This is a genomic window from Pseudomonas fluorescens (assembly GCF_900636825.1).
In the GTDB taxonomy this organism is placed as follows: Bacteria; Pseudomonadota; Gammaproteobacteria; order Pseudomonadales; family Pseudomonadaceae; genus Aquipseudomonas; species Aquipseudomonas fluorescens_BG.
Map to the genome: position 1 here is coordinate 5,526,543 of NZ_LR134318.1, position 57,671 is coordinate 5,584,213.

General features: G+C 59.5%; 48 protein-coding genes and 1 riboswitch (1 of these 49 only partly in view). Of the genes, 27 read left to right on the forward strand and 21 right to left on the reverse strand.

The window, feature by feature from the left end:
• Window positions 1-386: 386 nt before the first annotated feature.
• Window positions 387-650 (forward strand): hypothetical protein, encoded by a 264-nt coding sequence (locus EL257_RS25325; RefSeq protein ID WP_126367176.1) that lies wholly within the window; start codon window positions 387-389, stop codon window positions 648-650.
• A gap of 95 nt (window positions 651-745) precedes the next feature.
• Here the strand turns inward: EL257_RS25325 and EL257_RS25330 are convergent, their stop codons facing one another.
• Together EL257_RS25330 and EL257_RS25335 are read right to left on the reverse strand one after the other, a co-directional pair.
• Complete coding sequence (locus EL257_RS25330; protein WP_122594743.1) at window positions 746-1,849, reverse strand: GlxA family transcriptional regulator; 1,104 nt, start codon at window positions 1,847-1,849, stop codon at window positions 746-748.
• Window positions 1,850-2,456: 607 nt separating this feature from the next.
• Window positions 2,457-3,833: an L-serine ammonia-lyase gene (locus EL257_RS25335; protein WP_126367178.1), complete on the reverse strand. Its 1,377-nt coding sequence runs from the start codon at window positions 3,831-3,833 to the stop codon at window positions 2,457-2,459.
• A 437-nt stretch (window positions 3,834-4,270) separates the two neighbouring features.
• On the opposite strand from EL257_RS25335, the gene EL257_RS25340 reads away from it, so the two are divergent.
• The 3 genes from EL257_RS25340 to choV all read left to right on the forward strand — a co-directional run bounded on the left by EL257_RS25340 (window position 4,271) and on the right by choV (window position 7,315).
• Window positions 4,271-5,218: a choline ABC transporter substrate-binding protein gene (locus EL257_RS25340; protein ID WP_126367180.1), complete on the forward strand. Its 948-nt coding sequence runs from the start codon at window positions 4,271-4,273 to the stop codon at window positions 5,216-5,218.
• Window positions 5,219-5,294: 76 nt separating this feature from the next.
• A complete protein-coding gene (gene choW, locus EL257_RS25345; protein ID WP_016772805.1) occupies window positions 5,295-6,140 on the forward strand; it encodes a choline ABC transporter permease subunit in 846 nt (281 codons plus the stop codon).
• The gene (gene choV, locus EL257_RS25350; protein WP_126367182.1) at window positions 6,137-7,315 is read left to right on the forward strand and encodes a choline ABC transporter ATP-binding protein; all 1,179 of its coding nucleotides are present in this window, start codon (window positions 6,137-6,139) and stop codon (window positions 7,313-7,315) included. Before choW ends, choV begins: the two co-directional genes overlap by 4 nt.
• A gap of 254 nt (window positions 7,316-7,569) precedes the next feature.
• Here the strand turns inward: choV and EL257_RS25355 are convergent, their stop codons facing one another.
• Entirely contained in the window at window positions 7,570-9,510 is a 1,941-nt protein-coding gene (locus tag EL257_RS25355; RefSeq protein ID WP_232013125.1) for a BCCT family transporter, read from the reverse strand.
• A gap of 486 nt (window positions 9,511-9,996) precedes the next feature.
• Here EL257_RS25355 and betI point away from each other — a divergent pair, with 486 nt between their 5' ends.
• The 9 genes from betI (at window position 9,997) to yccS (ending at window position 24,008) form a co-directional block, all read left to right on the forward strand.
• On the forward strand, window positions 9,997-10,590 hold the full coding sequence (gene betI / locus EL257_RS25360) for a transcriptional regulator BetI (protein WP_126367186.1): 594 nt from the start codon (window positions 9,997-9,999) through the stop codon (window positions 10,588-10,590).
• Between the two features lie 88 nt (window positions 10,591-10,678).
• Window positions 10,679-12,151: a betaine-aldehyde dehydrogenase gene (gene betB / locus EL257_RS25365; RefSeq protein ID WP_126367188.1), complete on the forward strand. Its 1,473-nt coding sequence runs from the start codon at window positions 10,679-10,681 to the stop codon at window positions 12,149-12,151.
• A gap of 136 nt (window positions 12,152-12,287) precedes the next feature.
• On the forward strand, window positions 12,288-13,991 hold the full coding sequence (betA, locus tag EL257_RS25370) for a choline dehydrogenase (RefSeq protein WP_126367190.1): 1,704 nt from the start codon (window positions 12,288-12,290) through the stop codon (window positions 13,989-13,991).
• A 278-nt stretch (window positions 13,992-14,269) separates the two neighbouring features.
• The gene (locus EL257_RS25375) at window positions 14,270-15,712 is read left to right on the forward strand and encodes a TldD/PmbA family protein (protein ID WP_126367192.1); all 1,443 of its coding nucleotides are present in this window, start codon (window positions 14,270-14,272) and stop codon (window positions 15,710-15,712) included.
• Window positions 15,712-17,049, forward strand: coding sequence for a TldD/PmbA family protein (locus EL257_RS25380; RefSeq protein ID WP_126367194.1), 1,338 nt, complete (start codon window positions 15,712-15,714; stop codon window positions 17,047-17,049). Before EL257_RS25375 ends, EL257_RS25380 begins: the two co-directional genes overlap by 1 nt.
• A gap of 148 nt (window positions 17,050-17,197) precedes the next feature.
• Window positions 17,198-18,625, forward strand: a complete 1,428-nt coding sequence (gene mdtD / locus EL257_RS25385) for a multidrug transporter subunit MdtD (RefSeq protein ID WP_126367196.1) — start codon at window positions 17,198-17,200, stop codon at window positions 18,623-18,625.
• Between the two features lie 280 nt (window positions 18,626-18,905).
• Entirely contained in the window at window positions 18,906-20,243 is a 1,338-nt protein-coding gene (dbpA, locus tag EL257_RS25390) for an ATP-dependent RNA helicase DbpA (protein ID WP_232013126.1), read from the forward strand.
• 158 nt (window positions 20,244-20,401) lie between these two features.
• Complete coding sequence (locus tag EL257_RS25395) at window positions 20,402-21,580, forward strand: NAD(P)/FAD-dependent oxidoreductase (protein ID WP_126367204.1); 1,179 nt, start codon at window positions 20,402-20,404, stop codon at window positions 21,578-21,580.
• 253 nt (window positions 21,581-21,833) lie between these two features.
• Window positions 21,834-24,008, forward strand: a complete 2,175-nt coding sequence (gene yccS, locus EL257_RS25400) for a YccS family putative transporter (RefSeq protein WP_126367205.1) — start codon at window positions 21,834-21,836, stop codon at window positions 24,006-24,008.
• Window positions 24,009-24,129: 121 nt separating this feature from the next.
• Here the strand turns inward: yccS and EL257_RS25405 are convergent, their stop codons facing one another.
• Window positions 24,130-24,867, reverse strand: coding sequence for a substrate-binding periplasmic protein (locus EL257_RS25405; RefSeq protein WP_126367207.1), 738 nt, complete (start codon window positions 24,865-24,867; stop codon window positions 24,130-24,132).
• A gap of 255 nt (window positions 24,868-25,122) precedes the next feature.
• On the opposite strand from EL257_RS25405, the gene EL257_RS25415 reads away from it, so the two are divergent.
• On the forward strand, window positions 25,123-25,575 hold the full coding sequence (locus tag EL257_RS25415) for a GNAT family N-acetyltransferase (RefSeq protein ID WP_126367209.1): 453 nt from the start codon (window positions 25,123-25,125) through the stop codon (window positions 25,573-25,575).
• Window positions 25,576-25,698: 123 nt separating this feature from the next.
• Here the strand turns inward: EL257_RS25415 and EL257_RS25420 are convergent, their stop codons facing one another.
• Genes EL257_RS25420 through EL257_RS25430 form a run of 3 tightly spaced genes read right to left on the reverse strand, consistent with a single transcriptional unit; the run spans window position 25,699 to window position 28,675 of the window.
• Window positions 25,699-25,995 (reverse strand): winged helix-turn-helix domain-containing protein, encoded by a 297-nt coding sequence (locus EL257_RS25420; RefSeq protein WP_003229005.1) that lies wholly within the window; start codon window positions 25,993-25,995, stop codon window positions 25,699-25,701.
• Between the two features lie 19 nt (window positions 25,996-26,014).
• On the reverse strand, window positions 26,015-26,506 hold the full coding sequence (locus EL257_RS25425; RefSeq protein ID WP_126367210.1) for a M48 family metallopeptidase: 492 nt from the start codon (window positions 26,504-26,506) through the stop codon (window positions 26,015-26,017).
• Between the two features lie 45 nt (window positions 26,507-26,551).
• Window positions 26,552-28,675, reverse strand: a complete 2,124-nt coding sequence (locus EL257_RS25430; protein ID WP_126367212.1) for a putative bifunctional diguanylate cyclase/phosphodiesterase — start codon at window positions 28,673-28,675, stop codon at window positions 26,552-26,554.
• A gap of 313 nt (window positions 28,676-28,988) precedes the next feature.
• Here EL257_RS25430 and EL257_RS25435 point away from each other — a divergent pair, with 313 nt between their 5' ends.
• Entirely contained in the window at window positions 28,989-29,657 is a 669-nt protein-coding gene (locus EL257_RS25435; protein WP_126367214.1) for a polysaccharide lyase family 7 protein, read from the forward strand.
• 80 nt (window positions 29,658-29,737) lie between these two features.
• Here EL257_RS25435 and fba read toward each other — a convergent pair whose 3' ends face one another.
• The 6 genes from fba to tkt form a co-directional block, all read right to left on the reverse strand.
• Entirely contained in the window at window positions 29,738-30,802 is a 1,065-nt protein-coding gene (fba, locus tag EL257_RS25440; protein ID WP_008081027.1) for a class II fructose-bisphosphate aldolase, read from the reverse strand.
• 252 nt (window positions 30,803-31,054) lie between these two features.
• Window positions 31,055-31,387, reverse strand: coding sequence for an MliC family protein (locus EL257_RS25445; RefSeq protein WP_126367216.1), 333 nt, complete (start codon window positions 31,385-31,387; stop codon window positions 31,055-31,057).
• A gap of 57 nt (window positions 31,388-31,444) precedes the next feature.
• A complete protein-coding gene (locus tag EL257_RS25450) occupies window positions 31,445-31,666 on the reverse strand; it encodes a hypothetical protein (protein WP_126367218.1) in 222 nt (73 codons plus the stop codon).
• Window positions 31,667-31,700: 34 nt separating this feature from the next.
• On the reverse strand, window positions 31,701-32,864 hold the full coding sequence (locus EL257_RS25455) for a phosphoglycerate kinase (protein WP_126367219.1): 1,164 nt from the start codon (window positions 32,862-32,864) through the stop codon (window positions 31,701-31,703).
• Window positions 32,865-32,876: 12 nt separating this feature from the next.
• Entirely contained in the window at window positions 32,877-33,929 is a 1,053-nt protein-coding gene (gene epd, locus EL257_RS25460) for an erythrose-4-phosphate dehydrogenase (protein WP_126367221.1), read from the reverse strand.
• Between the two features lie 161 nt (window positions 33,930-34,090).
• A complete protein-coding gene (gene tkt, locus EL257_RS25465) occupies window positions 34,091-36,088 on the reverse strand; it encodes a transketolase (protein ID WP_126367223.1) in 1,998 nt (665 codons plus the stop codon).
• A gap of 259 nt (window positions 36,089-36,347) precedes the next feature.
• On the opposite strand from tkt, the gene EL257_RS25470 reads away from it, so the two are divergent.
• From EL257_RS25470 to EL257_RS25485, 4 genes are all read left to right on the forward strand, one after another.
• Entirely contained in the window at window positions 36,348-37,343 is a 996-nt protein-coding gene (locus EL257_RS25470) for an ArsR/SmtB family transcription factor (protein WP_126367226.1), read from the forward strand.
• A gap of 18 nt (window positions 37,344-37,361) precedes the next feature.
• Window positions 37,362-38,552, forward strand: a complete 1,191-nt coding sequence (metK, locus tag EL257_RS25475) for a methionine adenosyltransferase (protein ID WP_034153622.1) — start codon at window positions 37,362-37,364, stop codon at window positions 38,550-38,552.
• Window positions 38,553-38,722: 170 nt separating this feature from the next.
• Complete coding sequence (ligB, locus tag EL257_RS25480) at window positions 38,723-40,387, forward strand: NAD-dependent DNA ligase LigB (RefSeq protein WP_126367229.1); 1,665 nt, start codon at window positions 38,723-38,725, stop codon at window positions 40,385-40,387.
• A gap of 97 nt (window positions 40,388-40,484) precedes the next feature.
• Window positions 40,485-40,880, forward strand: a complete 396-nt coding sequence (locus EL257_RS25485; RefSeq protein WP_126367231.1) for a DUF1090 domain-containing protein — start codon at window positions 40,485-40,487, stop codon at window positions 40,878-40,880.
• Window positions 40,881-40,999: 119 nt separating this feature from the next.
• Here the strand turns inward: EL257_RS25485 and EL257_RS25490 are convergent, their stop codons facing one another.
• Window positions 41,000-41,449 carry a c-type cytochrome gene (locus EL257_RS25490; protein WP_126367234.1) on the reverse strand — a complete coding sequence of 150 codons (450 nt, stop codon included), beginning with the start codon at window positions 41,447-41,449 and terminating at the stop codon, window positions 41,000-41,002.
• A gap of 128 nt (window positions 41,450-41,577) precedes the next feature.
• Here EL257_RS25490 and EL257_RS25495 point away from each other — a divergent pair, with 128 nt between their 5' ends.
• Window positions 41,578-42,750 carry a murein transglycosylase A gene (locus EL257_RS25495; protein WP_126367237.1) on the forward strand — a complete coding sequence of 391 codons (1,173 nt, stop codon included), beginning with the start codon at window positions 41,578-41,580 and terminating at the stop codon, window positions 42,748-42,750.
• Window positions 42,751-42,838: 88 nt separating this feature from the next.
• Here the strand turns inward: EL257_RS25495 and EL257_RS25500 are convergent, their stop codons facing one another.
• Both EL257_RS25500 and EL257_RS25505 read right to left on the reverse strand, forming a co-directional pair.
• On the reverse strand, window positions 42,839-43,222 hold the full coding sequence (locus EL257_RS25500) for an MAPEG family protein (RefSeq protein WP_126367239.1): 384 nt from the start codon (window positions 43,220-43,222) through the stop codon (window positions 42,839-42,841).
• Window positions 43,223-43,258: 36 nt separating this feature from the next.
• Complete coding sequence (locus EL257_RS25505) at window positions 43,259-44,092, reverse strand: EamA family transporter (RefSeq protein ID WP_126367241.1); 834 nt, start codon at window positions 44,090-44,092, stop codon at window positions 43,259-43,261.
• Window positions 44,093-44,397: 305 nt separating this feature from the next.
• On the opposite strand from EL257_RS25505, the gene EL257_RS25510 reads away from it, so the two are divergent.
• Window positions 44,398-45,567: an MFS transporter gene (locus EL257_RS25510; protein ID WP_126367244.1), complete on the forward strand. Its 1,170-nt coding sequence runs from the start codon at window positions 44,398-44,400 to the stop codon at window positions 45,565-45,567.
• Window positions 45,568-45,855: 288 nt separating this feature from the next.
• Window positions 45,856-47,121: a cation:proton antiporter gene (locus EL257_RS25515; protein ID WP_126367246.1), complete on the forward strand. Its 1,266-nt coding sequence runs from the start codon at window positions 45,856-45,858 to the stop codon at window positions 47,119-47,121.
• On the opposite strand, the gene EL257_RS25520 is transcribed toward EL257_RS25515, so the two are convergent.
• On the reverse strand, window positions 47,122-48,009 hold the full coding sequence (locus EL257_RS25520) for a formate/nitrite transporter family protein (RefSeq protein ID WP_126367248.1): 888 nt from the start codon (window positions 48,007-48,009) through the stop codon (window positions 47,122-47,124).
• A gap of 210 nt (window positions 48,010-48,219) precedes the next feature.
• Window positions 48,220-48,624 carry an acyl-CoA thioesterase gene (locus EL257_RS25530; RefSeq protein ID WP_126367252.1) on the reverse strand — a complete coding sequence of 135 codons (405 nt, stop codon included), beginning with the start codon at window positions 48,622-48,624 and terminating at the stop codon, window positions 48,220-48,222.
• Between the two features lie 186 nt (window positions 48,625-48,810).
• A riboswitch (S-adenosyl-L-homocysteine riboswitch) is annotated at window positions 48,811-48,909 on the forward strand.
• 23 nt (window positions 48,910-48,932) lie between these two features.
• Here EL257_RS25530 and ahcY point away from each other — a divergent pair.
• The 4 genes from ahcY to EL257_RS25550 all read left to right on the forward strand — a co-directional run bounded on the left by ahcY (window position 48,933) and on the right by EL257_RS25550 (window position 54,466).
• Window positions 48,933-50,342, forward strand: coding sequence for an adenosylhomocysteinase (ahcY, locus tag EL257_RS25535; protein ID WP_126367254.1), 1,410 nt, complete (start codon window positions 48,933-48,935; stop codon window positions 50,340-50,342).
• Between the two features lie 185 nt (window positions 50,343-50,527).
• The gene (gene metF / locus EL257_RS25540; protein ID WP_126367256.1) at window positions 50,528-51,373 is read left to right on the forward strand and encodes a methylenetetrahydrofolate reductase [NAD(P)H]; all 846 of its coding nucleotides are present in this window, start codon (window positions 50,528-50,530) and stop codon (window positions 51,371-51,373) included.
• Between the two features lie 187 nt (window positions 51,374-51,560).
• A complete protein-coding gene (locus tag EL257_RS25545; RefSeq protein WP_126367258.1) occupies window positions 51,561-52,373 on the forward strand; it encodes a substrate-binding periplasmic protein in 813 nt (270 codons plus the stop codon).
• Window positions 52,374-52,594: 221 nt separating this feature from the next.
• Window positions 52,595-54,466 carry a DEAD/DEAH box helicase gene (locus EL257_RS25550; protein ID WP_126367260.1) on the forward strand — a complete coding sequence of 624 codons (1,872 nt, stop codon included), beginning with the start codon at window positions 52,595-52,597 and terminating at the stop codon, window positions 54,464-54,466.
• Window positions 54,467-54,717: 251 nt separating this feature from the next.
• On the opposite strand, the gene EL257_RS25555 is transcribed toward EL257_RS25550, so the two are convergent.
• Window positions 54,718-55,296 carry a YceI family protein gene (locus EL257_RS25555; RefSeq protein ID WP_042606592.1) on the reverse strand — a complete coding sequence of 193 codons (579 nt, stop codon included), beginning with the start codon at window positions 55,294-55,296 and terminating at the stop codon, window positions 54,718-54,720.
• Window positions 55,297-55,327: 31 nt separating this feature from the next.
• Window positions 55,328-55,879 carry a cytochrome b gene (locus tag EL257_RS25560; RefSeq protein WP_126367261.1) on the reverse strand — a complete coding sequence of 184 codons (552 nt, stop codon included), beginning with the start codon at window positions 55,877-55,879 and terminating at the stop codon, window positions 55,328-55,330.
• A gap of 332 nt (window positions 55,880-56,211) precedes the next feature.
• On the opposite strand from EL257_RS25560, the gene EL257_RS25565 reads away from it, so the two are divergent.
• Window positions 56,212-56,703, forward strand: coding sequence for a hypothetical protein (locus EL257_RS25565; RefSeq protein WP_126367263.1), 492 nt, complete (start codon window positions 56,212-56,214; stop codon window positions 56,701-56,703).
• A 418-nt stretch (window positions 56,704-57,121) separates the two neighbouring features.
• Here EL257_RS25565 and EL257_RS25570 read toward each other — a convergent pair whose 3' ends face one another.
• Window positions 57,122-57,671: the end of a flavin monoamine oxidase family protein gene (locus EL257_RS25570; RefSeq protein ID WP_126367265.1), read on the reverse strand. 1,220 nt of this gene lie beyond the right edge of the window; only the last 550 of its 1,770 coding nucleotides appear in the window; its start codon lies off the right edge, out of view — the gene reads right to left on this strand; the stop codon is at window positions 57,122-57,124.

Consider the following 57,671-nt stretch of genomic DNA (forward strand, 5'->3'; position numbering starts at 1 on the left):
CATCGTTCATCGCCAGCAGGGCTGGCTCCCACATTGGATTTGGCTGTGCACAAATTCGGTGTTCACCGCAGATCACCTGTGGGAGCTAGCGCTGCTAGCGATTGCAGGCGACTCGGTCCGGTTGATTTACAGCCCAAAAAAAACCCCGATCAAGCCGTGACTGGATCGGAGCTGAGGAGGGTACTGTTGAGGAGCTGCCGTGCGAGGGTGACCAAACCTTCGTGAAGCGAGCTGGGGCCAGTGTGCCCACTCGCCGACTCGCTCGGTTAGCCGAAAACGACCTGTTCATAGCCGTTCCGGCCACCGCGACAAAACGCCCTTGCCGCGTCCGGACGGGGCCACCAGAATCGAGCCAAGACCTCCGTTGCCATATAAGGATTTGCGTGATGATGTACGCCGATTTGATTGACCAGGAAGATCTGTTGGGCCAGCTCAAGGCTTTGGGTATTCAGGTGCCGAGCGGCACCACCGCCGAGCAGGCCTGCGAGTGTGCGGTACGAGGATTGGATAACGTTCGCGCGTTTGAATTGCGCAAGATGGTCAAGGACATGTACACCAGCGGCGCAAGCATTCAGCCGGCGGTGCGTCAGGCGATCGACAAGCAATTGCTGCCGGCCCTCTCGGATTACCAGCAGTCCCATAACGCCTGAGAAGAGCAAAAGATCAAAAGATCGCAGCCTTCGGCAGCTCCTACAGGGGAACGCATTCCAATTGTAGGAGCTGCCGAAGGCTGCGATCTTTTGCTTTACAGCCTTACGCTGGCAAACGTCGATTCGTTGCGCGCCTGACTCAGCGCCGACATCGGCCCCGACAGCGGCGACATCACGATCGCCTGCGGCAGCGGCAGCATCGCCACCTGCTGAGCGGTGTTGGAGCCTACGCGTTCGTCACGCGGCGGAATGCCGAAGTATTCGCGGTAGCACTTGGAGAAGTGCGGCGTCGATACGAACCCGCACACGGACGCCACTTCGATGATCGACATCGGCGTCTGCTTGAGCAATTGCCGGGCCCGGATCAGGCGCAGCTTCAGGTAATAGCGCGACGGCGAGCAGTGCAAATATTTCTGGAACAACCGCTCCAGCTGTCGACGCGACACGGCGACATACACCGCCAATTCATCCAGGTCGATCGGCTCTTCCAGATTGGCTTCCATCAGCGCGACGATTTCCTGCAGCTTCGGCTGGTTGGTGCCGAGCATATGCTTGAGCGGCACGCGCTGGTGATCCTGCTCGTTACGGATACGTTCGTAGACAAACATTTCCGAGATCGCGGCAGACAGTTCACGGCCATGATCGCGGCTGATCAGGTGCAGCATCATATCCAGCGGCGCGGTGCCACCGGAGCTGGTGAAGCGATTGCGGTCGAGGGTGAACAAGCGCGTGCTCATGGCTACGCGCGGGAAGGCTTCCTGCATTGCCGCCAGACATTCCCAGTGCACGCTGCAATCGAAGCCGTCGAGCAGCCCGGCGCAGGCCAACGCCCAACTGCCGGTGCATACAGCGCCAAGGCGCTTGGACTGGCGTGCCTGGCTTTGCAGCCATGAAACGTGTTCGCGGGTAACGGTGCGTTGAATGCCGATGCCGCCGCAGACAATCACGGTATCCAGTGGCGGGGCTTTGTGCATGGAGGCGTCGGGAGTGATCTGCAGACCGTCACTGGCCCAGACCTGGCCGCCATCGACGGTGAGAGTGCTCCAGCGATACAGCTCGCGACCGGACAACTGGTTGGCCATGCGCAGCGGTTCAACTGCGGACGCCAGAGAAATCAGCGTGAAATTGTCCAGCAGCAGAAAGCCGATGGATTGAGGCGCACGGTTCTGGGGTTGGGCCCCGGAGTTGAACGACGTCATCGCGGTATCTCCTCACACAAAGCGGGTGATGGCCTCAGGCGGAGGCTCTTGTTATTGCCATCGTTCTCGCGTGGGAGACGGGGCTTTGTTATGACAGAGCAATTGCCATGCCTAAAATTGGATGGCCGTTCAATAACTCCTGAAAACGACCTCGCGACGTGTCTATACGAGACTTCGGAACACGCCATTTCGAAGTGCCATCAAGCGACGTCAAGGCCCTGCCGCGCAGCCTGTGAGCAGATCGGTAGCACTTGTGGGAACTGGCCTGCAGAGGATTTGCACAGAGTGTCACCGCAAGCACGAGCGATGGATGGTCGGGTAAGGACTCACCAGTCACGGCTAACTACGACGCTTGTCTGATTGCGACGCGCCAAAAGGTGGCGCGGGTGGAGGGTGGTGTTCTTTTGGTGAGCAGTTTTGACTGGTCTGGCCCTCCTCCATTTGCGAACCGAACATGAACCCCTGTGGCGAGGGGATTTATCCCCGATCGGCTGCGCAGCAGTCGTAAATCCATTCACCAAAGTGTGTCAGGCAAAACTTGATTGGAGGATTTGGGGCTGCTTCGCAGCCCATCGGGGATAAATCCCCTCGCCACAGGGTTACTCGGTCAGCACTCAACCGCGCTGACCGCCAGGCCACCGCGCGAAGTCTCTTTATATTTGTCATGCATATCCGCGCCGGTATCGCGCATGGTGCGGATCACCCGATCAAGCGAAATAAAGTGCTGCCCGTCACCGCGTAACGCCATCTGCGCAGCATTGATCGCTTTCACCGCCGCAATCGCATTGCGCTCGATGCACGGCACTTGCACCAGGCCACCGACCGGGTCGCAGGTCAGGCCAAGGTTGTGTTCCAGGCCGATCTCCGCCGCATTGCACAACTGCTCGGGCGTGGCGCCGAGAATCTCCGCCAGTCCCGCCGCCGCCATCGCGCACGCCGAGCCGACCTCGCCCTGGCAACCGACTTCGGCGCCAGAGATCGAAGCATTCTTCTTGCACAGGATCCCGACCGCCGCCGCGCCGAGGAAATAATCCACGACATTGGCGTCGGTGACCGCCTCGCTGAACTTCATGAAATAGTGCAACACCGCCGGAATGATCCCGGCGGCACCATTGGTCGGCGCCGTGACCATGCGCCCGCCCGCTGCGTTCTCTTCGTTGACCGCCAGGGCGAACAGGTTGACCCATTCCATGGCGCTCAGCGTCGAGCCGATGACATTAGGCTTACCCAATTCCTGCAGACTGCGATGCAACTTGGCCGCACGCCGACGTACATTCAAGCCGCCCGGCAGAATGCCCTCGTGCTTTAGCCCTTGTTCGACGCAATCCTGCATGGCCCGCCAAAGTTTCATCAGCCCGGCGCGAATCTCTTCTTCGCTGCGCCAGACCTTTTCGTTGGCCATCATCAACTCAGCGACGCGCAAGTTGTGCTTTTTGCACAGCTCCAGCAATTCAACCGCGCTGGAGAAGTCGTACGGTAACTCGGTGCGATCCAGATCGACTATGCCGCTGCTGGCCTGCGCCTCGTCGACGACAAATCCGCCGCCGACCGAATAATAGGTGTCGCGGTGCAGCTCACCGAACTCGCCCTCGGCTACCAGCGTCATTGCGTTGGGATGGAACGGCAGGTTTTCATCGATCAGGCGCATATCGCGAGCCCAGACAAACGGCACCGACAGACGACCATCCAAGAGCAGCGTTTGGGTCTCACGCAGCGCCTGAATACGCGGGCCGATCTGCGACGGATCGATCGCGTCCGGCCATTCGCCCATCAGGCCCATGATCACTGCGTTATCGCTGCCGTGACCAATGCCGGTGGCCGACAGCGATCCGAACAATTGCACTTCGATGCGCCGCACCTGCTCCAGCTGATGCTTGTCCCTGAGCGACTCGACAAACAACGCCGCCGCGCGCATCGGCCCGACGGTGTGGGAACTGGAAGGGCCGATGCCGATTTTGAACAAGTCGAAAACGCTGATAGCCATTGCTGCAGAGCTCCTGAGAATGCCGGTTCGGGCATGAAAAGCGCCCGCTGGCGGAGCTGCTACGCTCAAGCTGCGTTCCGCCAGAATGCCGGCATCATCGGGCTTTTGTCGGGACGCGCGGCGTCTGACACCGACGCACTCATGTCCACCAGCGCCGTGCGGTTTTCAGCCCGGTTTTCCGCCGTTTTTGTGCGGTTCAGACGGCCATTCGGGGCAGAAAAAAGCTGTAACCGACGTCACTGACACTGGAAGCGACCATCCCTGTACTGGATACGACCCCCCCTGTAGGCGTCAGATTTTCACTGGTACATGATCGTTATGACTCGATTGCAAGGCGCCGCGGTAGAGCTGTCTTCAGAACGCCACCCAACCGCAACCTATAAGTGCGGTGGTCCACAGTCGGAACACTGCCAAAAAAAACACCAAGGAGTCCATCCATGAAAGGTTCCCCGTCGTTGTTGTTGGCCGTCATGCTGAGTCTGCCGTTAATGGCGCAAGCTGCAGAGCCGGCGCAGTGCAGTACCGTCAATTTCTCCGATGTCGGCTGGACCGACATCACCGCCACCACCGCCACCACCTCTGCTGTCCTCAACGCCCTCGGCTACAAGACCAAGACCACGATGATTTCCGTCCCCGTGACCTACAAGTCGCTGGCCGACGGCAAGAACATGGACGTGTTCCTCGGCAACTGGATGCCGACCATGGAAAACGACATCAAGGCCTACCGCGACGCCGGCACTGTGGAAACCGTGCGCACCAATCTCAAGGGCGCCAAGTACACCCTCGCCGTGCCACAAGCCCTGTATGACAAAGGTCTGCATGACTTCGCCGACATCGCCAAATTCAAGAAAGAGCTCGACGGCAAGATCTACGGCATCGAGCCTGGCAACGACGGCAACCGGCTGATCCAGAGCATGATCGACAAGGACGCCTTCGGCCTGAAAACCGCCGGGTTCAAAGTCGTCGAATCCTCCGAAGCGGGCATGCTTTCGCAAGTCGACCGTGCGCAGAAACGCGACACCGCCGTGGTCTTCCTCGGCTGGGCGCCGCACCCGATGAACAAGCGCTTCAAGATTCAATACCTGACCGGCGGCGACGATTTCTTCGGCCCGGATTTCGGTGCGGCAACCGTGGCGACCAACACTCGCAAAGGTTTCTCCACCGAATGCAGCAATGTTGGTCAGTTGCTGAAAAACCTGGAGTTCACCGTCGACATGGAAAGTGAACTGATGGGCAACATCCTCGACGACAAGATGAAGCCTGACGCGGCCGCCAAGGCCTGGCTGAAAAAGAATCCACAGGTGCTCGAAACCTGGCTCGCTGGCGTGACCACCATTGACGGTAAACCAGGCCTGGAGGCCGTGAAAGCCAAGCTCGCGCCTTGATTCAAAGGCATCGCTTATGCCGGGCAGGCGTGCCTGTCCGGGCTGTTAATTTCCTTGCATGCGGACGTTCACTACCATGCTGATTGATCAGAAAATACCTCTAGGCCAGTACATCGCGGGCTTCGTTGAATGGTTGACGCAACACGGCGCCAACACCTTCGACGCAATCGCCGTGACACTGGAAACGATGATCCACGGCGTGACGTTTGCGCTGACCTGGTTCAACCCACTGGTGCTGATTGGCCTGATTGCAATCATTGCCCATCTGATTCAACGCAAGTGGGGCCTGACCGCGTTCGTGGTCGCCTCGTTTCTGCTGATCCTCAATCTGGGGTACTGGCAGGAAACCATGGAAACCCTCGCCCAGGTGCTGTTCGCGACGCTGGTCTGCGTGTTGATCGGCGTGCCGTTGGGCATCGTCGCCGCGCACAAACCGATGTTCTACACCATGATGCGGCCGGTGCTCGATCTGATGCAGACCGTACCGACCTTCGTTTACCTCATTCCTACCCTGACCCTCTTCGGGCTGGGTGTGGTGCCGGGCCTGATCTCCACGGTGGTCTTCGCCATCGCGGCACCGATCCGCCTGACCTACCTGGGCATCCGCGATGTCCCGCAAGAACTGATGGACGCCGGCAAGGCCTTCGGCTGCTCGCGTCGCCAATTGCTCTCGAGGATCGAACTGCCGCACGCCATGCCAAGCATCGCGGCCGGCATCACCCAGTGCATCATGCTATCGCTGTCGATGGTGGTGATTGCGGCACTGGTCGGCGCCGACGGACTCGGCAAACCGGTGGTCAACGCACTGAACACTGCTGATATTGCGCTGGGCTTCGAAGCAGGCCTGGCGATCGTACTGCTGGCGATCATGCTCGACCGTATCTGCAAACAACCCGACGCCAAAGTAGGGGGTGACGCATGAGCATAATTCGCTTCGAAGACGTCGACGTAATCTTCTCCAAAGATCCGCGCGAGGCACTCAAGCTGCTCGATCAGGGCATGACCCGCAACGAGATTCTGAAAAAAACCGGGCAGATCGTCGGGGTGGAAAAAGCCACGCTGGACATCAACAAGGGCGAGATCTGCGTCCTCATGGGCCTGTCCGGCTCGGGCAAGTCGAGCCTGCTGCGCTGCATTAACGGCCTCAACACCGTGAGTCGCGGCAAGCTGTTCGTCGAGCATGAAGGCAAGCAGATCGACATCGCCTCCTGCACACCGGCGGAGCTGAAAATGATGCGCACCAAGCGCATCGCCATGGTCTTTCAGAAGTTCGCCTTGATGCCTTGGCTGACGGTGCGCGAGAACATCAGTTTCGGCCTGGAGATGCAGGGTCGACCGGAAAAGGAACGGCGCAAGCTGGTCGATGAAAAACTCGAACTGGTCGGTCTGACGCAATGGCGCAACAAGAAGCCTGATGAACTCTCTGGCGGTATGCAGCAACGGGTCGGTCTGGCGCGAGCGCTGGCGATGGATGCCGATATTCTGCTGATGGACGAACCGTTCTCGGCCCTCGACCCGCTGATTCGCCAGGGTTTGCAGGACGAACTGCTGGAACTGCAACGCAAACTGAACAAGACCATTGTGTTCGTCAGTCACGACCTCGATGAGGCACTCAAACTGGGTAGCCGCATTGCGATCATGAAGGACGGCCGGATCATCCAGTACAGCGTGCCGGAAGAGATCGTGTTGAATCCGGCGGATGACTATGTGCGGACCTTCGTCGCGCACACCAATCCGCTCAACGTTCTTTGCGGCCGCAGCCTGATGCGCACGCTGGACAATTGCAAACGCATCAACGGCTCGGTGTGCCTGGACCCGGGCGGCGATTCCTGGCTGGACCTGGCCGAAGGCAACACCATCAAGGGAGCGCGGCAGAACGGTTCGGTGCTGAACCTGCAGAATTGGGCGCCGGGGCAAGCGGTAGAAGGCCTGGAACGCAAGCCGACGCTAGTGGACTCGAGCATCGGCATGCGCGATGCGTTGCAGATTCGTTATCAGACTGGCAACAAACTGGTGTTGCACGATAACAATCATGTCGTGGGGATTCTGGGCGACAGCGAGTTGTATCACGCGTTGTTGGGCAAGAATCTGGGTTAGCCGCAGGTGGCATAAAAAAAGGGATCGCGGTGAGCGATCCCTTTTTTGTTGGGTCAGGGAAAAGCCCCTCACCCTAACCCTCTCCCAGAGGGAGAGGGAACCGACCGGGGGATGCTGCAGATCTACACCAACCTGATCTTTCTTCACCGAAGCCATAATCGACTCGATCTTTCAGGTCGATGTTTGACTTCAGACACCTCGGTCGGCCCCCTCTCCCTCCGGGAGAGGGCTGGGGTGAGGGTAAGCTTTTGACCTTAGCTATAAACCCGACCCAGCAACTGCCGATGGCTCTCGAACTGATCCAGCACATCCCGCGTGATCTGGTCTTGGGTAAAGCCCATCAAGTCATAATCCTGGCTGCCGTTGTGCAGATACACCTCAGCCCGATAATAACGCTGACGCGCCTCATCCGATTGCGCCGACTCAGTTGGAGTCGCCAGATAACCATCCAGGCTCACTTCATAAACGAAAGGGTTGCCCTCTTCCATCTCGACCCGCACGCCCATGCAACGCTTGGATTTACCCAACAGCGTTTGCACTTCCAGGCCCTGCGCGCGCATTTGCGCGGTGGCATCTTCCAGCGCCGGGCTGACGTGTTTGTCCATGAAGCGCTGCACCACCGATTGACTCGGCTGCAGATCCAGTTGCGTCAGGCGCTCGCTGAAACCACGACGGCCGCGCTCGGCCAGTTGCGCTTGCTCCTGTTCGATCTGCACGTCCTGGCGCATCGCCTTGTGCAGGCCGAACATAAAGCAGATCAACACCACCGAAAACGGCAGGCCGGCCAGCACCACCATGGTCTGCATGGCTTCGAAGTTGCCGGCGAACAGCAAGCCGATGGTCACCAGCGTGATCACTACCGACCAGAAGATCCGCAGCCAGTGCGGCGCGTCTTCATCGACGTTGCCGCCCTTGCACGACAGATTCGCCATCATCACCGCGCCGGAATCAGCCGGGGTCAGGAACAGTACGAAGCCGACGAAGATCGACACGCCGATCACCACTTTCGACGCCGGATAGTGCTCAAGCAATTGATAGATCGCCATCGACGGCTGTTCCAGCGCCGTCTTGCCCAGCTCCACCGCGCCCTGATTCATCACCAGATCCAGTGCCGAGTTACCGAAGATCGACAGCCAGGCCAAGGTGAAACCCAGCGGAATCAGCAGCACACCGGCGACCAGTTCACGCACGCTGCGGCCACGGGAAATCCGCGCGATGAACATGCCGACAAATGGCGCCCAGGAAATCCACCACGCCCAGTAGAACAGCGTCCACAGGCCCATCCAGCGCTCGGATTTTTCGCCACTGCCTTCATATACGTAAAGATCGAAGGTTTTCAGCACGATGCCGTTGAGGTAGTCGCCGATATTCTGCACAAAGCCGTTGAGCAAATGCAGGGTCGGGCCGAACAGCAGGACGAAAATCAGCAAACCGCTGAACAACACGATGTTGAGGTTGGACAGGCGACGAATGCCGTTTTCCACACCGGACACGGCGGCGATCGTCGCCACCGTACTCATCACAATGATGACGATCAGCAGGTTGGTGTTGCTGTGTTCCATGCCGAACAGGTTTTCCAGCCCTGACGAGACTTGCAGCGAACCGATCCCCAGGTTGGTCACCAGACCCAGCAGCGTGACGAACATGCCGAAGCCATCCACTGCATGCCCGGCCGCGCCTTTGACCCAACGCTCGCCGACCAGCGGATACAGCGCCGAACGCAGCGCCAGCGGCTGGTTATGCCGGTAAGCAAAGTACGCCACGGCCAGGCCGACCAGTGCGTAGATCGCCCAGCCGTGCAGGCCCCAGTGCAGAAAGGTCAGTTGCACCGCCTGACGCGCGGCCATATTGGTGGCCGAGGTGCCTTCCGGCGGATTGAAATAGTGATCCAGCGGCTCGGACGCGCCGAAGTACAGCAGCGAAATGCCGATACCCGACGAGAACAGCATCCCCGCCCAGGCGCCGTAACTGAAATCCGGGGTGTCGTCCTTGCTGCCCAGTTTGAGTTTGCCGTACGAGGAAAACGCCAGCCCGACCACAAACACCAGGTAGGCCGCGATGACCACCATGTAGTACCAGCCGAAGCTGCGCGACAACCAGGCCTGAGCGATACCCAACAATCTGCCGGCCTCTTGCGGGGCGATGATCAGAATGGCGGTCAACAACAGAATCAGCGCGGTCGAGGTGTAGAACACCCAACCGTTGACCGTCACCTTCTCGGGCGGGGTCTTTATTAGCGAGGCAGAACTCATGGCACAAATGCTCCAGGCAGTGCGAGAGAAGAACACAAGGCATCACGGCACCCGACCAATCGGTTAGTTGGCAGCCGACCGGCGGGTGATATAAAGACACTCCGAAAAAAGCCCGAACCTGCCGAAATGGCGTTGCGTATTCGCTTTCGTGGCCTGAGGTGACGGACATTCATCCGAAACCTGGCCCCGAGCGTCTTGCCCTTTCAACACGTCCATCGAATCGCGAACCGCGCCATGCCCCACGCAGGTTTCGAGCCGTTTCAGGTGTCGGTTTTAATCGTCATCACGCGTAGGAATTTTCTGTAGGCAGCGACGAATTGTCGCAGATCTTATTCTTTGTTGATTGAACGTTCAATCAAAACAAAATAGACTGGCCCTCAATCCGATCGGCGTCATTCGCCCCTCGGAAGGCCTAAGGAGATGTGCAAGATGCCCAAGGTCGGTATGCAACCCATCCGCCGCCAACAATTGATCGAAGCCACTTTGCAGGCGGTCGATCAGGTCGGAATGGGGGACGCCAGCATTGCGCTGATCGCCCGTTTGGCCGGTGTCTCGAATGGCATCATCAGTCACTACTTTCAGGACAAGAACGGCCTGATCGCCGCCACGATGCGGTACCTGATGACCGCCCTCAGCGAGAGCGTCACCGCGCGCCGTCAGGCGCTGGCAGATGACAGCCCGAGGGCGCATCTGCAGGTGATCATCGAAGGCAACTTCGACGCCAGCCAGGTCAATGGCCCGGCAATGAAAACCTGGCTGGCCTTCTGGGCCACCAGCATGCACCAGCCGTCTTTGCACAGGTTGCAGCGGATCAACGATCACCGTCTGTATTCCAACCTGTGCTGCCAGTTCCGCCGCGCGTTGCCGCTCGAAGATGCGCGCAATGCCGCCCGTGGCCTGGCAGCGTTGATTGACGGTTTGTGGTTGCGCGGCGCGCTGTCGGGAGACGCTTTCGACACGGCGCAGGCGCAACAGATCGCTTACGAATACATGGATTTCCAATTGGCCAAGCAGGTGAGTTAGAGCACACAGAAACCGCTCGACCCCTGAACGCCACCGCAGCGTCATCGCGGTGGTCAACGCCAACCACCAATGCACTTGCGAGGACACTATGGCCCGTTTCGAACTGCAAAAACTCTACATCGATGGCGCGTACACCGACGCCGGCAGCGACGCCACCTTCGAAGCCATCAACCCGGCGAACGGTGAAGTCCTCGCACTGGTGCAACGTGCGACCAAAGACGACGTCGAGCGCGCTGTGGTCAGCGCCGAAAAGGGCCAGAAAATCTGGGCTGCGATGACCGCCATGGAGCGTTCGCGCATCCTGCGTCGCGCCGTCGACATTCTGCGCGAGCGCAACGATGAGCTGGCTGCGCTGGAAACTCTGGACACCGGCAAATCCTTCTCCGAAACCAAGTACGTCGACATCGTCACCGGCGCCGACGTGCTGGAATACTACGCAGGCTTGGTGCCCGCCATCGAAGGCGAGCAGATCCCGCTGCGTGACACCTCGTTCGTTTATACCCGTCGCGAGCCGCTGGGCGTGGTCGCCGGTATCGGTGCGTGGAACTACCCGATCCAGATCGCGCTGTGGAAATCCGCGCCAGCTCTGGCTGCCGGTAACGCGATGATCTTCAAGCCAAGCGAAGTCACTTCGCTGACTACCCTGAAACTGGCCGAGATCTACACCGAAGCCGGCGTGCCGAACGGCGTATTCAACGTCCTGACCGGCAGCGGCCGTGAAGTCGGCACCTGGCTGACCGAGCACCCACGCATCGAGAAAATTTCCTTCACCGGTGGCACCGACACCGGCAAGAAAGTCATGGCCAGCGCTTCGGCATCGTCGCTGAAAGACGTGACCATGGAACTGGGCGGCAAGTCGCCGCTGATCATCTGCGACGACGCCGACCTCGATCGCGCCGCCGACACCGCGATGATGGCCAACTTCTACAGCTCCGGTCAGGTCTGCACCAACGGCACTCGCGTATTCGTACCGGCGCATCTGAAAGCCGCGTTCGAAGCCAAGATCGTTGAGCGCGTTGCCCGCATCCGCGTCGGCAACCCGGAAGACGAAAACACCAACTTCGGTCCGCTGGTCAGCTTCGCCCACATGGAAAGCGTGCTGGCTTACATCGAGAAAGGTAAGGAACAAGGCGCGCGCGTACTGTGCGGCGGCGGTCGTCTGACCGACGGCGAATTCGCCAAGGGCGCATTCGTTGCGCCGACCGTGTTCACCGACTGCACCGACGACATGACCATCGTTCGCGAAGAAATCTTTGGCCCGGTCATGGCGATCCTCTCCTACGAAACCGAAGAAGAAGTGATCCGCCGCGCCAACGACACCGACTTCGGCCTGGCCGCCGGCATCGTCACCAAAGACCTGAACCGCGCCCACCGCGTGATTCATCAACTGGAAGCCGGTATTTGCTGGATCAACGCCTGGGGCGAGTCCGACGCAAAAATGCCGGTCGGCGGCTACAAGCAGTCGGGCGTGGGCCGGGAGAATGGGATCAGCTCTCTCAATAACTTCACGCGCATCAAGTCCGTGCAAGTCGAACTGGGTGATTACGCCTCAGTGTTCTGAGGAGCCACAAGCGGCAAGTTTCAAGCTGCAAGTAAAAGCAGTTTGGGCTTGTCGCCCTCCCCGATTTCGAAGCCACCGCTCGCTGCTTTTCCTTGCAGCTAGAAGCTAGTGGCTTGTAGCTCCCGCAGGAGAATTTATGACTCAAGAATACGACTACATCATCATAGGCGCCGGTTCTGCAGGTAACACACTTGCCACCCGTCTGACTGAAGACGCAGGCGTCACCGTTCTGCTGCTCGAAGCCGGCGGCCCGGATTACCGCCTCGACTTCCGCACGCAAATGCCCGCCGCGCTGGCGTTTCCGCTGCAGGGTCGCCGCTACAACTGGGCCTACGAAACCGATCCAGAGCCACACATGGACGGTCGCCGGATGGAATGCGGTCGCGGCAAAGGCCTCGGCGGTTCGTCGTTGATCAACGGCATGTGCTACATCCGTGGCAACGCGATGGACTACGACGGCTGGGCAAAACTGCCGGGGCTGGAAAACTGGTCGTATCTCGACTGCCTGCCGTACTTCCGCAAAGCCGAAACCCGTGACATCGGCCCGAACGATTACCACGGTGGCGACGGCCCGGTCAGCGTGACCACGCCGAAAGCCGGCAACAATCCGCTGTTCCACGCCATGGTTGAAGCCGGCGTGCAGGCCGGTTACCCACGCACCGAAGACTTGAACGGTTATCAGCAGGAAGGCTTCGGCCCGATGGACCGCACCGTGACGCCGAACGGCCGCCGTGCTTCCACCGCTCGTGGCTACCTCGACGTCGCCAAGAAGCGCTCGACCCTGACCATCGTCACCCACGCGCTGACTGACAAGATCCTGTTCGAAGGCAAGCGTGCGGTCGGCGTGCGTTACCTGGTCGGCGACGCTGAAGAACGCGTTGAAGCCAAGGCACGCAAGGAAGTCTTGCTGTGCTCCGGCGCCATCGCATCGCCGCAGATTCTGCAGCGCTCCGGTGTCGGCCCGGCAAAACTGCTGGAAAGCCTCGACATCCCGGTGGTTCACGATCTGCCGGGCGTCGGTGAAAACCTGCAGGATCACCTCGAGCTGTACTTGCAATACGCCTGCACCCAACCGGTTTCGCTGTATCCGTCGCTGCTCTGGTACAACCAGCCGGCGATCGGTGCGCAGTGGCTGTTCAACGGCACCGGCATTGGCGCCAGCAACCAGTTCGAGGCCGGCGGTTTCATTCGCTCGCGTCCGGAATTCGAATGGCCGAACATCCAGTACCACTTCCTGCCGGTGGCGATTAACTACAACGGCAGCAACGGTGTGAAAGAACATGGTTTCCAGGCGCACATGGGTTCGATGCGTTCGCCGAGCCGTGGCCGCATCCAGGTCAAATCCAAGGATCCGCGCCAACATCCGAGCATCCTGTTCAATTACATGGCTACCGAGCAGGACTGGCAGGAATTCCGCGACGGCATCCGCCTGACCCGCGAGATCATGCAGCAGCCGGCACTGGACGCGTTCCGTGGCCGCGAAATCAGCCCGGGCATCGAAGTGCAAACCGATGAGCAGCTTGATCAGTTCATCCGCGAGCACGCCGAAACCGCATTCCACCCGTCGTGCTCGTGCAAGATGGGCACCGACGAGATGGCCGTGGTCGATGGCGAGGGTCGTGTGCACGGCATGCAGAGCCTGCGCGTGGTCGATGCCTCGATCATGCCGATCATCACCACCGGCAACCTGAACGCGCCGACGATCATGATCGCCGAGAAAATCGCCGACAAGATCCGCGGTCGCCAGCCACTGCCGCGCAGCACCGCTGCTTACTACGTCGCCAACGGCGCGCCGGTGAAAGGAAAGCCGATGCGGGATATCACCCCAGTTGCTCAGTAAGACATAACTCCGCGTCACGGCTCATCGCTGGCAAGCCAGCTCCCACAGGTTTTTGCGTCGTACACACATATTGTGTTCACCAAAAACCTGTGGGAGCTTGGCTTGCCAGCGATGAGGCCTTCACTGCCAGCACTTCTTTCCCTGACTCACAGTAAAACCTCCTACACCCCCTCTTCACTTGATCCTACCCCCACGCAGGCCTACTCTAGACCTCGCGAAACCGCATCACCCCTCCCCGCTGTTGCCATGCCGCTACTCCAATACAAGGAGGTTCTCGAATGTTCGATTTCCACCCCCAGCTCAAGCAGCGCTTCGCTGCCTTGCGCACGGGCGCCGAATTTTTTTCCCTGCGGTATGTACGCGAGTCCGGCCAGTACTTGTCGGTGCGCAAGAACGTCGCCGAGCCGCCGAGCCTGAGCCGCGACGAAGGGGCGATGCTCACGGTGCGCGTCAATGGCGTCGAAGCTTATGCCGCGACCAATGACCTGTCGCAGCACGGCCTGCAAGCCGCCCTCGAACGTGCCGAACACCAAGCCCGCCGGCTCAAGCCGCACGCCTTGCTCGATCTGCGCGAGCAGCCGGTCTCCAGTGACCGCGCCGATTATTTTTCGCCCAACCTCGAACGCCCTTTTCCCTCGCTGAGCGAATGTTTCGATCTGCTCGGCGCAGAATCCGCCTCGGTGCCCAAGGATGAGCGCCTGGTGAACTGGCAAGTGAGCATCGGCATTACCCACGTCGAGCAGATCTACCTGAGCAGCGCCGGCGCCGAATTGCGTCAAGCCCAGCGCTTCGTCTATCCGGGCCTCGACGTCACCGCTTATGACGGCAACGACAGCCAGACCCGCAGCCTCGGTCGCGAGAACTTCGGCCAACAGGGCGGCGCCGATGTCATCAGCCGTTGCGGTCTGATCGGCGCCGGTCCGCAAGTCGCCGATCAGGCGCTGCAATTGCTGCTCGCGCCGAACACCCCGCAAGGCCCGCGCGATCTGTTGCTGATGCCCGATCAAATGATGCTGCAGATCCACGAATCCATCGGCCATCCACTGGAACTCGACCGTATTCTCGGCGATGAGCGCAATTACGCCGGCACCAGCTTCGTCAAAACCAGCGATCTCGGCAGCCTGCAATACGGCTCGAAACTGCTCAACGTGACGTTCGATCCGGGCATTCCCGAAGAGCTGGCGAGTTACGGTCATGACGACGAGGGCAGCGCGGCCAGCAAGCAATTCCTGATTCGCGATGGTCTGTTGCTGCGACCGTTGGGCGGTGCGCTGTCGCAGTATCGCGCCGGCCTCGACGGCGTTGCCAACAGTCGCGCCTGCGGCTGGAACCGTCCGCCGATCGATCGCATGGCCAACCTCAATATCGAACCGGGCGAGCAGACGCTGGAACAGATGATCGGCGGCATCGAGCACGGCATTTTGATGAGCACCAACCGTTCATGGTCGATTGACGATGCGCGGAACAAATTCCAGTTCGGCTGCGAATGGGGCCAGTTGATCGAGAATGGTGAACTTAAAGGCGTGGTGAAAAATCCCAACTACCGGGCGATTTCCGCGCACTTCTGGAAAAGCCTGCGCGCCGTCGGCGATGCCAACACCGTCAAGGTGCTCGGTACGCCAAATTGCGGCAAGGGTGAACCAAACCAGGTGATCCGCGTCGGCCACGCTTCGCCGGCCTGCGTATTCAGCAACATTGATGTGTTTGGGGGAGACGCCTGATGAGCATTTCGAAGAGTCAGTCCGACGCCTTCAAGGTCATGGTCAACTGGCTGCGTGACAGCGTGCGCGAGCCGGAACAATTCACCCTTAGCCATGCCGCCGAATCCTCGGCGTTCGTGCGCTTCAATCACGCCAAAGTGCGTCAGGCCGGGCAAGTGCAACAGGCCAACATTGTCCTCAAACTGATCAATGACGGCCGTCACGCCGACCTGCAAATAACTCTTTCCGGGGATCAGGAAGCGGATCTGCAACGCATGGCTGAAGGCCTGCAACAGCTGCGCGAAACCCTGCCGCTGCTGCCCCAGGATCCGTATTTGCTGCTCAATCACAACAGCTGGCAGAGCTCGCACGTACAAGCGCATCCGCTGCCGGACACCGAAGATGTCGTCGGGCAAATCTGCGCCGCCGCTGAAGGTCTCGATCTGGTCGGTTTTTATGCTGCCGGTCCGATCAGCCGCGGTTTCGCCAGCTCTGCCGGCGCGTTCGGCTGGCATGAAGCCAACAGCTTCAATTTCGACTTCAGCCTGTTCCACGAAAACGGCGAAGCAGTGAAGGCCAGCTACGCCGGGCACGACTGGAGCGACGAAGGGTTTGCCCGGCGCTTCGCTCAGGCCCGCGAACAGCTTGAGTTTCTCGGCCGACCGTTACGCACGCTGGCGCCAGGTCAGTACCGCGCGTACCTGGCCCCGGCCGCTTTGGAAGAAATCATGGGCATGCTCAGTTGGGGCGGGTTTTCGGCGCAGTCGATTGCCAGCAAAAGCAGCCCATTGCAGAAACTCTATGTCGGCGATCAGGCGTTCAGTCCGCTGGTGTCGTTGGACGAAAAGGTCAGCGAGTCGCTGAGTCCGGCGTTTTCCGGCGAAGGCTATCCGCGCAGCGATCTGCGGTTGATCGTCGAAGGCAAGGCCGGCGATCAACTGGTCGGCTCGCGCAGTGCGGCCGAATATGGTTTGGCAGCAAACGGTGCGGGTGGCGGCGAGATGCCCAGCGCATTGAACATGGCCGCCGGTGATCTGTCGCAAGAAGAGATTCTCAAGCAGTTGGGCACCGGGTTGTACATCAGCAACCTGTGGTACCTGAACTACTCGGATCAACCGGCGGCACGCATGACCGGCATGACCCGCTTCGCGACGTTCTGGGTAGAGAACGGCGAGATCCAGGCACCGGTCAGCACCATGCGTTTCGACGACAGCGCCTATAACCTGCTCGGTTCGCAGCTGGAGGCGTTGACCAGCGAGCGTGAACTGCTGCTGTCGGCGAGTACGTACAGCCAGCGTAATACTTCGTCATCGCTATTGCCGGGAGCGCTGATCAGCCGACTCACGCTAACGCTGTAACCACCGCAATACCTGTGGGAGCTGGTTTGCCAGCGATGGGGGCATCAGATTCAACATTGTTGTTGTCTGGAAGTCCGCCATCGCTGGCAAGCCAGCTCCCACACTGACCGCGCTCGACTTTGAATATGCACTGACCACACGAGGTTCCATGCCCAACCGCCCGCCTCTCGACGCCATCACCGCCCGCTGGTTGCCGTGGGTCGTCGCCATCGCGTTCTTCATGCAGTCCCTCGACGGGACCATCCTCAATACCGCGCTGCCGGCCATGGCCAGCGATCTGGCCGAAGATCCGTTGCGCATGCAAGGCGTGATCATCGCCTACATGCTCACCGTGGCTTTGCTGATCCCGGCGTCAGGCTGGATCGCAGACCGCTTCGGCACCAAAAAAATCTTCTTCGGCGCGATTCTGCTGTTCAGCTTCGGTTCGCTGCTCTGCGCCTTGTCCAGCAGCCTGAGCATGCTCATCGGCGCCCGCGTCATTCAGGGCCTCGGCGGTGCGCTGATGCTGCCGGTCGGGCGATTGGTGGTGCTGCGCGCCTATCCGCGCTCGGAACTGGTGCGGATCATGGGTTTCATCACCATTCCGGGGCTGCTCGGTCCGCTGATCGGCCCGACCATGGGCGGCTGGATGGTGGAATACGTGACATGGCACTGGATCTTCCTGATCAACCTGCCGGTTGGCGTGATCGGCTGCTATGCGGTGTGGAAGTTCATTCCCGACCTGCGCGGCACTGAACGCACGCGCTTCGATAGCCTTGGCTTCCTGCTGTTCGGTGCGGCGATGATCCTGATTACCATCGCCATGGAAGGCCTCGGCGAACTGCACCTGCCGCACCTGCGCGTGATGTTACTGCTGTTCGCCGGCATGGCGTGTCTGGCAGCGTACTGGCTGCGCGCCGGGCATATCGACAATCCATTGTTCGCGCCGTCGCTGTTCAAGACCCGCACCTTCGCCGTCGGCATTCTCGGTAACCTGTTCGCGCGCCTGGGCAGCGGCGCCTTGCCGTTCCTCGTGCCGTTGCTGCTGCAAGTGGCCCTGGGTTACTCGCCGTCACAAGCGGGGATGAGCATGTTGCCGCTGGCGGCTGCGGCGATGATCGCCAAGTGGGTTGCGCGACCGCTGATCGAACGTCTCGGCTACCGCATCGTACTGACCGGCAACACGCTGGCATTGGGGATCATGCTGGCGAGCATGGGTCTGGTCAGCGAGCAAACGCCGTATTGGCTGCTGTTGTGCCTGCTGGCGGTGCTGGGGGCGATCAACTCGCTGCAATTCACCGCAATGAACACCGTGACCCTGATCGACCTCGACGACGCCAGCGCCAGCAGCGGCAACAGTTTGCTGTCGGTGGTCGCGCAGTTGTCGCTGAGCCTCGGCGTGGCGTGCGCCGGTGCGCTGCTCGGCGGCTTCACTGCGAAGGTCGGCAACGATGGTGTGGAAACCGTGCTTGGCGCTTTCCAGCTGACCTTCGTTACGGTCGGGGTGATGGCGATGCTGGCGGCGACGATATTCTCGCAGCTGTCCAAAGAAGACGGCCGCCGCGCCAAGCGCCCGCAAGAACACATCGAACACTGATGCCGCTGAAGGCTTCGTGTAGGAGCTGCCGCAGGCTGCGATCTTTTGATCTTGTTTTCTTAAAGCAAATCAAAAGATCGCAGCCTGCGGCAGCTCCTGCAGAGGAAGTCACAGGTTTGTGTGCAGTCAGATAGAACCGGGGCGTTATTCAATCGCTGTTCGTCCAGAACTGTCGAGGAAACTGGCACGGGACTGCTACACTGCGCGACATTTTGTTTTGCAGGCCAGTCCCGTGACCACCATCGCCACCGCTTTTAATACTCTGCCGCTGTCCGCCGCCATGCTGGCTAACCTCGAATCACTCGGTTATGCCCAGATGACGCCGATCCAGGCGCAGAGCTTGCCGGTGATCCTCAAGGGGATGGACCTGATCGCCCAGGCCAAGACCGGCAGCGGCAAAACTGCTGCGTTCGGCATCGGCCTGCTCAACCCGATCAATCCGCGCTACTTCGGTTGCCAGGCACTGGTGATCTGTCCGACGCGCGAGCTGGCCGACCAGGTCGCCAAGGAAATTCGTCGTCTGGCCCGTGCCGAAGACAACATCAAGGTCCTGACCCTGTGCGGCGGCGTGTCGTTCGGCCCGCAGATCGCTTCGCTGGAACACGGCGCGCACATCATCGTTGGCACCCCTGGCCGGATCCAGCAGCATCTGCGCAAAGGTTCGCTGGTGCTCGATGGCCTGAACACGCTGATCCTCGACGAAGCCGATCGCATGCTCGATATGGGTTTCTACGACGCCATCGAAGACATCATCATCAAGACGCCGGAACGTCGTCAGACTCTGCTGTTCTCCGCCACCTACCCGGTCGGCATCAAGCAACTGGCCTCGAAATTCATGCGTGATCCGCAAACCGTCAAGGCTGAAGCCTTCCACGACGACACGCAGATCGAGCAGCGTTTCTACGAGATTTCCCCGGAAGACCGCATGAGTGCGGTGACCAAAGTCCTGCACCACTTCCGCCCGGCCTCGTGCGTGGCGTTCTGCTTCACCAAGCAGCAGGTTCAGGAAACCGTTGATCATCTGACTGCCAAAGGCATTTCCGCCGTCGGCCTGCACGGCGATCTGGAACAGCGCGACCGCGATCAAGTGCTGGCGATGTTTGCCAACCGCAGCACCTCGGTTCTCGTCGCCACCGACGTCGCCGCCCGTGGTCTGGATATCGATGCGCTGGACATGGTGATCAACGTCGAGCTGGCGCGTGACTCGGAAATCCACATTCACCGCGTCGGCCGTACTGGCCGCGCCGGCGAGAAAGGCATTGCCATCAGTCTGGTCGCACCCGGTGAAGCGCACCGCGCCCAAGCCATCGAACAGCTGCAGAAATCGCCGCTGAACTGGGATCAGATCGACAATCTGAAATCCCAGGGCCTGGCGCCGCTGCAACCGCCAATGACCACCCTGTGCATCGGCGCCGGGCGTAAAGACAAAGTGCGTCCGGGCGACATCCTGGGTGCATTGACGGGCGAAGCCGGCATTCCCGGCGCGCAGGTGGGCAAGATCGCGATCTTCGATTTCCAGGCCTACGTTGCCGTGGAACGCACCGTGGCCATGCAGGCCCTGCAGCGTTTGAACGACGGCAAGATCAAGGGCCGTTCGCTGCGCGTACGTATCCTGTAAGCACAACGCAACGCCCCTGTAGGAGCTGCCGCAGGCTGCGATTTTTTGGTCTTGATGTTGAAAAGCAAGATCAAAAGATCGCAGCCTCGTTTCACTCATCAGCTCCTACACAGCTCCCGCACAGTTCGTTTTTGGGTGATATTTCAGAGGACACCGTTTTGCGCTCTACCGAAGTCGTGATCATTGGCGCTGGCGCCGCAGGTTTGATGTGCGCGCTGACCGCCGCCGGGCGCGGGCGCCAAGTTTTGCTGCTCGATCATGCGAACAAGGCCGGCAAGAAAATTCTGATGTCAGGCGGTGGCCGCTGCAATTTCACCAACATGTATACCGAACCGAGCAATTTCCTCTCGCAGAACCCGCACTTCTGCAAATCCGCACTGGCGCGCTATACGCAGTGGGATTTCATCGGCATGGTCGGCAAACACGGCGTGCCATACCACGAGAAAAAACTCGGCCAACTGTTCTGCGATAACAAATCCAGCGACATCCTCGAAATGCTCCTGACCGAGTGCGATCAGGCCTGCGTCGAGCTGCACCTGGACACTTCGATTCAGGCCATCGCGAAAGTCGACAGCGGCTATCTGCTCGACACCACCCTCGGCCAGGTCCGATGCCAGTCGCTGGTGATCGCCACCGGCGGCTTGTCGATCCCGACGTTGGGAGCCACCGGTTTCGGTTATCAGGTGGCCAGACAATTCGGCCACGAACTGCTGCCGACCCGCGCCGGTCTGGTGCCGTTCACCATTACCGACCAGCTCAAAGAATTGTGTACCGAACTGTCCGGCACGTCGGTGGATTGCCTGGTCAGCTGCAACGATCAGAGCTTTCGCGAAAATATCCTGTTCACCCACCGCGGCCTCAGCGGTCCGGCGATTTTGCAGATCTCGTCGTTCTGGGAAAGTGGCGACACGGTGGAAATCGACCTGCTACCGGATCACGACGCCGCGAGCTGGTTGCAACAACAGATGGCCGAGCGCCCGAACAGTGAGCTGAAGACCCTGCTCGGTGAAATCTTCACCAAAAAGATGGCCAATCTGCTGGCGGACAACTGGTTTGTTTCAAAACCAATGAAGCAGTACACCCATGCTGAACTGGCGGAGATTGCCGATAAGCTCGGCAGCTGGAAGGTGGTGCCAGCGGGGACTGAAGGCTATCGAACCGCTGAGGTGACCCTCGGTGGCGTCGATACCCGCGAAGTTTCCTCCAAGACCATGGAATCGCTGAAAAGCCCGGGCCTGTACTTTATCGGCGAAGTGCTCGATGTCACTGGTCACCTGGGCGGCTTCAACTTCCAGTGGGCCTGGGCCTCCGGCTACGCCGCCGCGCAGTACGTCTGACCGAAACAACACTCCCCCTGTAGGAGCTGCCGAAGGCTGCGATCTTTTGATCTTGTTTTAAAGATCAAGATCAAGATCAAGATCAAGATCAAGATCAAGATCAAGATCAAAAGATCGCAGCCTTCGGCAGCTCCTACATGGGTTAGCGGGCGATCAAGGAACACTTTTTGCTCTCAGATGTGCTTGGCGCCATTGCGTCGGCGTCATTACTGGCTCAATTTAGCGGCATCGCCTCGGAAGGCCTTCGCACTTCATGTCCTCGACCTCGTTTCGTCAGTCTTTGCGGCGCCTGTGGGCGCTGGATAAATTCAGCTACAGCGTGCGGGTATTCATCGCCCTGACCGGCAGCATGGCGCTGTGCTGGTATCAGGATGAAATGCGTTTGCTGATCCCGTTGTTCCTGGGGATCATCGCCAGCGCCCTCGCCGAAACCGACGACAGTTGGCAAGGCCGTCTCAACGCTCTAGCGGTAACGCTGGTGTGTTTCAGCATCGCCGCGCTGTCGGTGGAACTGCTCTTCCCCTACCCCATCCTGTTTGCCGTTGCCCTGGCGCTGGCCAGTTTCGGCCTGACTATGCTTGGTGCGCTTGGCGAACGTTATGGCGCGATTGCCTCGGCGACGCTGATTCTCTCGGTGTACACGATGATCGGCGTTGATCAGCGCGGCGGCGCGGTCACCGATTTCTGGCACGAGCCGATGCTGCTGGTGGCCGGTGCCGCGTGGTACGGCCTGCTTTCGGTAGTGTGGCAGGCGCTGTTTTCCAATCAGCCGGTGCAGCAAAGTCTGGCGCGGCTGTTTCGCGAATTGGGTTTTTACCTGAAGCTGAAGTCGTCGCTGTTCGAGCCGATCCGGCAGATGGACGTCGAAGCCCGGCGCCTGGAACTGGCGCAACAGAATGGTCGCGTGGTGGCGGCACTGAACAGTGCCAAGGAAATCATTCTGCATCGCGTCGGCAACGGCCGGCCCGGCTCGAAAGTCAGTCGTTACCTGAAGCTGTATTTCCTTGCGCAAGATATCCACGAACGCGCCAGCTCTTCGCACTACCCATACAACGCGCTGGCCGATGCGTTCTTCCACAGCGACGTGCTGTTCCGCTGCCAGCGCCTGCTGCGCCAGCAAGGCAAGGCGTGCCGCGCGCTGGCCGAGTCGATCCAGATGCGCCAGCCGTTCGTTTACGACGCCAGTTTCGCCGAGGCGCTGAGCGATCTCGATGCCTCACTCGAACATTTGCGCATCCAGAGCAATCCGGCATGGCGCGGCCTGCTGCGCTCGCTGCGTGCACTGGCGGCCAATCTCGGCACCCTCGACCGCTTGCTCAGCGACGCGAGCAATCCCGACGCCCTGGCCGACGCCACCGACAGCAGTCTGCTCGACCGCTCGCCGCGTAACCTCAAGGACGTATGGATTCGCCTGCGCACGCAACTGACACCCACCTCGTTACTGTTCCGTCATGCCCTGCGCCTGCCATTGGCGCTGAGCATCGGCTACGGCATGGTGCATTTGATTCACCCTTCGCAAGGCTACTGGATCATCCTCACCACGCTGTTTGTCTGCCAGCCGAACTACGGCGCTACCCGACGCAAACTCGGGCAACGGATCATCGGCACCGCCATCGGCCTGACCGTGGCCTGGGCGCTGTTCGATCTGTTCCCGAGCCCGCTGGTGCAATCGTGCTTCGCCATTGCCGCCGGGGTGGTGTTCTTTACCAACCGCACCACGCGCTACACCTTGGCGACCGCCGCAATCACCATCATGGTGCTGTTCTGCTTCAACCAGGTCGGCGATGGCTATGGGCTGTTCCTGCCACGGCTGTTCGATACCTTGCTCGGCAGCCTGATCGCTGGCCTGGCAGTGTTCCTGTTCCTGCCGGACTGGCAGGGTCGGCGTTTGAATAAAGTGCTGGCGAACACACTGACCTGCAACAGCATTTATCTGCGCCAGATCATGCAGCAGTATGCGGCCGGTAAAAGTGACGACCTCGCCTATCGCCTCGCCCGCCGCAACGCGCACAACGCCGATGCGGCGCTGTCGACCACGTTGGCCAACATGCTCATGGAGCCCGGGCATTTCCGCAAGGAAGCGGATGTCGGCTTTCGCTTTCTGGTGTTGTCGCACACTTTGCTGAGTTACCTGTCCGGGCTCGGCGCACACCGCGAAACCCAGTTGCCGGCAGAGGTGCGCGAGCACTTGATTGAAGGCGCCGGGGTGAAACTGGCGGCAAGCATCGATGAAATCGCCCAAGGCCTGGCGAGCAAGCAACCGGTCGCAATTCAGAGCGACGATGAGGAAGCACTGGCCAATGAACTGGAGCAGATGCCGGATGAAATCGATGAAGGGCAGCGACTGGTGCAGACGCAGTTGGCGTTGATCTGCCGGCAATTGGGGCCGCTGCGCACGTTGGCGGCGCATTTGATCAAGGAGGTCTAGCTACAAGCTACAAGCTAAAAGCTAAAAGCTAAAAGCTACAAGCTACAAGCTACAAGCTACAAGCCAAACGCTCCCGGCTTCCAACTTGACGCTTGCAGCTCGAAGCTTGTAGCTGCCCCCCTCACATCCCATGCCGCCTCAGCAACTTCTCATAAGTCCCGTCAGCCTTCATCGCCGCAATCGCTCGATCAAACCCGGCAATGATCTGCTCATGCTGCGGGTTCTTCAGACTGACCAGGATATGCAGGCTGTTCTCACTCAAGGACTTGGGCAGAAACTCCACCGAGTTACGCACCTTGGCTGACTCGCGCGCCAGATAATACTTGGCGACATATTCGTCTTCGAGCGTCAGCTTGACCCGATCCGCCGCGAGCATGCGCACGCCCATGGCGAAGTTATGCACAGGCACTTTCTGCATCGCGGTGTCGGCATCGAACGGTGCCGAGTAGGCATACCCGCGCACCACGGCAATCGGATAAGTGTGCAGTTGCTGCAGGTTGTCGTATTCGATCGGCGCGTCTTTACGCTTGAGGAAACGAATGCGGTTGGTCAAGTATTCGCCGGAAAACTGGCCGATCAGGGTGCGCTCGTCGTTGTACCAGGCATTGACCAGCACGTCGTAACGCCCTTCGCCAATCCCCAGCAATGCCCGCGCCCATGGCACTTGTTCGTAGCCGCTGGCATAGCCGGCGCGCGCCAGGGCAGTGCTGACAATATCGGTGGCCAGCCCACCATTGATCAGCGTGTCGTCGGCGAAGGGTGGCCAGTTATCAAACACCAGCCGCAGCTTCTGCGCTGCGGCACTCTGGCCCAGCAACAGCAGTCCGATCAACGCAACGACTTGCAGCAATCGCGGCATGCTTGAACATCCTCAGCGGGCAACTGCCCGACGTGTCTTCACGTCAAAACCCAAGGCCCCTTACCGGCAAAACCCAAGCATTGAACATTAGCTCATGCGAGCCAGTGCGCAGCGCTCTCCAGCAGATTACACAAAGTCACGGCCGTCGCGAGAATGGAATGATGGCATTTTGACCTTTATCACAGACTGTTACGCCATAAAGACATCTTGCGCAGGTGCGCTTAGTATCGGGCGACATGTTCAAGGAATCGCAAAATGACAGTCGAATGGATCTGCAAGCATCACAGCGATCTCGGTAAGGAACAGCTATACGCCCTGTTGAGACTGCGCTCGGAAGTGTTCGTGGTTGAACAGAAATGCGCTTACCCGGACCTCGACGGCCAGGATCTGGACGGTGACACCCATCACTTGATGGGTTGGGAGGACGATCAACTGGTTGCCTACCTGCGCCTGCTCGATCCGCAATCCCAGGGTGGTGATGTGGTGATCGGGCGGGTGCTGACAGCGCCCGCCGGTCGCGGCAGGGGGTTGGGTCACGAGATGATGGAACAGGCACTGAAACAAGCGCAGAAGCATTGGCCGCAGGTGCCGATCTATCTGTCGGCACAGGCGCATTTGCAGGGGTATTACGGTCGCTATGGCTTTGTCGTAGCGGGTGAGGAATATCTCGAGGATGACATTCCACATATCGGCATGCGTCGCGCTTAAGGGCCCCTTCGCTGGCAAGCCAGCTCCCGCAGGTTCATCGGTCGTTCACAACAACCGTGTTCGCTGGAGGTCCCTGTGGGAGCTGGCTTGCCAGCGATTGCGGCAGTTCAGGTTCCGCAAGGGTCAGGGGTATTCAAGCACTGCTTTTATCTGCCGCAGATTCCTCTCGATCCAGCCGCGATCAATCGCACCCCACTCGCGAATCCGATAGCGCCCCGCATGGTTGCGTGCGCCTTCCTCCTGTTCGAATTCACAGACGATATCGAGATCCGCCAACGCCGCGATCGTGTCCTGCGCTGTACGCCGCGGCATGCCAGTGACTTCGGTCAGCGCTGGCACGCTCGGCGCCAGGCCGCTGTCGATCAGGTAGGCGACGTACAAACGGCGGTAGAAGCTGCTTTTGGTTTTGCTGACGTCCATGCATAGGCTCCGTTGATCTTCATTGCATATCCCGCCACGTCAGGTACACGCGCAGATCAAACTCGATCTGGTGATACCCCGGCAGCATGTGCTCGCACAATTTATAAAACGCCTTGTTGTGATCCGACTCTTTGAAGTGCGCCAGTTCGTGCACCACGATCATCTTCAGAAAATCCGGCGCGGCGTCCTTGAACAGCGAAGCGATGCGGATTTCCTTGTTGGCCTTGAGCTTGCCGCCCTGCACTCGCGAGACAGTCGTATGCAGACCGAGGGCGCGATGGGTCAGGTCGAGGCGGTTGTCGAACAGCACCTTGTCGATCGCCGGTGCGTTGCGCATGTACTGCTGTTTGAGATCCAGCGCGTAGCCGTACAAAGCCTTGTCGCTTTGCACGTCATGCCGGCCCGGATAACGCTGAGTCAGGTACTCGCCCAGACGCTCCTCGGCGATCAATTGGCGAACCTGATCCTGCAAACGCTCGGGATAGGCCTGGAGATACTTCAACACAGTCATGGACGGCGACGCGGTTCGGAAAGAAGGTGCGCCAGTGTAGCGAATTCAACCGGCCAGCGCGCTCCAGTCGAACGGCTCGGCAAAGCTTGCAGTCTCTTCGGCGATCAACGGGTGCGCGACGAGAAAGCCTTGTACGTATTCGCAACCCTGGGCCTGCAGCCATTGGTATTGCTCGAGCGTTTCGACACCTTCGGCGATCACCAGCAAACCGTATTGCTTGCAAAGATTGATCACCGTGCTGACCAGCGAGGCATCGCGGGCAGAGTCCGGCAACCGGGCGATGAGATGGCGGTCGAGCTTCAGGGTGTCGAGCTCAAGATCGCGCAGATGCGCGAGTGAGCAAGGCCCTGAACCGAAGTCATCCAGCGCCACCCGCACGCCCAGATTGCGCAACAGGCGCAATTGCTTGCGGGTTTCATCAGGATTCTGCATCAAGGCTTCTTCGGTGACCTCGACTTCCAGTTGCTGTGGCTGCAAGGCGTGGCGCTCCATCACCTGACGCAACTCGGTGACCAGGTTCGGCATGCTGAACTGGGTATTGCTCAGACTCACGCTGAGCACCAGATCGTCGCCAAACAAGGTTTCCCAAGCTTTGCGCTGCCCGGCAGCGCGATGATAAATCCAGCTGCCGAGGCGACTGATCACCCGCGCTTCTTCGAGCAAAGGCAGGAACAGGCCGGGCGGCACGTCGCCGACACTTGGATGCTGCCAGCGCAGCAGTGCTTCGAAGCCACGAAGCTTGCCGCTGCCCACCGCCACCTGCGGCTGATAGACCAGATTGAAGTCATGGTTTTCGATGGCGCTGCGCACGCTTTCTTCCAGCATCAGCCGCGAACGGGCGCGGCCATTCATCTCGTGATCGTAGAAGCGGTATTGCTGACGACCGGCACGCTTGGCTTCGTACATGGCGATGTCGGATGCGCGCAGCAATCCATCGAGGTTCGAACCGCAGTCGGGGAAAGTGGCAATGCCGATGCTGGCACCCAGGACGATATCCAGACCTTCGATCTGCTGACAGACCGACAAGCGTTCGATGAGCTTCTCGGCAATCTTCGCCGCTTGCTCGGGAAATTCCAGATCCAGTAGCGCGGTGAATTCGTCGCCACCCATGCGCGCCAGAATGTCGAACGGCCGCAGGCACGCCTTCAATTGCTCGGAAACCCAGCGCAATACGCGGTCGCCAGCATCATGGCCCAAGGAATCGTTGACCCGTTTGAAGCCGTCCAGATCGAGATAGAGCAATACCCAACTGCTGTCACTGCGTTCGCCGCGCAGCAACAGGTTTTCCACGGTCTGGTAAAAGCCTCGGCGGTTGAGCAGCCCGGTCAATGGATCGGTGACGGCTTGAAATTCCAGTTGCTGATGCAAGTGGCGTACGACCGACATGTCCAGCACGGTGACCACCATCGCGTGCTGTTCGCTCGGTAATGTCGCGCAGGACAACGCCACCGGCACTTGCTGACCGGGCGCCGTGCGCAGCAGCGCATCGTGCAGGCGCAAGGTCTCGCCACGCTTGTAGCAGGCGTAAAAATCGGAATCGGCCCATACGGGAATGTGCGGTTTTTGCAGATAGTCGAGAAACTCCCGCCCCTCCAACTCCTTTACCGGCGCATTCAGCAATCGCGAAATCGCCGGGTTGGCGAAACGGATCACCCCATCCTCACTCAGCACCAGAATGCCTTCGGCGGCGTTATCCAGCACGGAGGCATTGAATGCTCGCGCCACCTCCAGATCATGGCTCAAGCGCTGCAATGCCCGACGATTGCGCTGGTGCTCGAGCAATGCCTGCACTTTGGGCTTGAGGATTTGCGGATCAAACGGTTTGAACAGGTAATCCACCGCGCCACTGGCGTAGCCCTTGATCACGGCGTCCTGGGACTGCTCGTTGGCGGTCAGGAAAATAATCGGTGTCAAACGCGTGCGCTGGCTGCCGCGCATCAGCCGGGCTACTTCAAAACCATCCATGCCGGGCATTTGCACATCCAGCAGAACCAGATCCACATCGTGTTCGAGTAACAGATTGAGCGCCTCGAAACCGGAGGCGGCGGTGATGACGTGCCAGTCCTGACGCTGCAGTAACGCGCGCATGCTGATCAGGTTCTCAGGGTAATCATCAACGATCAAAAGGACAGAGCTGCCTTCACCTGGCTGGGGTTGCGCGCATTCCATGCTGCTTCTCTTCTCGGGACCGGTTGCCGGCAAAAACCATAGACGTACTGAAGCTCACTCTAGTCGCGGATGGGCGAAAGCAGAAGCAGCCGGCCTGCCATCATTTAGCCAATGTTCCGTTCAGCCGACTAACGGTCACCCCTGACGTCCCCTGAAATTGGCACAGATGGCATTTCGACAGGATGTTGACGTCAATCATCTGCCAGACGGGCATTAACAAAAATCCCCTCTACGCTTATAAAGAGCGCCCGAAAAGGCGCGGGCTAGAGCTTCTGGTACCCGCGTACAGAATGAATTGAGTGGAAAAACCGACATGATCGATCTCGCTACCTGGAACCTCAGCGTTCCCGTCGGCAGCCCGCCATACACCGTCGAAACCGAGAAACTGGTGAACGGCTTCAAGGATCAATACTTCCATTCCGACACTGGTACGCTGTTCTTCTGGTCACCGGTGACCGGGTCAAAAACCGAAAACGCGATCTATCCGCGCACTGAATTACGCGAGACTTACAGCAACGGCACCCTGCGCAACTGGTATTACCCGGATGCCGACAACTTGCTGCGCGCCACGCTGACGGTGAACAAAGTGCCCAGCTCCGGCAAGATCGTGATCGGGCAAATTCATGCGTATGAAAGCCAACGACCGATGGTCAAACTCGAATATCAATACAAGACCAAAACCGAAACCGGCAACCTCGTGATCAAAGTGCGCATGCACCCCGACGATGCCGAAAGCCGCGTGATCACCCTCGCTACCGGAGTAAAGCTGGATCGCGAATTCAACTACCTCATCCACCTCAGCCCCGGCGGTGCGCTGGGCGTGAGTGCGGCGGGCTATCAGTGGGATTCAAAGATCAGCGCAACCTGGCGCGACAAGCCGTTGTACTTCAAGGCCGGGGTTTATGTGCAGGACAATACCGGGTACACCAGTGAGGGTGGGCAGGTGACGTTTACCAAGCTGGATATTGATCACGAGAAATAACTGACTGGCACTCACGACGCGCACCCACAAAAAAACCCGCCTCTCGGCGGGTTTCTTTTAAATCAGCTTAACGCTCAGGCTCAGTTGACCTTGGCGTTCAACTCACCCTTCAGATAACGCTGGTACATCGCTTCCAGCGAGATCGGTTTGATCTTCGAAGCATTACCAGCGGTACCGAACGCTTCATAGCGAGCGATACACACATCGCGCATTGCGGTGACGGTCGCGCCGAAGAATTTACGTGGATCGAATTCGCTCGGGTTGGTGGCCATCAGGCGACGCATGGCGCCGGTGGATGCCAGGCGCAGGTCGGTGTCGATGTTGACCTTGCGCACGCCGTGCTTGATGCCTTCGACGATTTCTTCAACCGGTACGCCGTAGGTTTCTTTGATGTCGCCGCCGTACTGGTTGATGATCGCCAGCCACTCTTGAGGCACCGAAGACGAACCGTGCATCACCAGGTGAGTGTTCGGGATGCGCTTGTGGATTTCCTTGATGCGGTCGATCGCCAGCACGTCGCCGGTAGGCGGCTTGGTGAACTTGTAGGCGCCGTGGCTGGTGCCGATGGCGATGGCCAGGGCATCAACTTGAGTGCGCTTGACGAAGTCGGCGGCTTCTTCCGGGTCGGTCAGCATTTGGCTGTGATCCAGAACGCCTTCGGCGCCAATCCCGTCTTCTTCACCGGCCATGCCGGTTTCCAGCGAACCCAGGCAGCCCAGCTCGCCTTCAACCGAAACGCCGCAGGCGTGAGCCATGGCGACGGTTTGTTGGGTAACGCGAACGTTGTAGTCGTAGTCGGTCGGGGTCTTGCCGTCTTCGCCAAGGGAACCGTCCATCATCACCGAGCTGAAGCCCAGTTGGATCGAGCGCTGGCAGACGTCAGGGCTGGTGCCGTGGTCCTGGTGCATGCACACCGGGATGTGCGGGAATTCTTCGATCGCCGCCAGGATCAGGTGACGCAGGAATGGCGCGCCAGCGTATTTGCGAGCGCCGGCCGAAGCCTGGACGATCACCGGGGAGTCAGTCTTGTCAGCGGCTTCCATGATGGCGCGCATCTGCTCAAGGTTGTTGACGTTGAAAGCTGGAACGCCGTAGCCGAACTCGGCTGCGTGGTCCAGCATCTGGCGCATGCTGATAAGTGCCATTGTGTGTGTCTCTCCCGGTTGAGGGTCGTTAATCGTGCCAGCCTGCCGGAGCGGCGGCGGCTATTCAAGTGCTTGCAGATCGGGGGTTGACGCCCGGCCTGGTGATTCGATAAAGCAAAATCCTGAGAGCTACACAGAACCCCTGTGGGAGCGAGCCTGCTCGCGAAAGCAATTTTGCAGTCGCTGATGCAGTGCCTGTCAGACCGCTTTCGCGAGCAGGCTCGCTCCCACATTAGAACTGTGGTGTGTCAATTACTGCGCTTTGCAGCCACGGCCAATCAGGTCATTGGTGGCGACCCAGTACACCAGGCCTTCGTCACCCTTGAGGTGAAACGCCAGCATGCCGTCGCTGTACAGCGTGCCCGAGGCGCCCGGCTCTTCTTTCAGGCGATAGACCTGATCACCGCCACCCAGTCGAACGTCGACTTCCTTCTGGCCGGCATCGGCGTAACGCCACAGCACTTTGGCCTGGCTGTCGCAGGTCCAGGTGGTCCAGTTATCTGCCGGGGCAGACGACTGAAACAGGTTCAACTGCGCGCAACCGCTTAACAATGCCAACGCCGCAATGGCGATCAAGCCTTTCATCCGTGTTCCTCGGCTGACAGCATGCGCCGCCAGCCCTGAGTTAAAGAGTCAGACCCGTCAAGGACAACCATGTTCCTTGGCCGGGGTTTGCGTCTCGTACTTTTCCAGACCGTCCGGCCCGGAACGCTTGTTCAGCACCGGGTTGGTTTCGGCCTGCCAGTCGGCCTGATAACAGCCCTTCTGCGACTCGCTCGGCGCCGGCGTGGCTTCGGCCTTCGGGTTACTCCCGCAGGCCACCAGCGTACCGGTCAGCAACAACAGTGCTAACGACTTGACCATGTGAACACTCCTTTGCCTGGCCAAACGGGCGGCCTCAGGCCTTGGCCCGGCTTTCCAGGACTTCAACGGCCGGCAGCACTTTGCCCTCGACGAATTCGAGGAATGCGCCACCACCGGTGGAAATGTAGGAGATCTGCTCAGCCACGCCATATTTATCGATCGCGGCCAGAGTATCGCCCCCGCCAGCAATGGAGAATGCCGAGCTTTCCGCGATGGCCTGAGCCAGCACTTTGGTGCCGTTGCCGAACTGATCGAACTCGAATACGCCGACCGGGCCGTTCCACAGAATGGTTTTCGACGATTTCAGCAGTTCGGCGAAGTTGGCTGCGGTCTGCGGGCCAATGTCGAGGATCATGTCGTCAGCAGCCACGTCAGCGATCAGCTTGACGGTCGCTTCAGCGCTCTCAGCGAATTCCTTGGCGACCACGACGTCAACCGGCAACGGCACGCTGACTTTCGCGGCAATTTCACGCGCAGTGTCGAGCAGGTCCGGTTCGTACAGCGACTTGCCGACCGGGTGACCAGCCGCCGCTAGGAAGGTGTTGGCGATGCCGCCGCCGACGATCAGTTGATCGCAGATCTGGCTCAGGCTGTTCAGCACGTCGAGTTTGGTCGACACCTTGGAGCCGGCCACGATGGCGGCCATCGGTTGAGCAGGCGCGCCGAGGGCTTTGCCCAGTGCGTCCAGTTCAGCGGCCAGCAGAGGGCCAGCAGCCGCGACTTTGGCGAACTTGGCCACGCCGTGGGTCGAACCTTCGGCGCGGTGAGCGGTGCCGAAAGCGTCCATCACGAACACGTCGCACAGCGCGGCGTATTGCTGGGCCAGTTCGTCAGCGTTCTTTTTCTCGCCCTTGTTGAAGCGCACGTTTTCGAACAGCACGATGTCGCCGGCCTTGACCTCGACGCCGCCGAGGTAATCAGCCACCAGTGGCACTTCGCGACCCAAGGCTTTGCTCAGGTAGTCAGCGACAGGCTTGAGGCTGTTCTCGGCAGAGAACTCGCCTTCGGTCGGACGGCCAAGGTGCGAGCAGACCATCACGGCCGCGCCTTTTTCCAGGGCCAGCTTGATGGTCGGCAGCGAAGCCAGGATACGCGCGTCGCTGGTGACAACACCGTCCTTGACTGGGACGTTGAGGTCTTCGCGGATCAATACGCGCTTACCTTGCAGATCGAGGTCGGACATCTTCAACACGGTCATGGGTCGCACTTCCTACGGTTTTTTTGAAGTTGCTGTTTGCAGATAGTGATCTGCAACGTCCAGCATTCGGTTGGCAAAACCCCATTCGTTGTCGAACCAGGCCAGGATGTTCACCAGTTTGGGGCCGGAAACACGGGTCTGACTGGCATCGACGATGGCCGAATGTGGGTCATGGTTGAAATCACAACTGGCGTGCGGCAGTTCGGTATAGGCCAACAAACCTTTGAGCGGGCCGCTGGTGGCGGCTTCGCGAAGGATCCGGTTGACTTCGTTGGCGTCGGTCGCGGTAGCGGTCTGCATGGTGATATCGAGGCAGGACACATTGACTGTCGGCACGCGCACGGCTTTGGCCTGAATTCGCCCGGCAAGTTCCGGCAGCAGACGCTCGATACCGCGCGCCAGACCAGTGGACACCGGGATTACCGACTGGAACGCCGAACGGGTGCGGCGCAAGTCTTCGTGGTGATAGGCGTCGATCACCGGCTGATCGTTCATCGCCGAGTGAATCGTGGTGATCGACACGTAATCCAGCCCGATCGCCTGATCAAGCAGACGCAACAGCGGCACGCCGCAGTTGGTGGTGCACGAGGCATTGGACACCAGCAACTCGTCGCCAGTCAGGCAGTCCTGATTGACGCCGTAGACGATGGTGGCGTCGACATCCGCCTCGCTGGCCATCGGCTGCGAGAACAACACCCGCGGCGCGCCAGCATCGAGAAAGCGCTGACCGTCTTCGCGGGTGTTGTAAGCACCGGAACATTCGAGCACCAGATCGACGCCCAGCGACGCCCAATCGATGCCTTCGGGGGTGGCACTGCGCAGAACCTTCACGCAGTCGCCATTGATATGCAGACAATCGCCTTCTACCCGCACTTCGCCGGGAAAACGGCCGTGGGTGGAGTCGAAGCGTGTCAGGTATTCGATGCTGGCCATGTCGGCTAGGTCGTTGATCGCGACAATTTCAAACCCGGCCTTCTCGCCTCGCTCAAACAGCGCACGCAAAACGCAACGACCAATGCGGCCGTAGCCGTTGAGTGCAACTTTGTAAGGACGCGGTTGAGGCATGGGGTTCTCGATAGTATTCACTTACACACAACCCCCCTGTAGGAGCTGCCGAAGGCTGCGATCTTTTGATCCTGTTTTTTCAAGATCAAGATCAAAAGATCGCAGCCTTCCGCAGCTCCTACAGGGGAACGCGGTGGCCGGGGCCACCGCATTCATGCTGCTTAGTCTTCCAGCAACTCTTCAGCCTGACCCAGAATGTTCTCCAGGGTGAAGCCGAACTCTTCGAACAGTGCCGAAGCCGGGGCCGATTCGCCATAGGTAGTCATGCCGATCACGCGACCTTCCAGACCCACGTACTTGAACCAGAAATCGGCGTGGGCCGCTTCGATCGCGATACGTGCGCTGACTTGCAACGGCAGCACCGCTTGCTTGTAGCCGGCATCCTGAGCGTCGAACACGCTGGTGCATGGCATCGAAACCACGCGGACCTTGCGGCCCTGCTCGGTCAGTTTGTCATAGGCCTGAACGGCCAGACCGACTTCCGAACCGGTCGCGATCAGGATCAGCTCAGGCTCGCCCGCGCAGTCCTTCAGGACATAACCGCCGCGGCTGATGTCGGCGATCTGCCCGGCATCGCGTTCCTGGTGCTGCAGGTTCTGACGCGAGAAAATCAGCGCCGATGGCCCGTCCTTGCGCTCCAGAGCGTTTTTCCAGGCCACCGCCGATTCAACGGCATCGGCTGGACGCCAGGTGTCGAGGTTCGGTGTAGTGCGCAGGCTGGTCAGTTGCTCGATCGGCTGGTGCGTCGGGCCGTCTTCGCCCAGACCGATGGAGTCGTGGGTGTAAACGTGGATGACCTGCTTTTTCATCAGCGCCGACATGCGTACAGCGTTGCGCGCGTATTCCATGAACATCAGGAAGGTCGCGCCGTACGGCACCAGACCGCCGTGCAGGGTCACGCCGTTCATGATCGCGGTCATGCCGAATTCGCGCACGCCGTAATACATGTAGTTGCCGCTGGCGTCTTCAGCGTTGACGCCTTTGCAACCTTTCCACAGGGTCAGGTTGGAACCGGCCAGGTCAGCGGAACCGCCGAGCAGCTCCGGCAGCAGCGGGCCAAATGCGTTGAGGGTGTTCTGGCTGGCTTTGCGGCTGGCGATGGTTTCGCCTTTGGCCGCGACTTCGGCGATGTAAGCCGAGGCTTTTTCGGAGAAGTCGGCCGGCAATTCGCCGCTCAGACGACGGACCAGCTCGTTGGCTTCGGTCGGGAACGCGGCGGAGTAAGCAGCAAAACGCTGATCCCACTCGGCTTCGGCAGCGCGACCTTTTTCCTTGGCATCCCACTCGGCGTAGATGTCGGCCGGGATTTCAAACGGGCCATAATTCCAGTTCAGTGCCTGACGGGTCAGGGCGATTTCCGCGTCACCCAGCGGGGCGCCGTGGCAGTCTTCCTTGCCCTGCTTGTTCGGCGAGCCGAAACCGATGGTGGTCTTGCAGCAGATCAGGGTTGGCTGGGCGCTTTTGCGCGCGGTGTCGATGGCAGTCTTGATTTCTTCCGGGTCGTGACCATCAACGTTGCGGATGACCTGCCAGTTGTAGGCTTCGAAACGCTTCGGGGTGTCATCGGTGAACCAGCCTTCGACTTCGCCGTCGATGGAGATACCGTTGTCATCGTAGAAGGCAATCAGCTTGCCCAGACCCAAGGTGCCGGCCAGCGACGCGACTTCGTGGGAAATGCCTTCCATCATGCAGCCATCACCCAGGAACACATAGGTGTGGTGATCGACAATGTCGTGGCCAGGACGGTTGAACTGCGCGCCCAGCACTTTTTCCGCCAGGGCGAAGCCCACAGCGTTGGCCAGGCCCTGCCCGAGCGGGCCGGTGGTGGTTTCAACGCCCGGGGTGTAACCGAATTCCGGGTGGCCGGGCGTGCGGCTGTGCAGCTGACGGAACTGCTTGAGGTCGTCGATCGACAGGTCGTAACCGGTCAGGTGCAGCAGCGAATAGATCAACATCGAGCCGTGGCCGTTGGACAGCACAAAGCGGTCACGGTCGGCGAACGAAGGATTGCTCGGGTTGTGCTTGAGGTAGTCGCGCCACAGCACTTCGGCGATATCTGCCATACCCATAGGGGCACCGGGATGACCGCTGTTGGCTTTTTGCACGGCATCCATGCTGAGGGCACGAATGGCGTTGGCACGCTCACGACGGCTAGGCATCGCTGATCTCCTGGGTTCTGGTAAGTCGAAACGGAAAAAAGGAGGGCATTTTCCCTCACCGGAGCGCCTCGGGGCAATGACAGATAGTCATACGGAGGCGTTTTTCCAACGGATTGCAGCGCTTTGGGAAGGTGAAACCTTTCCGCTACTGGTTTGTAGAGTTGAATGATTCGCGAGAAGTGCCATTTATCGAGCAATATCAAAACTTTTTGATATTGCCCTTGCGGCGCCCTGCCCCCATCAATAGACTGCCAGCCCTATGAACTTACGCGTGCCTTCCATTCGCCATGACGATTGCGACGAGCTGGCGGCCCTGTGCAAGGCCGGCGGCGATCCGCTGCGGCTGAACGTACTGCGCGCGCTGGCCAACGACTCGTTTGGCGTACTGGAACTGGCGCAGATTTTCGGCATCGGCCAGTCGGGCATGAGTCATCACCTCAAGGTGTTGGCGCAAGCCGATCTGGTGGCGACCCGTCGCGAAGGCAACGCGATTTTTTATCGCCGCGCCCTGCCCCACACCGAGTTGCTCGGCGGAAAACTACACGCGGCATTGTTAGAAGAAGTCGATAACCTCGACCTGCCTGCCGATGTGCAGGCGCGGATTGAACAGGTTCACGGCCAACGTGCCGCGGCCAGCCAGGACTTTTTCGCAAGGGTTGCGGAGAAATTTCGCGCTCAGCAGGATTTGATTGCCGGGCTGCCGCAGTACCGCGACAGCGTGCTGGCCCTGCTCGACAAGTTGAACTTCAATGATGCTGCCACGGCCATTGAAGTCGGCCCCGGCGACGGCGCTTTTCTGCCGGAACTGGCGCGCCGCTTCAGTAATGTAACCGCGCTGGACAACAGCCCGGCGATGCTCGAACTGGCGCGTCAGGTGTGTGAACGTGAACAGCTGGCTAACGTCAGCCTGCAATTGGCCGATGCATTGAACGGCAGCAGCCTTCAGGCCGACTGCGTAGTGTTGAACATGGTGTTGCATCATTTCGCCGCGCCGGCCGATGCGCTCAAGCACATGGCCGACCTGCTGCAACCGGGCGGTAGCCTGCTCGTGACAGAGTTATGTAGCCACAACCAGAGTTGGGCCAGGGAGGCCTGCGGTGATCTCTGGTTGGGGTTTGAACAGGACGATCTGGCCCGTTGGGCCACCGCTGCGGGACTCGTTCCCGGGGAAAGCCTCTATGTGGGCTTACGTAATGGTTTCCAGATCCAGGTTCGCCACTTTCAGCGACCGGCTGGCGACACTCACCATCGGTAAATTCAGGAAAAAATCGAGATGAGCGAATACTCCCTCTTCACCTCCGAGTCCGTGTCTGAAGGACATCCGGACAAAATCGCCGACCAGATTTCCGATGCGGTGCTGGACGCCATTATCGCCCAGGACAAGCACGCACGCGTTGCCGTGGAAACTCTGGTCAAGACCGGCGTGGCAATCGTTGCCGGTGAAGTGACCACCAGCGCCTGGGTCGATCTGGAGCAGATCGTTCGTGACGTGATTTGCGACATCGGTTACACCAGTTCCGAAGTCGGCTTCGACGGCGCAACTTGCGGCGTGATGAACATCATCGGCAAGCAATCCCCCGACATCAACCAAGGCGTTGACCGTGCCAAGCCTGAAGATCAGGGCGCCGGCGACCAGGGCCTGATGTTCGGCTACGCCAGCAACGAAACCGACGTTCTGATGCCAGCCCCGATCACCTTCTCGCACCAGTTGGTGCAGCGCCAGGCCGAAGCCCGTAAATCCGGTCTGCTGCCTTGGCTGCGTCCGGACGCCAAGTCGCAAGTGACTTGCCGTTACGAAGGCGGCAAGGTTGTCGGTATCGACGCCGTGGTTCTGTCGACCCAGCACAACCCTGAAGTGTCGTACAAAGATCTGCGCGAAGGCGTGATGGAGCTGATCGTCAAGCACGTGCTGCCTGCCGAACTGCTGAGCAAGGACACCCAGTTCCACATCAACCCGACTGGCCAGTTCATCATTGGCGGCCCGGTCGGTGACTGCGGCCTGACCGGTCGCAAGATCATCGTCGACAGCTACGGCGGTATGGCCCGTCACGGCGGCGGCGCGTTCTCCGGCAAGGATCCATCGAAGGTTGACCGTTCGGCTGCGTACGCTGGCCGTTACGTTGCCAAAAACATCGTTGCTGCCGGCCTGGCCGAGCGTTGCGAGATTCAGGTTTCCTACGCCATTGGCGTTGCACAGCCTACCTCGATTTCGCTGAACACCTTCGGCACTGGCAAGATCAGCGATGACAAGATCATCAAACTGGTGCGTGAAGTGTTCGACCTGCGTCCTTACGCGATCACCACCATGCTTGATCTGCTGCACCCGATGTACCAGGAAACCGCAGCCTACGGCCACTTCGGCCGCGCGCCAGAAACCAAGACCGTCGGCGAAGACACCTTCACCACGTTCACCTGGGAAAAAACCGACCGCGCCGACGCTCTGCGTTCTGCTGCCGGCCTGTAATTCTCTGGCTGCATAAAAAGCCCCGCACGGTTCGCGCCGTGCGGGGCTTTTTTTATCGGGTGAAGATCAAAAGATCGTCCGTAACGAAACACCCGGCAAAACACCCGCCTTACCCTTGCTCAATATCCTGACTAGCCTTCGAGTACCTTCCCTGAGCAAGGATGCTCACGATGCGCTCGCTGCTTGTATTGCTGCTTATTTTCATCGCTATGCCTGCGTTCGCCGACTGTCCGGCCTGGACCACCGTCGAAGCACAGAAAGAAATCACCTCGCTGCAAAACCAGATCAACCGATGGGACGATGCCTATCATCGCGAAGGTCGTTCACTGGTTGCCGATGAACTCTACGACCAATCGCTCCAGCGCTTGAATGAATGGCGTGAGTGCTTCCCCGGTGACCCGACAACCGAGCCGCTGCGCACGGCCTCAGGCCCCGTTGCGCACCCCGTCGCCCATACGGGTCTGGGTAAACTGCATGAAGCCGAGGCCGTCGAAGCGTGGCTGCGCGATCGCAAGGATGTCTGGGTTCAGCCCAAAGTCGATGGCGTAGCGGTGACCCTGATCTATCGCGACGGAATTCTGCAGCAGGCAATCAGCCGGGGTGATGGCATCAGCGGGCAGGACTGGACGTCATCGGCGCGAAAGATTGCCGCCATTCCTCAGCGTCTGGCGCAGCCGGCTGATCTACTGGTGCAAGGTGAACTCTATTGGCGCCTGGATGAGCACGTGCAGGCCAGATCCGGCAGCGTCAATGCCCGCGCCACCGTGGCTGGCCTAATGGGACGCGCGGAGCTCGACGCCGATCAGGCCAACGGGATCGGTCTGTTTGTCTGGGACTGGCCGCAAGGGCCTGCGGGCTTTTCCGAACGATTATCCGGATTGGCGGCCCTCGGCTTTGCGCCCACCAAACCGTACAGCCATCCCGTGGCGGACTTTGCAGAGGCACAGAAATGGCGCGATCACTGGTATCGCACTGCCCTGCCTTTCGCCAGCGATGGCGTGGTGTTGCGCCAGAATCAGCGCCCACCCGCCGAACGTTGGCAAGCCCGCGCGCCTTACTGGGCGGTTGCCTGGAAGTATCCGTTCGCCAAAGCGCTGGCAGAAGTACGCAAGGTCAATTTCAAGATCGGACGCACCGGACGCATCACCCCGGTGCTCGAACTCAAACCCGTCATGCTCGATGACCGGGTGATCAAGCGGGTCAGCGCCACCTCGTTGAAGCGCTGGCAGGCGCTGGATGCCCGTCCGGGCGATCACGTCGCCATCAGCCTCGCCGGCCTGACGATTCCGCGGCTCGACAGCGTCGTGTTGCGCGCCAGCGCGCGAGCCGACATTCGGGTTCCCGACGCGGCAGATTTCCACGCTTTGAGTTGCTGGCAACCGACCCTTGGCTGCGAAAGCCAGTTCCTCGCCCGCATGACCTGGCTCAGCGGTAAACAGGGTTTGGCCATGCGCAATGTCGGCCATGGCACCTGGGAGAAACTTCTCGAAACACGCCGCCTGAGCAACCTCCTGGATTGGTTGACCCTCGACGCGTCAGAGCTTGCTAACATTGACGGCTTTGGCGAACGCAGCAGCGCGCGCCTGGTTACCAGTTTTCAAAGTGCCCGCGAGCGGCCCTTCGCGCAATGGCTCAAGGCCTTGGGCCTGCCACCGACGGGTCAGGCACAACTGGCAGATTCCTGGCAGGCGCTGGCACAACGCGACACCGAACAATGGCAGGCAGAGCCGGGTATCGGCCCCGGTCGCGCGGCGCAATTGAGCGCCTTCTTTCGCGACCCGCAAGTGGTAGCCTTGAGCGATACCTTGCGTGCGGCCGGAATCAACGGTTTCTGAACACGCAATCCCGGCGCGCCGGGAACCCAACTACCACCGAGGCGCTCCAACAGCGCAGTGCCGCCCCGACCTAATCGCCTTTGCACATGGAGCTTTTATGAAATTTCTCGCACCGCTGGCCCTGTTCACTCTCTGCGGCATCATGGCCGCCCCGGTAATGGCCGAAGAAGAAGGCCCGGGCCTCGCCGGTTGCGCTGCCAAGAAGCAGGGCATCATCAATCAGATCGAACAGGCCAAGTCGCGCGGCAACATGGAACAGCAGTCAGGCCTCGAAACCGCACTGCGCGAAGTGAACGAACACTGCACCGACGCCGGCCTGAAAAAAGAGCGCGAAAACAAAGTGCTCGAAGCCAAGCATGAAGTCAGCCAGCGTCAGGCCGATCTCGACAAAGCCATGAAAAAAGGTGATCCGGAGAAGATCAACAAGCGTAAGGAGAAACTGGCCGAGTCGCGCAAGGAGCTGCAGGACGCACTGGACGAAATCGATAAATAAGGGTCAGTTTCGCGGCGAATTGCAAACCGCTATCGCGAGCAGGCTCGATCCCACATTGGATTTCATATCCCCTGTGGGAGCGAGCCTGCTCGCGAAGAGGCCAGCACAGGCAACAGCGCTTAATGATCACGAAATTGTTTATGGCAAGCACTGCAGGCGTCTTCAACCTTCTGCATCGCTGGCCCAAGATTGCTCAGCTTGTAAGGCTGAACCTGGCTGGCGCTTACCAAGTCACCGGTGGCCGCTTCGAGGCTGCGGGCCATGTCCTGAAACTGCGCCTGCTTCTGCCAGACCTCGTCTTTGGCGCTGGTGTGATCTTCTTCGCGCACCTGCGCAAAATGCTTCCACGGTTCATGGGACAACGCATCAAGCTTGACCGCGCCCTCAGCGAATTTCGCGCCGTCGAACGGGATGCGACCACGCAACATGCCACCCAGGTCTTCGCCGGTTTTGAGCATTTGCTTGAAGATCGCCTTTCGTTGTCCCAGCGGAGAATTCGGATCGACACCGCCACAGGCGGACAAGGTCAGGCAGGCCAGCAATACAACAGTAATTCTTTTAAGAGTCATGGTGGCTTCAGGTCACGGAATTCGGCGGCCAGTATCCTCGCGCCGTCGACAAACACCAATAGCCCTATTAAAAACGAGGGTTGTCCGAGCGCATGGAGCGCTTGGACAATCGACACAGGAATGACTCCATGAACAGCCGCTCCAAGGCCTGGCATTACCCGTTGATCGCAACCCTGCCGCTGCTGGCAATCCTCGCCGGCTGCACCGGTGGAGATAACGCCAAGCCGAAAACCCACGCCCTGGCGACTTATTCCAGCGCAACCTGGGATGCATTGCCGGCGGTGTCCGACAGCGATCTGGTGGCCGGCTTTGGTTCATGGCGCAGCGCCTGCACACGCCTCAAAGCTGATGCCGTCTGGGGCACAACCTGCGCGGCGGCAGCCAATGTGCCGCAGAATGCCAACGACATCCGCGCGTTCCTCAAGCAGAATCTCGATGTCTACGGTTTGCGCGCAGAAAACGACAATCCCAACGGTCTGATCACCGGCTACTACGAACCGGTCTACCCCGGCAGCCTGACGCCCACCGAAACGGCGAACGTGCCGGTGTACGGCGTTCCCGAAGACATGATCATCGTCTCCCTCGACAGTATTTATCCCGAACTCAAAGGCAAGCGCTTGCGCGGCCGTCTCGAAGGCCGGGTACTCAAACCTTACGACGATGCGGCGACCATCGAATCCCAAGGCGTTAAGGCACCCGTGGTGGCCTACCTGACAGATCCGATGAACCTGCAATTTCTTCAGATCCAGGGCTCCGGACGTATTCAGACCCAGGATGGCAAACAGCTGCGCATCGCCTACGCCGATCAGAACGGCCATCCCTATCGGCCGATCGGCCGCTGGCTGGTCGAACAAGGCGAGCTGAAGAAAGAAGAAGTGACCATGAGCGCGATCAGCAACTGGGCCAAGGCAAATCCAGCGCGTATCCCGGAACTGCTCGCCAGCAACCCGAGCTATGTATTTTTCACCCGTAACCCGGACAGCAATGAAGGTCCGCGCGGTTCGCTGAACGTGCCGCTGACTGCCGGTTACAGCGCGGCAGTGGATCGCAAAGTGATTCCGCTGGGCAGCCTGTTATGGCTGTCGACCACACGCCCGGACGGCACACCATTGGTGCGCCCGGTTGCAGCACAAGACACCGGCGGCGCGATTGCTGGCGAGGTGCGTGCGGATCTGTTCTGGGGCACCGGTGATGCGGCGGGCCAATTGGCCGGGGACATGAAACAGCAGGGGCAGATCTGGATGCTCTGGCCCAAGGGCGCGGCGCTGCCGCAAGTGCCGCAGGTGGCTGACAAATCTTAAAAGCAAAAGATCGCAGCCTGCGGCGGGTCCTACAGGAGTACGCATTCCCCAGTAGGACCTGCCGCAGGCTGCGATCTTTGATCCTGGTTTACATGGACACAAAGAAGAACGAAGCAATCAGCCCCATGCCCACAAACCACACCACCGAGCGCAGTGCTGCCCAGTCGGCCAGGTAGCAAATGATATAGAGCAGGCGACTGGTGATGAACAGCACCGCCAGTACGTTGACCGTCACCAGTTCCGCCGTACCCACCAGATGTGCGACGAGCACTGCCGCAGCGAACGCCGGTGTCACCTCAAAACTGTTGAGTTGCGCTGCATGGGCGCGTCGAGCGACGCCATCGACGCTGTCGAGAAAATCCCGCGGATCGTAGTTATCCTTCAGCCGGAAACCACCGGTTGCCTTCGCCACGATCGTGCACACGTACGGCAGAAAGATCGCGATCAACACACACCATAGAGCCACTGTCATAACGCCGTCCTTTTTCGAATTTGGATTTACGGGCTGTCAGAACTTCATGACCAGCATGCCGATCAGCACCAACCCACAGGCTAAGAGCCGTGGCCGGCCGAAAGGTTCTTTCAGGTAACGCATACCGAACAACACCACCAGAATCACACTGATCTCACGCAACGCCGCCGCCTCGGCAATCGAGCCCAACTGCATCGCCCACAGCACCAGAGCGTAGCTGAACAATACGCAGAACCCGACCGCCAGTCCGAGCTTCCATTGCTCACGCCAGAACTGCATGAACGCCGGCCGCCGCGCGACACAGGCCAACAGCGGAAACGGCCAGGCGCTGAGCAGCGTGACCCAGACCAGATAATCCAGCGGGTGCGACCAGCGCCGCAACGCCTGGCCGTCGATGTAGGTATAACAGCCGATGCACAAGCCGATCAGCGCCACCACCGGCAGCATCGACCACGGCAAATGTTTTCCGCCACCGCCCTGCCACAGCAGGCAAACCATGCCGAACGGTATCAGCAGGATGCCGAAGATTTGCTGAGCGGTCAGGACTTCACCGGCAAAGATCAGCGTCAGCGCCAGCACCACCAGGGGTGACAACCCGCGCATCAAGGGGTAGACCAGGCCAAGGTCGCCTACGCGATAAGCCTGAATCAGCAAATAGCGATAAAGCAGCTCGAACGCAGCGGACGCCAGAATCCACGGCCAGATGTCCATCGGTGGCAGATTCACGAAGGGCAACGCCACAGCGACAAACAGCAACGCCACGGTGTCCATGCAGGCGACCACCAACAGTCGCTCGGCACTGAATTTGATCAAGGTATTCCACGCCGCATGCAACAGCGCCGCCACCAACACCAGAGCTGTCGCCAGCACGTCCCACCCCTTATTCAATCAGCCCCGGTAGGAGCTGCCGAAGGCTGCGATCTTTCGTTTTTGGTTTTTTTACAAACACGTCAAAAGATCGCAGCCTGCAGCAGCTCCTACAGTGAGTGGCCAATTAGTCAGATTATTGATTCGCGATGTGTCAGCAGCTGTTTATACTGCAACCCACCACGCCGTACTCAGCTGCACACCAAAAAATTCCAATAAAGGCTGCCCGTTCCGCTTTCTTTACGAAGCGGTCGCTGGCACGCGTATGCCTGATCAAAGCGTCAAGACTACTAACAGAGACCTTGCGCATGCCACTCGCCTTGCTTGCCCTCGCTGTTGCCGCATTCGGCATCGGCACCACCGAATTTGTCATCATGGGCCTGCTGCCCGACGTCGCCCGCGACCTCGCCGTAAGCATCCCGCACGCCGGGCTTCTGATTACCGGCTATGCGCTGGGGGTCGTCTTCGGCGCGCCGATCCTGGCGATCGGCACCGCAAACATGCCGCGCAAAGCGACGCTGCTGGGTATGACCCTGATGTTCATCCTCGGCAACATTCTCTGCGCCCTCGCGCCGAACTACGCGACGCTGATGGCCGCAAGGGTGGTCACCGCGTTGTGCCATGGTGCGTTCTTCGGCATCGGCTCGGTTGTCGCGGCCGGGCTGGTGGCACCGAACAAACGCGCGCAGGCGATTGCCATGATGTTCACCGGCCTGACGTTGGCCAACGTGCTCGGCGTGCCGTTGGGCACTGCGCTGGGGCAATACGCCGGTTGGCGCTCGACGTTCTGGGCAGTCTCGGTCATCGGTGTGATCGCTGCACTGGCGCAATGGTTGTGGTTGCCAAAACATATCCCGATGGACAAGGCCAACCTCGCCAGCGAATTCAAAGTGTTGGGCAAGGTCAATGTGCTGTTGGCGCTGGGCATGAGTGTGTTGGCATCCACCAGCCTGTTCAGTGTGTTCACCTACATCGCGCCGATCCTGCAGGACATCACTGGCGTCAGCCCGCATGGCGTGACAGTGATGCTGCTGTTGTTCGGCGTCGGTTTGACGGCGGGCAGCATGCTCGGCGGACGTCTGGCCGACAGCCGCTTGCTGCCGTCACTGGTCGGCGTAGCGTTGGCGGTAGTGGTCATCCTCGCAGCGTTCAGCCAGACCAGCCGCTCGGTCGTTCCGGCCGCGATCACGCTGGTGTTGTGGGGAATTTTCGCTTTTGCGCTGTGCCCGATCCTGCAACTGCTGATCATTGATCAGGCACATGAAGCGCCGAATCTGGGCTCAACGCTTAACCAGAGCGCGTTCAACCTCGGCAACGCAGCCGGTGCCTGGATCGGCGGGCTGGTGGTTGCCAGTGGCGCGGACCTGGCGGACTTGCCGTGGACCGGGGCGCTGGTTGGCGTGCTGACTGTGCTGACGGCGCTGTGGTTTATTTTTCTGCAACGTCGGCGAGCGTCTGCGGTCAATGTGTCCGGCTAATCGTGTTGTGCCAGACAGAGCCCTCACCCTAGCCCTCTCCCAGTGGGAGAGGGGACTGACCGTGTGAATGTTCGAGTTACATCGACCTGAAATTTCGAGCCGAACTCAGGCCCTTAAAGGCATGAAGATCTGCTCCCTTTCCCCCTCTCCCTAAGGGAGAGGGCTGGGGTGAGGGGGCTCTTGATCTAATCGCACCATCAACTGTGTCCCGATCCTGATCCAGCCCATCCAACCGCTGCACCAAAGATTCGGTGCGCTATCTTTCACCCCTCATCCAAAGGACCCCGGATGCTTGAACTTGTCGCCGCTTTCATCTGCCTCACCACCCTCCTCACCTTCGTCAATTTCCGCTTCATCGGACTGCCGCCGACCATCGGCGTGATGGTCACCGCGCTGCTGTTTTCCTTGATTCTGCAAGGCCTGAGCGTGCTCGGCTTTCCCGGCCTCGAAGATCGCGTGCAGCAACTGATCGGCCAGATCGACTTCGGCGATCTGCTGATGAACTGGATGCTCTCGTTCCTGCTGTTCGCCGGCGCCTTGCACGTCAACCTCAATGATTTGCGCAGCTACCGCTGGCCGATCGGCTTGCTGGCAACCTTTGGCGTGTTGATCGCCACGGTGGTGATCGGCAGCCTGGCCTTCTACATTTTTGCCCTGTTCGGCTGGCACGTGAGCTTCCTCTATTGCCTTCTGTTCGGCGCGCTGATCTCGCCGACCGACCCGATTGCGGTCCTTGGCGTGTTACGTACCGCCAATGCATCGAAACCACTGAAAACCACCATCGTCGGCGAATCGCTGTTCAACGATGGCACTGCGGTGGTGGTGTTCACCGTTTTGCTGGGGATTGCGCAACTGGGCGAGACCCCAACCCTGAGCGCCACAGCCATGCTCTTTGTTCACGAGGCGATTGGCGGTGTGTTGTTCGGCGGGCTGATCGGCTATCTGGTTTACCGGATGATCAAGAGCATCGAGCAGCATCAGATCACCGTCATGCTGACCCTGGCCCTGGTCATCGGCGGTTCGGCGATGGCCAGTGAGATTCACGTTTCGGCACCGATTGCGATGGTGGTCGCCGGCCTGATTATCGGTAACGTCGGGCGCAATCTGGCGATGAACGACATGACTCGCCGCTATCTCGACGGTTTCTGGGAACTGCTGGATGACATGCTCAATGCGCTGCTGTTCGCGCTGATCGGCATGGAGTTGTTACTGCTGCCGTTCAACTGGTTGCACATGGCTGCGGCCGGCTTGCTCGCGGTGGCGATTCTGCTGTCGCGCCTGCTCACCGTAGCGCCGGCGATCCTGCTGCTGCGCCGCTGGCGAACGGTGCCGGCCGGCACCATCCGCATCCTGACCTGGGGCGGTTTGCGCGGTGGGGTTTCGGTAGCACTGGCGCTGGCCCTGCCCTTGGGCCCGGAGCGCGACCTGTTGCTGAGCATCACTTACATCGTGGTGTTGTCGTCAATCCTGCTGCAGGGTCTGACGATCGGCAAACTGGTCAAGCACGCGACGCGCAACGAGCCCGCCGCGGCGCCTGAACCGGGTCATCACTGATCATTTTTTGATCGACTGCGGATTGGGCGCTACAGCCTGATCCGCAGATTCTTTCGGCGCACCACTCTCGCTGCGAATCTGCGCATGGCTGATCAGCGCGAAGATGAAGCTGCCGCCAATGATGTTTCCCGCCAGCGTCGGCGCGGCGAAAACTGCCCAGAAATCACTCCACGGCAACTCGCCCGCAAAGACCAGATACGACACTTCCGCCGACCCGACCACGATGTGCGTGAAGTCGCCCAGCGCCATGAAGTAAGTGATGAGGATGATGATCCACATCTTCGCGCTCTCCATGGACGGGATCATCCACACCATGGTGGCGATCATCCAGCCGGAAACGATGCCCTTGGCGAACATCTGACTGGCGCTGTGTTCCATGACCTTGCGGCCGATCTCGAGGAAAGCGACGTCGGTCTTGCTGTCGAAGATTGGCAATTCCAGCATCACGTAGGCCACCAGAATCGTGCCGCAGAGGTTGCCGACCAATACCACTGTCCACAAACGGATCAGTCTCAGGAAATTCTTCAGCGTCGGCTTGGTCATGACCGGCAGCACGGCGGTCAGGGTGTTTTCGGTGAACAGTTGCTGGCGGGCAAGGATTACCGCGAGGAAACCCGCGCAATAGCCGAAACTGGCGATGACCTTGAATTCGTCGCCATCGGGCAGGCGCGAATTGAGCAAACCCATGCCCATCAGGGACAGGCCCATGGTCAACCCTGCCGCCAGCGCCGACCACCAAAGCGCGGCAATGCTGCGTTCCAGTTCCTGGTCGCCCTGGGTGCGGATGATTTCATGCAGAACGGCCGCGCGCGGCGGCTGGCTCTTCTCGACTTCGTGCTGCTCCTTGGCCGAGAGGTCGGGGGTCTTGTCGCTGGTGGGGGTGGTCATGGCGTGGGAACCGGTGGGGGGCGATGTAGCTACGACCGTTGCGCTTGGGAATACGTTCTGTAGCCACCCCACAAATGCATGGCCGAACAATGTAGGAGCTGCCGCAGGCTGCGATCTTTTGATTTTTAGAAGCAAGATCAAAAGATCGCAGCCTTCGGCAGCTCCTACAGGGGCAGGTGATCCGTGCTCGCGAAGAATGCGTCGCCAATCCTATTGAACGGGCTCGTCATCCTTGAACTGGTCTTTGACGTATTTGATCTCGGTCCGGCCGTGCGGCGCTGGCAAGCCGTCTTCGCCGAGGTTGACGAAAACCATCTTCTCGACCGTGAGAATGCTCTTGCGCGTGATTTTGTTGCGCACTTCGCAGGTCAGAGTGATCGAGGTGCGGCCGAACTCGGTCGCGGTGATGCCCAGTTCGATGATGTCGCCCTGGCGCGAGGCGCTGACAAAATTGATTTCCGAGATGTACTTGGTCACCACGCGCTGGTTACCCAATTGCACAATGGCGTAGATCGCCGCTTCTTCGTCAATCCAGCGCAACAGGCTGCCGCCGAACAGGGTGCCGTTGGGGTTGAGGTCTTCGGGTTTAACCCATTTGCGGGTGTGGAAATTCATGGGGGGCTCCAAGGTTGAGGCGTTTGGGCGTTAGGGGTATCGGCTCCAGCTTCAAGTTTTAAGCTACAAGCTGCAAGTAAAAGCCGATCAGCTTGTCGCTTGCAGCTTGCAACTTGCAGCTCAAAGACCGGTATAATCGCCCCCGTTTCAAAACGGTAACGTTCACTTGCTACCGTTTCCCGCCACCTGTCCGAGGGGCGCTGCAGCAGGTTCGACCTGTCAGGCTCGGATGGGGCGTTGACCGGCTCAGGCCGGACACTAAACGCACAACGGCGCCCATTCGCATACATTACGAATGGAGGCTCTTCATGAGCGCTGTTATCACGCCTGCAGATTTTACCGATTACAAAGTTGCCGACATGTCCCTGGCTGCCTGGGGCCGTCGCGAAACCATCATCGCCGAATCGGAAATGCCGGCCCTGATGGGTCTGCGTCGCAAGTACTCCAGCGAACAGCCGCTGAAAGGCGCCAAGATCCTCGGCTGCATCCACATGACCATTCAGACTGCCGTGCTGATCGAAACCCTGGTTGCCTTGGGTGCCGAAGTACGCTGGTCGTCGTGCAACATTTTCTCCACTCAGGATCAGGCCGCTGCCGCTATCGCTGCCGCCGGCATCCCGGTTTTCGCCTGGAAAGGCGAGACTGAAGAAGAGTACGAGTGGTGCCTTGAGCAGACCATCCTGAAAGATGGCCAGCCATGGGACGCCAACATGATCCTCGACGACGGCGGCGACCTGACCGAGCTGCTGCACAAGAAATACCCGCAGGTGCTGGACCGCGTTCACGGCGTGACCGAAGAAACCACCACCGGCGTACACCGTCTGCTGGACATGCTGGCCAAGGGCGAGCTGAAGATCCCTGCGATCAACGTCAACGACTCGGTGACCAAGTCCAAGAACGACAACAAGTACGGCTGCCGTCACAGCCTGAACGATGCGATCAAGCGCGGCACCGACCACCTGCTGTCCGGCAAGCAAGCGCTGGTCATCGGTTACGGTGACGTGGGCAAGGGCTCGGCTCAGTCCCTGCGTCAGGAAGGCATGATCGTTAAAGTCTCCGAAGTTGACCCGATCTGCGCCATGCAAGCGTGCATGGACGGTTTCGAACTGGTTTCGCCGTTCATCGACGGTATCAACGACGGTTCCGAAGCGAGCATCGACAAAGCGCTGCTGGGCAAGATCGACCTGATCGTGACCACCACCGGTAACGTCAATGTTTGCGACTCGAACATGCTCAAAGCCCTGAAGAAGCGCGCCGTGGTCTGCAACATCGGTCACTTCGACAACGAAATCGACACCGCTTTCATGCGCAAGAACTGGGCATGGGAAGAAGTGAAGCCACAGGTACACAAGATCCACCGTACCGGCCCGGGCGCTTTCGACGCGCAGAACGACGATTACCTGATCCTGCTGGCCGAAGGCCGTCTGGTGAACCTGGGCAACGCCACCGGTCACCCAAGCCGCATCATGGACGGTTCGTTCGCCAACCAGGTTCTGGCGCAGATCTTCCTGTTCGGCCAGAAATATGCCGACCTGTCGCCAGCCCAGAAAGCCGAGCGTCTGACCGTTGAAGTACTGCCGAAGAAACTCGACGAAGAAGTGGCCCTGGAAATGGTTCGCGGCTTCGGCGGCGTGGTTACCCAACTGACCAAGCAACAGGCTGACTACATCGGCGTCACCGTCGAAGGCCCGTTCAAGCCGCACGCCTATCGCTACTAAGCGCAGCTGCGAGCTTCAAGCTGCAAGCAGCAAGTAAAAGCGGGTGGTTTACTTGAGGCTTGTAGCTGTCGCTGGCTTCTTCATCGTTATTTCGCAGCCGCTGGTTGCAAGCTCAAGCCACAAGATTTCGGCGCTCCGCCCTCTTGCAGCTCAAAGCTTGCAGCTTGCAGCTGGAGGCCCCCTCCATGTCCCAAGACCGTCGCTACAGCTTCGAATTCTTCCCGACCAAGACCGATGCCGGACAAGAAAAGCTGTTGGCCACTGCCCGTCAGTTGGCCACATACAACCCTGATTTCTTTTCCTGCACCTATGGCGCTGGTGGTTCGACCCGTGATCGCACCCTCAACACCGTTCTGCAGCTGGAAAGCGAAGTCAAAGTACCGGCCGCACCGCACTTGTCGTGCGTCGGCGACAGCAAGGACGACCTGCGCGGCCTGCTGAACGAGTACAAGGCTGCCGGTATCAAGCGCATCGTCGCCCTGCGCGGCGACCTGCCGTCCGGCATGGGCATGACCAGCGGTGAGCTGCGTCACGCCAATGAACTGGTGGAATTCATTCGTGAAGAAACCGCCGATCATTTCCACATCGAAGTTGCCGCTTACCCGGAAATGCATCCGCAAGCGCGCAATTACGAAGACGATCTCGCCAACTTCGTGCGCAAGGCCCGCGCTGGCGCCGACAGCGCGATCACCCAGTATTTCTTCAACGCCGACAGCTATTTCTATTTCGTCGACCGCTTGCAGGCGCTGGGTGTGGATCTGCCGATCGTGCCGGGAATCATGCCGATCACCAACTACAGCAAACTGGCGCGCTTCTCCGATGCCTGCGGTGCGGAAATTCCGCGCTGGATCCGCAAGCAACTGGAAGCCTATGGCGATGACACGCCAAGCATTCAGCGCTTTGGTGAACAAGTCGTCAGCGAGATGTGCGAACGCCTGCTCCAGGGTGGCGCACCGGGGCTGCATTTCTATTCCATGAACCAGGCTGAACCGAGTCTGGCGATCTGGAATAACCTGAAATTGCCGCGCTGAGGCAATCTTCGAGCTACAAGCTACAAGCAAGATCAAAAGATCGCAGCCTTCGGCAGCTCCTACATTGAGATTTCGTATCCCGTGTAGGAGCTGCCGAAGGCTGCGATCTTTTGCTTTTAAATGCCCGAAACAGAGCTTCTACTGCCACCTTCTGGCTCTTTCGCGTTTCTCGTCGTAATCTCAAGCCATGCCTTTGATCTTGCAGTTGTCCGCGGTGCTGGTTTTTGCTTGCCTGAGCTTCGCCGCTCGGGGCGAGAAGTTGCGCATTGTCACTGAGCCCTGGGCGCCTTACGTGTATGAGGAAGGTGGCAAAAACCTCGGTCTTGACTACGAAACCACAGCCATCGTCTTCAAGCGTCTGGGCATAGAAGTCGATTGGCAATTTCTGCCGTGGAAGCGTTGCCTGTCGATGCTCGAGACCGGCCAGGCGGACGGCGCTCTGGATATCTTTCACAGTGCCGAGCGCGACCTCACGCTGCTTTACCCGAGCGAGCCGCTGTCGGACGTCGAATTCGTGATGTTTTATGCCAACGACAGACCACACCCGTTCAACACCCTCGAAGAACTCAAAGGCCTGACCATCGGCACTTCGCCGGGCTATTTGTACAGTCCGGATTTCAGCGATTCGAAACTGTTTACCCGCGAACCGGCGCCGACTCATGAAGCCAATTTCGGCAAACTGGTGCGTGGACGTATTGATCTGCTGATCACCGATCGCCGGGTCGGCCAGCATTTGCTCGATGAGCTGAATATCCGCGACCAGATCAGCGAAAACCCTACCGTCATCAGCCGTCAGAGCCAGTTCCTTGCGGTTCGGCGCAATGCCGGGATGGATTTGCTGGTGCAACGTTTTGGCGCCGAACTCAAGCGTTTCAAGCGCGAACCGGCCTACGCCGAACTGAGCGCGCGCTATGGCGCTGCGCCCGCGGACAGCCCGTCGCTGCGCTCGGCCACCGCCGATGGCAAAACCGTTGAGCAGCAGGAAAGCAGCGCGCAGTGATTGCTCTGTTATACTCCGGCGTTCCCGCCAGGCTCACGCCCGGACGCCCGGAACCGTAACAGGCCTCTCGCCCCGCTACAGCGCAGCTTTCAGCCAGCGCGAGCGCTCCAGACGTGCCTTCGGAACCGCAGCAGGACCGGACGGGATTGCGTCCTCTTAAACGTGATTCGCGCCAGGCAAGACTCCCATTGGGCCAAGCCCTAACTAAAACAGGATTACTCATGTCCTTTGCTTCCCTCGGTCTCTCCGAGGCTTTAGTCCGCGCCATCGAAGATGCGGGCTATACCGAGCCTACTCCGGTGCAACAGCGGGCCATTCCCGCCGTGTTGCAAGGTCGCGACCTGATGGTTGCGGCACAGACAGGTACCGGTAAAACCGGCGGTTTCGCCCTTCCGATCCTGGAGCGGTTGTTCCCCAACGGTCACCCGGACAAATCCCAGCGTCATGGCCCGCGCCAACCGCGCGTACTGGTCCTGACCCCTACCCGCGAACTCGCGGCCCAGGTACACGAGAGCTTCAAGATCTACGCCCGTGACCTGAAATTCGTCAGCGCCTGCATCTTCGGCGGCGTCGGCATGAACCCGCAGGTTCAGGCCATGTCTCGTGGTGTCGACGTGCTTGTGGCCTGCCCGGGTCGTCTGCTTGATCTCTGCGGCCAGGGCAGCGTCGATCTGTCCCACGTTGAAATCCTCGTCCTCGACGAAGCCGACCGCATGCTCGACATGGGTTTCGTCCACGACGTGAAGAAAGTTCTCGCGCGTCTGCCGTCCAAGCGTCAGAACCTGCTGTTCTCGGCGACGTTCTCCAAGGACATCACCGACCTCGCCGGCAAACTGCTGCACAACCCGGAACGCATCGAAGTAACGCCGCCGAACACCACGGTCGAGCGCATCGAACAACGCGTCTTCCGTCTGCCGGCCAGCCACAAGCGTGCGCTGCTGGCGCACCTGATCACCGCCGGCGCGTGGGAACAGGTGCTGGTGTTCACCCGCACCAAGCACGGCGCCAACCGTCTCGCCGAGTACCTGGACAAGCACGGCCTGCCAGCGGTGGCGATCCACGGCAACAAGAGCCAGAACGCGCGCACCAAAGCGCTGGCCGACTTCAAGGCCAACCAGGTACGTATTCTGGTTGCCACCGACATCGCCGCACGCGGCCTGGACATCGATCAGTTGCCCCACGTGGTCAACTTCGAACTGCCGAACGTCGATGAAGATTACGTGCACCGTATCGGCCGTACCGGTCGTGCCGGTCGTTCGGGCGAGGCGATCTCGCTGGTTGCCCCGGACGAAGAAAAACTGCTGAAAAGCATCGAGCGCATGACCAAGCAGAAGATCGCCGATGGCGACCTGATGGGCTTCGATTCGAGCACCATTGAAGCCGAGAAGCCGGAAGTGCGTGAGCGTCCGGACGTGCGCAACCCGCGCAACTCCCGTGGCCCACGCGGCGACGGCCCGAATGGCGGTGGCGGTGGCGGCGGTCGCAAGGACAAAGGCAAAGACAAGGGCAAGGAAAAGCCGGCCGGTGAACGTGGCGAGCGTCCTGCCCGCCAGCAGAAACCGCGCGAAGGCGCGCCTAGCCGCGAACAGCGTCCGAGCCAGCCACCGCGTGCAGCGGCTGATCGCGCTCCGGACGAGTTCTTGGACGACGATATCGATAACTTCGGTAACCGCGTCGACTACGTACCCAAGCCTGCCCCTGCGGGCGGTCGCGGTCGTCGTCCTGGCGCCCCGGCGCAAGGCGCAGGTTCGGGCGCACCGCGTGGTGGCCAGCCACAAGGTCGCCAGAACGGCCCGCGCAACAGCAACGGTTCGAGCACCGGCACCCCACCAGCCAAACGCAGTGGCCCGCGCAACGGCGCACCGCGTGACGGTCAGTCGGCTCGCCGTGACGAGTCCTCGTCGCGCAACCGCCGCCCGGCCCGTGATGATCAACCACGCGCCGAGCCGGCCGTGCAGAACCCACGCACCAATGGTCCGAAGATCATGCACAAGGAATCGAAAGCCGACCGCTTTCCAACGCCTGAGCAGCTCGATCAACTGCCAACCCGCCCGCGTGGCGAAAAACCAGCGCTGCTGACCCGCAATCGCTGAGTTTGAAGCCGCAATAAAAATGCCCCGGTTCGAAAGAGCCGGGGCATTTTTTATGAGCACTGCAAAATGCTGTATGTAGGAGCTGCCGAAGGCTCGGGCCGCGTTCGGACGATCTTTTGATCTTGATCTGGTCTTCAAAAATCAAGATCAAAAGATCGCAGCCTTCGGCAGCTCCTACAAGGGACCTGTGTTGCATCAATAAAAACGCCCCCGGCCTTTCAACCGGGGGCGTTTTTGTGTGGCGGCGAAATTTATTTCGCTTTCACACCTTCAAACGAAACATACAGCTCAACTGCATCGGACTTCGGACCGAGGTCTTTCTGCTTGCCGAAATCGGAACGCTTGATGGTGGTGGTGCCTTCGAAGCCGGCACGGTAGCCGCCCCATGGATCCTTGCCTTCGCCGAGGAAAGTCGCTTTGACGACAACCGGCTTGGTCACGCCCAGCAGGGTCAGGTCGCCGGTCACGTCAGCGGTGTTGGCACCGGTGGATTTGACGCTGGTGGAAACGAAAGTCGCCTTGCCGAATTTGCTGGCGTTGAGGAAGTCAGCGCTGGCGATGTGCTTGTCGCGCTCGGCGTGGTTGGTGAACACGCTGGCGGTGTTCACATTGAACTCGATCTTGCTGTCTTCAGGCTTGGCAGCGTCGAAGCTGAACTTGCCGTCGATGTCCTTGAAGGTACCGGTGATGAAGCTGTAGCCCAGGTGGCTGATCTTGAAGTCGACGAAGGCGTGCTGGCCTTCCTTGTCTACCACATAGTCAGCGGCCATTACGTTAGCGGACAGCACGGCAGAACCGATTGCCAGAGCGGCCAGAGTCTTTTTCAACATGCTTTCTTTTCCTTTGAGTCGAGGTTGAATTTCAGGCTTTGCGACCGAGCATTCGAGTGAGGGTCGCATCACGATCGATAAAGTGGTGCTTCAATGCTGCCAACGCATGGAGACCGGAAAAAATTACCAGCGCCCACGCCAGCCAGAGATGAATCACCCCAGCGGTATCTGCCTGATCCGGTAGTCCGGAGAGCAGTGCAGGAACTTCAAACAGGCCAAACACCGGGATCCCGACACCGTCTGCGGTGGAAATCAGGTAACCGGCAATCATCACAGGGAACAGCGCAAGGTACAAAAACCCATGACCGAATTTGGCGCCGATGCGCGTCATGCGGCTGTAGCTTTTCAGCGTAGAAGGCGGCGGGCTGATGAAACGCCATACCACCCGCAACACCATCACAGCGAGCAGCACCAGACCGATGCTCTTGTGCAGGTCCGGCGCGTCTTTGCGCCAGGTGCTGTAGTAATCCAGCCCTACCATCCACAAACCCAGCGCAAACAGCCCGAAGACCACCAGCGCTACGCCCCAGTGCATGAAGATGCTGACCCAACCATAGCGCGAAGAAGAGTTACGTAGCTGCATTGCCCAAATCCTGTAAGAACTGCGAACCAAGACTAGCGAGTTATCTATCGAATTAAAGCGGAAAATTTTGCTTTGAAATATCGAGAAATACGATCAAGAGTCTGCGAGTGGCGTGTTAAGGAAGGATTAAAGGCGAATTCATCGCGGCTCGCAGAGTACTGGGAGCTGCGTCCGTCCAATTATTCCAGTGCAATCAGGACCTGCACCTCACCAATTCCGCTTAGGATCGAGACGCCAACAAAAATTTTTTCGAAAATATATATGTACCGCAGATTGCCAAATCCACCCTGATCAAATGGAGCCTCAACCATTCATTTAGAAGGTGATGAAATATGGCTCTTCGATATACCCCCTTCCAGGCAAGTGGATCATCCGTATTACCTCCAAACCAAACCATGTCTGCGGGCCAATATTTACAATCCGAAAATGGCCGATTTCGTTTGCTGTTGCAGGCTGATGGAAACCTGGTAATTAAAGATGCAGAGGCAATAGCCTGGGTTGCAGACAATCATCAGCCATTCAGTAGAACGCTGCATCAAAAGAGGATGCGCGAACCTCTGCAATTCGTCATCAGCAACAATGGCTTTCTTTACGACCCATCCCGCCAGCGATTATGGATTGCCGAGAGTAATCACAGCACTGAAAAAGCACTTTGGTACAACACTCACCTCATCATTCAGGATGATGGAAACCTCGTCATCTATGATCAACGAAACGGACAGCTGTGCTGGGCCCGCTGGGGTTTCGTCCCTGGAAGGTTTCCCAAGCCGAAGCCGCTGAAGGTGTTATTTCAGGGGATTCCAGTCTTCACTTGGGACTTCTGATGAAACCAAAACCGTCGATTCGTCCACCATTTCTCCAGCAGCGCGCGATTAATTGACCGAGCACTCAGTCCTTAACGGGTCCATTCTGCATTTGTGTGCTAGTACGGGATCATTTACGGGAATCATCGGCGTCGTGAGTGGATCTCGATATTCACCGAATACACAGCCAGCCAATGCGACCGACAGAATCAGCAATGTTGTTATTTTCATATGCACTCCATGTTTTTCCGGAGCCTAGGGGTTGCGGCACGCGGTGTTCAATCAATCTCTTCTGAAGAATGCGTGGGATGTTTCTGATATTCACGAAAGATTGCCGACGAGATCCGACAACGGTCTAACTAACCTGAGCCAAAAGCGGATAACCAGACAAAAAAAAGCGCGGCATGAAAGCCGCGCTTTTTTCATTCACCTCAAAGCTTTACTGCGCCTTGGTCTCGGTAGTTGCCGCTGGCTTGGCGGCTGGTTTAGCCGCTGGCTTCTTGGCAGGCTCGGCCTTTTTGGCTGGCGCCTTTTTCGTTTCGGTCTTGGCCGCAGGCTTCTTCGCGGGTGGCTTGGCCGCTGCTTTCTTCGCAGGCTCGGCTTTTACCGGGACCGCTGACTTCGGTGCTTCCACCGGAGCGGGTGCAGGTGCCGGGGTCGGCGCAGGCGCTGGAGCAACCGGGGCCGGAGCAGGCTCTGGCGCCTTCACAGGCTCAGGCTTCTTCTCGTCATCCGAACCACCGAACAGATTCGTGAAGAAGTTACCCTTCTTCGCCGCCCCGGCACCCGCCGCGCCTGCCGCTGCTGCAGCAGGAACCACTTTGACCGGCTCAAACGACTTGCCCGCCGCGAGATCTTCCACCTGACTGGCCGCGCGCTGGCCGGTGCGCAGTGCGCCTTCCAGCGTGCCCGGGTACAAGGTGTCGGTGTGTTCGCCGGCGAACGCTACGCGTTGCAGCGGACGTTCCCACAGGCGCCAGAATTTGCTG

Coding starts and splice junctions, on each gene's coding strand:
- EL257_RS25500 (WP_126367239.1), bottom strand. CDS start 43,222: ATGACAGTGGCTCTATGGTGTGTGTTGATCGCGATCTTTCTGCCGTAC.
- choV (WP_126367182.1), top strand. CDS start 6,137: ATGAGCATAATTCGCTTCGAAGACGTCGACGTAATCTTCTCCAAAGAT.
- mdtD (WP_126367196.1), top strand. CDS start 17,198: ATGCCCAACCGCCCGCCTCTCGACGCCATCACCGCCCGCTGGTTGCCG.
- EL257_RS25435 (WP_126367214.1), top strand. CDS start 28,989: ATGATCGATCTCGCTACCTGGAACCTCAGCGTTCCCGTCGGCAGCCCG.
- choW (WP_016772805.1), top strand. CDS start 5,295: ATGCTGATTGATCAGAAAATACCTCTAGGCCAGTACATCGCGGGCTTC.
- EL257_RS25375 (WP_126367192.1), top strand. CDS start 14,270: ATGTTCGATTTCCACCCCCAGCTCAAGCAGCGCTTCGCTGCCTTGCGC.
- metK (WP_034153622.1), top strand. CDS start 37,362: ATGAGCGAATACTCCCTCTTCACCTCCGAGTCCGTGTCTGAAGGACAT.
- EL257_RS25515 (WP_126367246.1), top strand. CDS start 45,856: ATGCTTGAACTTGTCGCCGCTTTCATCTGCCTCACCACCCTCCTCACC.
- EL257_RS25470 (WP_126367226.1), top strand. CDS start 36,348: ATGAACTTACGCGTGCCTTCCATTCGCCATGACGATTGCGACGAGCTG.
- ahcY (WP_126367254.1), top strand. CDS start 48,933: ATGAGCGCTGTTATCACGCCTGCAGATTTTACCGATTACAAAGTTGCC.
- EL257_RS25530 (WP_126367252.1), bottom strand. CDS start 48,624: ATGAATTTCCACACCCGCAAATGGGTTAAACCCGAAGACCTCAACCCC.
- EL257_RS25420 (WP_003229005.1), bottom strand. CDS start 25,995: ATGGACGTCAGCAAAACCAAAAGCAGCTTCTACCGCCGTTTGTACGTC.
- EL257_RS25495 (WP_126367237.1), top strand. CDS start 41,578: ATGAACAGCCGCTCCAAGGCCTGGCATTACCCGTTGATCGCAACCCTG.
- EL257_RS25565 (WP_126367263.1), top strand. CDS start 56,212: ATGGCTCTTCGATATACCCCCTTCCAGGCAAGTGGATCATCCGTATTA.
- betB (WP_126367188.1), top strand. CDS start 10,679: ATGGCCCGTTTCGAACTGCAAAAACTCTACATCGATGGCGCGTACACC.
- EL257_RS25380 (WP_126367194.1), top strand. CDS start 15,712: ATGAGCATTTCGAAGAGTCAGTCCGACGCCTTCAAGGTCATGGTCAAC.
- EL257_RS25425 (WP_126367210.1), bottom strand. CDS start 26,506: ATGACTGTGTTGAAGTATCTCCAGGCCTATCCCGAGCGTTTGCAGGAT.
- dbpA (WP_232013126.1), top strand. CDS start 18,906: ATGCTGGCTAACCTCGAATCACTCGGTTATGCCCAGATGACGCCGATC.
- yccS (WP_126367205.1), top strand. CDS start 21,834: ATGTCCTCGACCTCGTTTCGTCAGTCTTTGCGGCGCCTGTGGGCGCTG.
- EL257_RS25455 (WP_126367219.1), bottom strand. CDS start 32,864: ATGACCGTGTTGAAGATGTCCGACCTCGATCTGCAAGGTAAGCGCGTA.
- EL257_RS25430 (WP_126367212.1), bottom strand. CDS start 28,675: ATGGAATGCGCGCAACCCCAGCCAGGTGAAGGCAGCTCTGTCCTTTTG.
- betA (WP_126367190.1), top strand. CDS start 12,288: ATGACTCAAGAATACGACTACATCATCATAGGCGCCGGTTCTGCAGGT.
- tkt (WP_126367223.1), bottom strand. CDS start 36,088: ATGCCTAGCCGTCGTGAGCGTGCCAACGCCATTCGTGCCCTCAGCATG.
- EL257_RS25545 (WP_126367258.1), top strand. CDS start 51,561: ATGCCTTTGATCTTGCAGTTGTCCGCGGTGCTGGTTTTTGCTTGCCTG.
- EL257_RS25555 (WP_042606592.1), bottom strand. CDS start 55,296: ATGTTGAAAAAGACTCTGGCCGCTCTGGCAATCGGTTCTGCCGTGCTG.
- EL257_RS25335 (WP_126367178.1), bottom strand. CDS start 3,833: ATGGCTATCAGCGTTTTCGACTTGTTCAAAATCGGCATCGGCCCTTCC.
- EL257_RS25325 (WP_126367176.1), top strand. CDS start 387: ATGATGTACGCCGATTTGATTGACCAGGAAGATCTGTTGGGCCAGCTC.
- EL257_RS25490 (WP_126367234.1), bottom strand. CDS start 41,449: ATGACTCTTAAAAGAATTACTGTTGTATTGCTGGCCTGCCTGACCTTG.
- EL257_RS25550 (WP_126367260.1), top strand. CDS start 52,595: ATGTCCTTTGCTTCCCTCGGTCTCTCCGAGGCTTTAGTCCGCGCCATC.
- metF (WP_126367256.1), top strand. CDS start 50,528: ATGTCCCAAGACCGTCGCTACAGCTTCGAATTCTTCCCGACCAAGACC.
- betI (WP_126367186.1), top strand. CDS start 9,997: ATGCCCAAGGTCGGTATGCAACCCATCCGCCGCCAACAATTGATCGAA.
- EL257_RS25445 (WP_126367216.1), bottom strand. CDS start 31,387: ATGAAAGGCTTGATCGCCATTGCGGCGTTGGCATTGTTAAGCGGTTGC.
- EL257_RS25405 (WP_126367207.1), bottom strand. CDS start 24,867: ATGCCGCGATTGCTGCAAGTCGTTGCGTTGATCGGACTGCTGTTGCTG.
- EL257_RS25520 (WP_126367248.1), bottom strand. CDS start 48,009: ATGACCACCCCCACCAGCGACAAGACCCCCGACCTCTCGGCCAAGGAG.
- EL257_RS25560 (WP_126367261.1), bottom strand. CDS start 55,879: ATGCAGCTACGTAACTCTTCTTCGCGCTATGGTTGGGTCAGCATCTTC.
- EL257_RS25340 (WP_126367180.1), top strand. CDS start 4,271: ATGAAAGGTTCCCCGTCGTTGTTGTTGGCCGTCATGCTGAGTCTGCCG.
- fba (WP_008081027.1), bottom strand. CDS start 30,802: ATGGCACTTATCAGCATGCGCCAGATGCTGGACCACGCAGCCGAGTTC.
- EL257_RS25450 (WP_126367218.1), bottom strand. CDS start 31,666: ATGGTCAAGTCGTTAGCACTGTTGTTGCTGACCGGTACGCTGGTGGCC.
- ligB (WP_126367229.1), top strand. CDS start 38,723: ATGCGCTCGCTGCTTGTATTGCTGCTTATTTTCATCGCTATGCCTGCG.
- epd (WP_126367221.1), bottom strand. CDS start 33,929: ATGCCTCAACCGCGTCCTTACAAAGTTGCACTCAACGGCTACGGCCGC.
- EL257_RS25485 (WP_126367231.1), top strand. CDS start 40,485: ATGAAATTTCTCGCACCGCTGGCCCTGTTCACTCTCTGCGGCATCATG.
- EL257_RS25415 (WP_126367209.1), top strand. CDS start 25,123: ATGACAGTCGAATGGATCTGCAAGCATCACAGCGATCTCGGTAAGGAA.
- EL257_RS25510 (WP_126367244.1), top strand. CDS start 44,398: ATGCCACTCGCCTTGCTTGCCCTCGCTGTTGCCGCATTCGGCATCGGC.
- EL257_RS25330 (WP_122594743.1), bottom strand. CDS start 1,849: ATGACGTCGTTCAACTCCGGGGCCCAACCCCAGAACCGTGCGCCTCAA.